Origin of the sequence: Flavobacterium sp. RHBU_24 (assembly GCF_046613695.1) — a bacterium.
GTDB lineage: Bacteria > Bacteroidota > Bacteroidia > Flavobacteriales > Flavobacteriaceae > Flavobacterium.
On the sequence record NZ_JBKJHD010000023.1, the window covers coordinates 1 to 56,313 of the forward strand.

At 44.6% G+C, this 56,313-nt stretch carries 43 protein-coding genes and 1 tRNA gene; 24 read left to right on the forward strand and 20 right to left on the reverse strand.

Annotated elements, in window-relative coordinates; genetic code table 11:
- The first annotated feature begins 35 nt into the window (after positions 1–35).
- A complete protein-coding gene (locus ACLI09_RS16410) occupies positions 36–1,427 on the forward strand; it encodes an MBL fold metallo-hydrolase (RefSeq protein WP_411420731.1) in 1,392 nt (463 codons plus the stop codon).
- Between the two features lie 821 nt (positions 1,428–2,248).
- Here the strand turns inward: ACLI09_RS16410 and ACLI09_RS16415 are convergent.
- The 4 genes from ACLI09_RS16415 to ACLI09_RS16430 form a co-directional block, all read right to left on the reverse strand.
- Positions 2,249–5,203: a glycosyl hydrolase 115 family protein gene (locus ACLI09_RS16415; RefSeq protein WP_411420732.1), complete on the reverse strand. Its 2,955-nt coding sequence runs from the start codon at positions 5,201–5,203 to the stop codon at positions 2,249–2,251.
- 41 nt (positions 5,204–5,244) lie between these two features.
- Positions 5,245–7,959 (reverse strand): glycosyl hydrolase 115 family protein, encoded by a 2,715-nt coding sequence (locus ACLI09_RS16420; protein ID WP_411420733.1) that lies wholly within the window; start codon positions 7,957–7,959, stop codon positions 5,245–5,247.
- A gap of 937 nt (positions 7,960–8,896) precedes the next feature.
- Positions 8,897–10,711, reverse strand: coding sequence for a serine hydrolase (locus ACLI09_RS16425; protein ID WP_411420734.1), 1,815 nt, complete (start codon positions 10,709–10,711; stop codon positions 8,897–8,899).
- A gap of 121 nt (positions 10,712–10,832) precedes the next feature.
- Positions 10,833–12,068 carry a helix-turn-helix domain-containing protein gene (locus ACLI09_RS16430; protein ID WP_411420735.1) on the reverse strand — a complete coding sequence of 412 codons (1,236 nt, stop codon included), beginning with the start codon at positions 12,066–12,068 and terminating at the stop codon, positions 10,833–10,835.
- Between the two features lie 151 nt (positions 12,069–12,219).
- Between ACLI09_RS16430 and ACLI09_RS16435 the strand changes: the two genes are divergently transcribed.
- Together ACLI09_RS16435 and ACLI09_RS16440 are read left to right on the forward strand one after the other, a co-directional pair.
- On the forward strand, positions 12,220–12,705 hold the full coding sequence (locus ACLI09_RS16435) for a DoxX family protein (RefSeq protein ID WP_411420736.1): 486 nt from the start codon (positions 12,220–12,222) through the stop codon (positions 12,703–12,705).
- Positions 12,702–13,052, forward strand: a complete 351-nt coding sequence (locus ACLI09_RS16440) for a hypothetical protein (RefSeq protein ID WP_411420737.1) — start codon at positions 12,702–12,704, stop codon at positions 13,050–13,052. Before ACLI09_RS16435 ends, ACLI09_RS16440 begins: the two co-directional genes overlap by 4 nt.
- A gap of 391 nt (positions 13,053–13,443) precedes the next feature.
- Here ACLI09_RS16440 and ACLI09_RS16445 read toward each other — a convergent pair.
- The 7 genes from ACLI09_RS16445 to udk form a co-directional block, all read right to left on the reverse strand.
- Positions 13,444–13,517: transfer RNA gene (locus ACLI09_RS16445), tRNA-Pro, on the reverse strand.
- Positions 13,518–13,582: 65 nt separating this feature from the next.
- On the reverse strand, positions 13,583–14,215 hold the full coding sequence (locus tag ACLI09_RS16450; protein WP_411420738.1) for a carbonic anhydrase: 633 nt from the start codon (positions 14,213–14,215) through the stop codon (positions 13,583–13,585).
- Between the two features lie 107 nt (positions 14,216–14,322).
- The gene (gene scpA, locus ACLI09_RS16455; protein WP_411420739.1) at positions 14,323–16,461 is read right to left on the reverse strand and encodes a methylmalonyl-CoA mutase; all 2,139 of its coding nucleotides are present in this window, start codon (positions 16,459–16,461) and stop codon (positions 14,323–14,325) included.
- 108 nt (positions 16,462–16,569) lie between these two features.
- Positions 16,570–18,165: a T9SS type A sorting domain-containing protein gene (locus tag ACLI09_RS16460; RefSeq protein WP_411420740.1), complete on the reverse strand. Its 1,596-nt coding sequence runs from the start codon at positions 18,163–18,165 to the stop codon at positions 16,570–16,572.
- Between the two features lie 97 nt (positions 18,166–18,262).
- On the reverse strand, positions 18,263–19,627 hold the full coding sequence (locus tag ACLI09_RS16465) for a methylmalonyl-CoA mutase subunit beta (RefSeq protein ID WP_411420741.1): 1,365 nt from the start codon (positions 19,625–19,627) through the stop codon (positions 18,263–18,265).
- A 12-nt stretch (positions 19,628–19,639) separates the two neighbouring features.
- Complete coding sequence (locus ACLI09_RS16470) at positions 19,640–19,987, reverse strand: FtsB family cell division protein (protein WP_411420742.1); 348 nt, start codon at positions 19,985–19,987, stop codon at positions 19,640–19,642.
- A 40-nt stretch (positions 19,988–20,027) separates the two neighbouring features.
- Entirely contained in the window at positions 20,028–20,636 is a 609-nt protein-coding gene (gene udk / locus ACLI09_RS16475) for a uridine kinase (RefSeq protein WP_411420743.1), read from the reverse strand.
- Between the two features lie 203 nt (positions 20,637–20,839).
- Here udk and ACLI09_RS16480 point away from each other — a divergent pair, with 203 nt between their 5' ends.
- On the forward strand, positions 20,840–22,387 hold the full coding sequence (locus ACLI09_RS16480; protein WP_411420744.1) for an alpha-amylase family glycosyl hydrolase: 1,548 nt from the start codon (positions 20,840–20,842) through the stop codon (positions 22,385–22,387).
- A gap of 114 nt (positions 22,388–22,501) precedes the next feature.
- The gene (locus tag ACLI09_RS16485) at positions 22,502–25,555 is read left to right on the forward strand and encodes a T9SS type A sorting domain-containing protein (RefSeq protein WP_411420745.1); all 3,054 of its coding nucleotides are present in this window, start codon (positions 22,502–22,504) and stop codon (positions 25,553–25,555) included.
- Between the two features lie 101 nt (positions 25,556–25,656).
- Here ACLI09_RS16485 and ACLI09_RS16490 read toward each other — a convergent pair whose 3' ends face one another.
- Entirely contained in the window at positions 25,657–27,243 is a 1,587-nt protein-coding gene (locus ACLI09_RS16490; protein WP_411420746.1) for a peptide chain release factor 3, read from the reverse strand.
- A gap of 405 nt (positions 27,244–27,648) precedes the next feature.
- Here ACLI09_RS16490 and ACLI09_RS16495 point away from each other — a divergent pair, with 405 nt between their 5' ends.
- The 12 genes from ACLI09_RS16495 (at position 27,649) to ACLI09_RS16550 (ending at position 41,065) form a co-directional block, all read left to right on the forward strand.
- On the forward strand, positions 27,649–28,587 hold the full coding sequence (locus tag ACLI09_RS16495; protein WP_411420747.1) for a type IX secretion system membrane protein PorP/SprF: 939 nt from the start codon (positions 27,649–27,651) through the stop codon (positions 28,585–28,587).
- Positions 28,588–28,592: 5 nt separating this feature from the next.
- Positions 28,593–30,488 (forward strand): OmpA family protein, encoded by a 1,896-nt coding sequence (locus ACLI09_RS16500; protein WP_411420748.1) that lies wholly within the window; start codon positions 28,593–28,595, stop codon positions 30,486–30,488.
- 5 nt (positions 30,489–30,493) lie between these two features.
- Complete coding sequence (locus ACLI09_RS16505) at positions 30,494–30,826, forward strand: hypothetical protein (protein ID WP_411420749.1); 333 nt, start codon at positions 30,494–30,496, stop codon at positions 30,824–30,826.
- Positions 30,827–30,887: 61 nt separating this feature from the next.
- The gene (locus ACLI09_RS16510; protein WP_411420750.1) at positions 30,888–31,295 is read left to right on the forward strand and encodes a hypothetical protein; all 408 of its coding nucleotides are present in this window, start codon (positions 30,888–30,890) and stop codon (positions 31,293–31,295) included.
- A gap of 293 nt (positions 31,296–31,588) precedes the next feature.
- Positions 31,589–33,607, forward strand: coding sequence for a peptidylprolyl isomerase (locus tag ACLI09_RS16515; protein WP_411420751.1), 2,019 nt, complete (start codon positions 31,589–31,591; stop codon positions 33,605–33,607).
- Entirely contained in the window at positions 33,607–34,458 is an 852-nt protein-coding gene (locus ACLI09_RS16520; RefSeq protein WP_411420752.1) for a hypothetical protein, read from the forward strand. The genes ACLI09_RS16515 and ACLI09_RS16520 overlap by 1 nt, the downstream gene beginning before the upstream one ends.
- A complete protein-coding gene (locus ACLI09_RS16525; RefSeq protein WP_411420753.1) occupies positions 34,442–35,854 on the forward strand; it encodes a peptidylprolyl isomerase in 1,413 nt (470 codons plus the stop codon). The genes ACLI09_RS16520 and ACLI09_RS16525 overlap by 17 nt, the downstream gene beginning before the upstream one ends.
- Positions 35,855–35,947: 93 nt before the next feature.
- Positions 35,948–36,901 carry an AAA family ATPase gene (locus ACLI09_RS16530; protein ID WP_411420754.1) on the forward strand — a complete coding sequence of 318 codons (954 nt, stop codon included), beginning with the start codon at positions 35,948–35,950 and terminating at the stop codon, positions 36,899–36,901.
- A gap of 35 nt (positions 36,902–36,936) precedes the next feature.
- Positions 36,937–37,494, forward strand: coding sequence for a hypothetical protein (locus ACLI09_RS16535; protein WP_411420755.1), 558 nt, complete (start codon positions 36,937–36,939; stop codon positions 37,492–37,494).
- Positions 37,495–37,670: 176 nt separating this feature from the next.
- A complete protein-coding gene (locus ACLI09_RS16540; RefSeq protein WP_411420756.1) occupies positions 37,671–38,054 on the forward strand; it encodes a hypothetical protein in 384 nt (127 codons plus the stop codon).
- A 64-nt stretch (positions 38,055–38,118) separates the two neighbouring features.
- Positions 38,119–38,478, forward strand: a complete 360-nt coding sequence (locus ACLI09_RS16545; RefSeq protein WP_411420757.1) for a hypothetical protein — start codon at positions 38,119–38,121, stop codon at positions 38,476–38,478.
- Between the two features lie 310 nt (positions 38,479–38,788).
- Positions 38,789–41,065, forward strand: a complete 2,277-nt coding sequence (locus ACLI09_RS16550) for an aconitate hydratase (RefSeq protein ID WP_411420758.1) — start codon at positions 38,789–38,791, stop codon at positions 41,063–41,065.
- Between the two features lie 165 nt (positions 41,066–41,230).
- Here the strand turns inward: ACLI09_RS16550 and ACLI09_RS16555 are convergent, their stop codons facing one another.
- Positions 41,231–41,878, reverse strand: a complete 648-nt coding sequence (locus ACLI09_RS16555; RefSeq protein ID WP_411420759.1) for an NAD(P)-dependent oxidoreductase — start codon at positions 41,876–41,878, stop codon at positions 41,231–41,233.
- Between the two features lie 57 nt (positions 41,879–41,935).
- Positions 41,936–42,343: an RrF2 family transcriptional regulator gene (locus ACLI09_RS16560; protein WP_411420760.1), complete on the reverse strand. Its 408-nt coding sequence runs from the start codon at positions 42,341–42,343 to the stop codon at positions 41,936–41,938.
- Between the two features lie 188 nt (positions 42,344–42,531).
- Between ACLI09_RS16560 and ACLI09_RS16565 the strand changes: the two genes are divergently transcribed.
- On the forward strand, positions 42,532–43,443 hold the full coding sequence (locus ACLI09_RS16565; RefSeq protein WP_411420761.1) for an AEC family transporter: 912 nt from the start codon (positions 42,532–42,534) through the stop codon (positions 43,441–43,443).
- A gap of 191 nt (positions 43,444–43,634) precedes the next feature.
- Positions 43,635–44,078: a DoxX family protein gene (locus ACLI09_RS16570; protein ID WP_411420762.1), complete on the forward strand. Its 444-nt coding sequence runs from the start codon at positions 43,635–43,637 to the stop codon at positions 44,076–44,078.
- A gap of 20 nt (positions 44,079–44,098) precedes the next feature.
- On the opposite strand, the gene ACLI09_RS16575 is transcribed toward ACLI09_RS16570, so the two are convergent.
- Positions 44,099–44,338 (reverse strand): hypothetical protein, encoded by a 240-nt coding sequence (locus ACLI09_RS16575; protein ID WP_411420763.1) that lies wholly within the window; start codon positions 44,336–44,338, stop codon positions 44,099–44,101.
- A gap of 232 nt (positions 44,339–44,570) precedes the next feature.
- On the opposite strand from ACLI09_RS16575, the gene ACLI09_RS16580 reads away from it, so the two are divergent.
- Positions 44,571–45,398, forward strand: a complete 828-nt coding sequence (locus ACLI09_RS16580) for a T9SS type A sorting domain-containing protein (protein ID WP_411420764.1) — start codon at positions 44,571–44,573, stop codon at positions 45,396–45,398.
- Positions 45,399–45,540: 142 nt separating this feature from the next.
- Positions 45,541–46,947, forward strand: coding sequence for an FAD-binding oxidoreductase (locus tag ACLI09_RS16585; RefSeq protein WP_411420765.1), 1,407 nt, complete (start codon positions 45,541–45,543; stop codon positions 46,945–46,947).
- Positions 46,948–46,970: 23 nt separating this feature from the next.
- Here the strand turns inward: ACLI09_RS16585 and ACLI09_RS16590 are convergent, their stop codons facing one another.
- The 3 genes from ACLI09_RS16590 to ACLI09_RS16600 form a co-directional block, all read right to left on the reverse strand.
- Positions 46,971–48,215, reverse strand: a complete 1,245-nt coding sequence (locus tag ACLI09_RS16590; protein WP_411420766.1) for a cation:proton antiporter — start codon at positions 48,213–48,215, stop codon at positions 46,971–46,973.
- A gap of 175 nt (positions 48,216–48,390) precedes the next feature.
- Positions 48,391–48,963, reverse strand: coding sequence for a hypothetical protein (locus ACLI09_RS16595; RefSeq protein WP_411420767.1), 573 nt, complete (start codon positions 48,961–48,963; stop codon positions 48,391–48,393).
- Positions 48,964–48,986: 23 nt separating this feature from the next.
- On the reverse strand, positions 48,987–49,295 hold the full coding sequence (locus ACLI09_RS16600; RefSeq protein ID WP_411420768.1) for a hypothetical protein: 309 nt from the start codon (positions 49,293–49,295) through the stop codon (positions 48,987–48,989).
- Between the two features lie 106 nt (positions 49,296–49,401).
- Here ACLI09_RS16600 and ACLI09_RS16605 point away from each other — a divergent pair, with 106 nt between their 5' ends.
- Positions 49,402–49,923: a DUF4833 domain-containing protein gene (locus tag ACLI09_RS16605; RefSeq protein ID WP_411420769.1), complete on the forward strand. Its 522-nt coding sequence runs from the start codon at positions 49,402–49,404 to the stop codon at positions 49,921–49,923.
- Between the two features lie 114 nt (positions 49,924–50,037).
- Here ACLI09_RS16605 and cphA read toward each other — a convergent pair whose 3' ends face one another.
- Entirely contained in the window at positions 50,038–52,665 is a 2,628-nt protein-coding gene (gene cphA, locus ACLI09_RS16610; RefSeq protein ID WP_411420770.1) for a cyanophycin synthetase, read from the reverse strand.
- Positions 52,666–52,909: 244 nt separating this feature from the next.
- Between cphA and ACLI09_RS16615 the strand changes: the two genes are divergently transcribed.
- Complete coding sequence (locus ACLI09_RS16615) at positions 52,910–53,857, forward strand: cyanophycinase (protein WP_411420771.1); 948 nt, start codon at positions 52,910–52,912, stop codon at positions 53,855–53,857.
- Between the two features lie 165 nt (positions 53,858–54,022).
- Here ACLI09_RS16615 and ACLI09_RS16620 read toward each other — a convergent pair whose 3' ends face one another.
- Entirely contained in the window at positions 54,023–55,015 is a 993-nt protein-coding gene (locus ACLI09_RS16620; RefSeq protein ID WP_411420772.1) for an IS110 family transposase, read from the reverse strand.
- A 369-nt stretch (positions 55,016–55,384) separates the two neighbouring features.
- Here ACLI09_RS16620 and ACLI09_RS16625 point away from each other — a divergent pair, with 369 nt between their 5' ends.
- Positions 55,385–56,227: an isoaspartyl peptidase/L-asparaginase gene (locus ACLI09_RS16625; protein WP_411420773.1), complete on the forward strand. Its 843-nt coding sequence runs from the start codon at positions 55,385–55,387 to the stop codon at positions 56,225–56,227.
- The last annotated feature ends 86 nt before the right edge of the window (positions 56,228–56,313 follow it).

Below are 56,313 nucleotides of genomic sequence, written 5' to 3' on the forward strand. Positions count from 1 at the left end.
ATAAATAACAACAAACTTAATTTAAAAATTACACTATGTATTTTCAACACGTATACGATAAATCACTGGCTCAGGCAAGCTATTTTATAGGCTGCCAGGCAAAAGGCGAGGCAATAGTTATAGATGCTAAAAGGGATATAGATACCTATCTTGACATTGCAAAACAAAACAACATGAAGATAACCCACATTGCCGAAACGCATATTCATGCCGATTTTTTGGCAGGATCGCGTGAACTGGCAGCTGCTACGGGAGCCAAGATGTACCTTTCTGATGAAGGCGGCGACGGATGGCAGTATGAGTTTGACCACACAGGCTTAAAACACGGTGATGTAATTACCGTGGGCAACCTTACCTTAGAAGTTTTGCACACACCGGGGCATACACCCGAAAGCATCAGTTTTTTGTTAACAGACCATCCTGCAACAGACAAACCTGTTATGGTGTTTACGGGCGACTTTGTTTTTGTAGGCGATATAGGGAGACCCGATCTTTTAGAAAAAGCTGCAGGGTTTATAGGGACTCAGGAAAAAGGGGCCAGACAAATGTATGAGTCCATACAGCGTTTTGCCGCGCTTCCTGAGTATGTTCAGGTATGGCCGGGGCATGGTGCCGGTTCGGCTTGTGGTAAGGCATTAGGCGCCGTTCCCAGTTCTACCGTAGGGTACGAACTGATCAGAAACTGGGCTTTTCAATATAAAGACAATGAGGCTGGTTTTGTAGAATATTTGTTAGACGGCCAACCGGAACCGCCTAAGTATTTTGCCATGATGAAACACCTTAATAAAGTAGATCGTCCTTTGCTTGTTGAAGTTCCAAAACACAGTAAACTGAGTAAAGAAGTATTTTTACAAGCGTACCATGACGGGATAAAAATAATAGATACGCGTAATAAAGCTGATTTTGCCCAGGCACATATACCGGGAGCTATAAACATTCAGGGAAACAACTCTTTTGCTACCTGGTGCGGATGGTTTTTAAATTATGAGGAGCGATTTATCCTTATTGCCGATGAAAGCCAGATGGATGACCTTACCCGTAAGTTAATGCGCATAGGCCTTGATAATATTTATGGTTATGTAGAAGATATTACCTCCTTGGGTATAAAAACCGAAAGCAGTGAGATTATAGACCTTCAGGCTTTTAAAGAAAGTATCGGTAAAGCGCACGTTCAGATTGTTGATGTGCGTGGTGAAAACGAATTTAAAAGCGCTCATGTTAAAGGTGCTGACAATGTGTTTGTGGGTACCCTTGAGAAAAACCTTTCCAGGATTAATACGAATAAGGAAATTGTAATTCATTGCCAGAGCGGAGACCGTGCCACCATAGCACAATCAATACTCGCCAGGCACGGTATCAAGGTAAAAAATTATTTGGAAGGAATGAAAGAATGGAGTGAAAAAGGGAAAAAAGTAGTGCAAAATTGACTATAACACCCTTTAAACAGCTATAACCCGGGCAAACCTGCATAGCTGTTTATCTGGCATGAACGTTGCGCATAGTTACTTAACTGAACGAAGTAATTGACTTCAATTAATTGAGTAATCTGTACAGAATTAAAAATCACATACTACTTACAATAAGTGCATAATTACTTTTACGGTTTGAACTGGGCAATACTAATAAGGCATACTACGTGACAATACAGGATTTTATATAGATTTAACCCATACTTTTAATTAAATTTCCCGAAAGAAATATTGCAGTAATTGAAAAACGGCATCAATGCATAATACTATAATAGGTACATTTTTAGATAGATGCCATCAACATTCCATTAATTATCATTTGCAACCATTTTATTGTTGTTTTGTTCCCCTTTAATAATCTCCCCGACATTGCTTTTAGCTTGTGTAATTGAAGGTAACCAGGGATTCAAATTTTCAGTTTAATAATTTATCTCATCTGTACTTTTAATAAGATGTTACTTTTTTCTATGATTTTTAGCTATATAAAAGTTTAAAGAAAGCAGATTTTCATTATAAGGTGTATGTCATCAAACCTAGTCATTTTTTACATCCTATAAACGTTCATATGCAGTCATTCAGGATAAATGATTCCAGCTTTTCTGTTATTTTCTCAGTTCGTTTTGAGAATAGGAAGCTTTTTCAGGGAAGCCAATAAATTCGGGATTTTTCGGATCTTTAATTTCATCATATAATTTTTATAATAAAATTTAATATTCTCAAAGCAACATCCAAAATGTCAAGATGAACGTTTCTTTAAGATTTCCTGAAATTAAAAGCTACTATTTATGTTCAATAGCCGGGGCTCCTAAGTAGCTGGGGTATTTGTCATTTGGATTAACCACTATCCGTTCAAGTACCACCTCCGGGTCTACCATATAGATTTTCAATGTATGCATCCCTGCGGATTGAACATCAAGATTTATATCCAGCCAACGCTGGTTGTCAAATACCTCACTCCTGCGGGGTTTGCTGCGCGACACAAGGGCATAATCAGGCCCGCGGTCTGGCAGGGGTATCAAAGTTTTAGACCGTGCAAGGTTAGCGGGGGTATATTCTTTAAACTCATCGTGGTATCCTTTTCTTGCATCTAAAACAATAGGTTCACTACCGTCAATTGCAACCGCTATCCTTAATCCCCTGGCAGGGTTTATATCCTGGGTAGGCAGTATGCCCAGGCACACCTTTGTAGGGCCGGCTTCCGGCAGAAATATATTGTATTCTAAACGTGGCGCTTTATTGGGAGAGACACTTGATGCTGTTACCGGATAAATACCCATGCAGGCTTCAGCTCTCCCCAGGTCTGGCAGCACGATCCATTTGGCATCCTTGTCCGGAACGCTAGCGCTGAATTTATCAGCGGGGATGGAAAACTCACCCGAGTAGCCACCGTAATAAGGTGTTTTACTGACAAGTGCTGCTTTTTTCACAGTATTTACAGTTACAGTTAATTTGGTATCGCCCTGTGCTATCTCTATTGTGCCGGTTGCTTTGCCTTCCGGCGCAGTTTGCCAGTCAATATCTACATATATACGTTGTTCTTTTTCGGCGCTGCCTTTATTTGCGCTGAGCCTGATCCAGGGCTTATCAGCTTTTGCCGTGAACTGTACCGTACCAGTGCCACGGTTAAAAATGTCGATGTAATAACGTTGTTTATCTAAGGCGTCAAACTGTGGTAATTCGGCTTTGCTACCAGCAACGGGCCAGGCCGCTGTACTGCCTTCAACCGCTGCACCAAGCGATGGGGCGGGCAACGGTGTTACCTCCATGAGTTCCGGTAAAGCGTTCTGCTTTGGCATTGACCATTGCTTGTAGCCAATGTGCACATCGCTCATCATGTTCTTCCATTTGCCACCGGCAATGGAATCATTGTAACGTATGCTTAGCTGCTTATCCAGTTCAAACAGGTTACGCGCAAGTGTGGCGTAGTCGTTAGCGCTTACCCTTCCTTGCTTGGCGTAAAGGTTATTTCTGCCTGCTGCCAAGTACATTTGGGCTACACCCGCCGAAGCTTTGGTTGGATACAGCACCAGTTGATAATAAGCATCTAATGCTTCTTTAGGCATCTTTTTCTCCAATGTTTCGGCACGGGCAGTCAGTTCCTGCCATTGTTTTGCTATCCGCTCGGCCTCATCATAATTCACAAAACTGAAGATATTGCAATCCTGCACCTCTGCTTTGCGCATCAGGTTGTATTTAGAATATTTTGATACGATGCCTGCAATCTCCGTGGCATGTTCACTGCCGAAGATACCGGTAGCCCAGTCTACCATATAATCAAAAGTCTGGTCAGCCAATACGGCATTTGGATCCCAGGCATAGCGCATGATAAAATCGATTGGCATTTCCTTAGGCTTAAGGTCGCCCACATTCACGATCCAGATACGGTCAATACCGCTTTGATACGCCAGGTTAAACTGTTCGCGTAATTTCGGTACAGTAGTAGTATTTACCCAGCGGTCGTTCCAGGGCCCGCCATTCATGTCAATATGGTAATACAGCCCCATGCCACCTTTGCGTTTCAGTTCCTTGGCAGGCGCAGTACGCCTTATGTAACCCCAGTTGTTATCGCAGAAGAGCAGGGTTACATCATCCGGTACGTTCATCCCTGCGTCGTAGTACCGTTGCACCTCTGTAAATATGGCCCAAAGCTGAGGTACTTCGCTTGGATCTTTGCCATATACTTTGCGGATAATCTCCCGCTGGTCAGCAATAACCTTTTTCAGGGTCATGATGTTCTCAGCATCATCGCCCTTGCCCATAGCCACGTCGCCGTCGCCGCGCATGCTCATGGTAATGAGGTTATCGTAGTTTTTGTTACGCTCCAGGCCTTCAGCCCAGAATTTTTTCAGGTTCTCTGCGTTGGTCACATAATCCCATGGGCCAATCGCGTCTTTACGTTTGGTGTATTCCTTTTGTGAGCGCATCATCGGCTCGTGGTGTGAGGTGCCCATTACAACGCCGTACTCATCGGCAAGGACAGGGCTCATGGGGTCGTCCTCATTAAACGCATTGCCCCACATGGCCGGCCATAAATAGTTGGCTTTTAACCGCAGCAGCAATTCAAACATGTGTGCATAAGCTTTTGAATTAACACCACCAAATTTTGCCGTTGCCCAGCCCGTAAAGGAAGGGCTTTCATCATTGATAAAAATACCACGGTATTTTACCTTGGGCGAAGGTTGTACATAGCGCCCCGGTTTGATGTATACTGCATTGCTTTTTTTTACAGGGGCATCGGCCCACCAATACCAGGGCGATACTCCCATCTTCTCCGAAACATCGTAGATACTATAAATGGTGCCACGCTTATCGCTACCGGCAATAACCAGGTTATTGCCTACGGTTTGTATTACAAAAGATTCCCATTGCCCTTTAAGGGCACTTACATCTAATTTTTTTGCGGCTACAAGCTGGTCTATCAATTTGCTTTTACCAATGGTGCCCACTATAATCGACCCGGCAGCAGGCTTGGTGCTTTCCACTACCAGTGATGCGGTACCCGTTACCTTGCGTATATCATCACCAAGATCATTTGCAGCCCTTCTTACACCTTTCCAATCTGCCGGGTCTACGTAGATAGGCGCTGTTTTTCCATCGGCTGAAATCCTGAAAGCATCCGCAGCAGCAGTTTGCTGTATGTAATTCGGTAATAGGCTTAATGTATTATTCGTATTTTGTGCATTCGCCACAGTGCATATAAATAGTAAAGCAATGCATATTAATCTTTGTAGCATAAGGAGTGTATCAGATAATTAAATTGGCAAAAAGGATTAGATTATTTTACAAAAATGCTTTCAGGGGCTCCAAGGTAAGAGTCCTTGCCGCTGCCGGTATCAATCACGAATTTCTGGAAAACAACTGCACTATCTATTGGCCATACTTTCAGGACATGGGTGCCTGAAGACAGCCCTTTGACTTTTAAAGATTTGATTTTGATGTGGTCTCCTACGGATTTGCTCCACCAGGGAGCATATTTATAATCAGGCATCTCTTCCCCTTCGTTAATGTTAATAATCTCGGGTTCGCGGCCGTCAATAGACAGGGCAAATTTCAAGCCGCCGCTTTTTGAGAAGTCCTGTAGGGGGTAGAGGAAGGCACTTATTTCGGCCTCGTCCGCAGCGTCTAAAAGCGTGAACTTATATTCGAAGCAGGGTTTGTTGTTGCCCTCAACCTTATTGTTTACTGCGTTAATAAGCAGGCCGTCCCCCGTGCGCCCAAGATTAGGCACTACTTCCCAGTCCATATTTTTACCGTTTACATTGCCCGTAAAATGGCTGGCTTCAAATGCTAACGTACCTTGGTTCTCGATAAAGCCGGCGGCTTGCGGCTGTTTTTGCCTAACCGGCACTACTATTTTATATTCTTTTCCGGCACCGGATACGGAGATGTGCCCGGTTGTAACATCTTTAGGCAGCTTATTCCAGTCGATGCTGGCATATACTTTATCGTTAAATTGTGTGGTGCCGGAGGTGGGCGAAAGTTTAATCCAGGGATCAAGCGCTTTAATCGTATAAGATAACGGCTGTTGTCCGCGGTTAATGATATCAATATAGAAGTTTTGATTGTTAAGAGGGTCAAATATTGGAAATGAGGTGCTAAAATCCCAGTCGGCCTCTACATCCAGCCATCCCCAAACAGGTCTTCTGCCGTATTCAATAAGGTAACCAAGTTCGGCAGCATCGGGCACCTGTACATAAGTTACAGCCGGCATGGCATTTAACGGAGGGTGATACCAGCCTGTATAGCCTATATGTGTTTGGGACATCATGTGGTTCCATTTGCCGTTGTTCATTTGGTGGTATTCTTCAGTCAGTTTTTTGTCCTGCCCAAATAATTCTTTCGTCCTATCCGCGTAGAAGTTGGCGGCAGCAGCACCCCGTTCGGCATAATACCTGTTTTTGCCGGCGCAAACATACATTTCATTAAGGTTGGCACACATTTTTACAGGGGAGAGCACCAGTTGGTAGAAGGCATCTTTGTATTCGCTTCCAAGTTTGCTGTAGAGGGTTTCACTTCTGTCTGCCAGTTCATTAAAATCGGTTATGATGCGGTCTGCCTCTCGGAAGTTTTCTATGCTGTACGTTTCCGGCTTAAGCATTTCCGGTGTACGGCGGGCATTGTATTTGGTATATAAAGCCATTATTTCAGCAATTTCCGTTGCGTATACTACCCCGAATTGTTGCTCTGCCCATTTGCGGTAGTACAACGGCAGGTCTTTTGCTTTTATGGCACCAGGGTTCCAGGCATAATCCATAAAAAAACTAATAGGGAGTTCCATAGGTTTTATGTCCCCCACGTTCACAATCCAAAGGTCTTTAACACCGTGTTCATATGTAAGTTTCATTTGCTGCCATATGCGTTCTATCTGGGTAACATTTTGCCAACGATAGGATACCGGCGCGCCTACATAATCTACATGGTAATACATCCCGTATTTCTTTTTACTGCCCTGCGGTTCCTTTTCGGGCAGGTAGCGGATATTGCCCCAGTTATCGTCGCTGAATAACACGGTAATGTCATCGTCCACCCGCATCCCTTTGTCGTAATAGTCCTGCACTTCTTTATAAATTGCCCAAACCTGGGGCACTGTTTCAGCCGGCTTCCCTGTTACGTTGCTTATAATCTCCCTTTGGTCTTTTATTATTTCTTTAAGCAGGTCTACAGCCGTCTCCTCGCTCATACCCGCATCGCCATCCCCGCGCATGCCAACCGTTACAACGCTTTCATAATTCCCCATGCGTTCAATTCCCCCGCGCCAGAATTCCTGAAGCTTTTCCTTGTTTTTAGTATAGTCCCAGGCGCCGCCATTGAAGAGCGACCACTCGTTATGGGCGCGCATCATCGGCTCGTGATGGCTGGTAGACATAACGATGCCAAATTCATCTGCGGTTTTAGGGTTCAGGGGATCATCTACGTTAAACATGGTAGGCAGCCACATCGAAGGCCATAGAAAATTCGCTTTTTGCCGTAAAAGCAGCTCAAATATTTTCTCGTAACACTGGTGGTTGATGCCCCCGAATTTCTCAAAAGCCCAGTACCGGAAGGCAGGTGATTCGTCGTTAATGAAAATTCCCCTGTATTTCACAGCGGGGCCTTTCGAAACATAGCGTACTTCATCCATAAAGATTTGCGCGTTTTTTTTAACCGGTACGTCCGCCCACCAGTACCATGGTGATACGCCAATGCTTTCCGAAACCGTAAAGGTACCAAAAGCGGCACCCCGCCTGTCCGAGCCGACAATAACCAGGGCCTTTTCAACACCCGGAAAGGGTTTGCGGACTGTCTGGATCATAAAACCTTCCCAGCAGCCATTTATTTCATCAATGTTTATTTTCTTGCTCTTTACGAGGTTTGAGATAAGTTTGCTGTTCCCTATCGTGCCGATTATTACCACGTTATTCCCAAGGTTGGAAAATCCTTTATTAACATCAGGTTTTTTCCCAGTAACCATTTCAATATCTGCCGACAGGAAGTGTGCGGCTTTGTTCACCAGTATATTTTCTGAGGAATCTACATATATACCTGAAACTATTGCGTTAGCGACCAATGGAAATTGACGGGTGCCCTGCTGGGAATTGCTGACAGGTAGTTGAGCAAAAGCGGCGTTGGTGAGCAAAATGAATAAAATCACCGTGAAAAAACATTCGTTTTTCATTAGTATTACTGTAATTGTGGGATTATGAAAGTTTAGCAATTTCGGATAAAAAAATCGATTGCGGCTATAAATCTGCTGCAATAAAGCTAAAACGTATTCGTAGAAGGGGTGCATTAACGCAGTTTGGAAAGCATTGAACTTTGCACATACTATCTGTGGCTTTAGCGGTTTACAGCCCCTCTCCATGTGATGTTCCCAAATTACGCTTAAGAATTCAGCGGAGACAGTGTCCGAAACTATTGCTTTTGACGATAAAAATTTTTACAAAATTCAATTATCCATCAGACTATAAAAATAAAACCCCAGTAAATACTGAGGTTTTAATGATATGTGAACTGTCAGGGATTGCAGTCGAACACCTTGTGCCTATTATGACGGTTCTTAATGAAATTAAAATATTTAAATAGCTTTTAATTCAGTGTTTTATTTTTTAATTTGAAATTATTCAATTTATGTGGTGGGAAATTTTACATGACAGTACTTCAAGTCAGTATATTTTATTATAAAAATGAATTCAAAATATGCAATTTTAGATGTGTCGGGGCGTTTCTGCGTTTCGGAATCCCTAAAAAGGCTAATCCCAACAATAAATTTCTCGATTATCAGGTCTATCAACAAATAGATAATCTCAAAGCTAGTACTGATACGATACTGAATTTTGCTTTGTCGCTATGCAGGAAAAGTAGCCGTAACCATAATGAGTGTGTCTTCGGAATATGGCGGTGGATTATTACCTAAGCTCTCCGGCAGCGACTGCACGCCTTTAAGAAGGCTATTCTGTAGCTTTCAGTTTGACGTTGCAGTCTTGCGCCTCCGGGTCCAGCGCACAGGCCTTTTCATAATGGGCGCGTGCTTCAGCCTTGTTACCATTGAGTAAGGCCAGGTCGCCCATGCGCAAATGAACAATAGGGCTTTCAGGATATAATGCAAGCGCTGACTTAAGAATGGCACCTATCCCCTCAACATCCGGTTTTTTTGAATTTATCAATTCATATGACCAGTACGTCAGTTCGTTCTCTGATAGCTTATCTGTAAGTATTGCACGCTCCGCTTCAACATATTTCCCTGCGGTAATATATTCGCGTGCCGTGTATTGCCCTTCAGACATAAAGGGCCAGGCTTGATCATCAATCTGGTATTCTGTCCGCAAGGCAGATATCCTGCCTGAACTGTCACGTAAAAATAGGCCTTTTATATTATAGTCTGAAAATACAATAGAATCGTTGCCGGTTGGGAAACACAATATCTCTTTGCCTCCGTTAATCCGCTCGGCAAAATGGCCATCCCGCCGCATAATCTCTACCACTTCATTGGGACCTTTCCTGTAGCGCCCGCAGAATTCTTCAAGTTCTTTCTCAGTCAGCTTGGCCGGTAGCAGCGTGTCAGGCAAAAATGCGGGCCATTGATACGCTGCCGCAATGCTCCGGATAAGCTCTTTACCAAAGCCGTTAAAATCATCGCCGGAGTTTAAAAGTATCAAGACGCCATGCCCGCCCGCAAGACTGCCGGTTGCGAAGCCTACAAAGCCGGCATTTACGCCAACGTGTTCAAAGTAAGATACGTTATCGCCTGTGGCATCAGAACGCCTGTAAAGAAACGCGCCTAAGCCCATTTCTTCGGTGTATTGTCCATTACTAATCTCAATTTGGGGGGTAAGCATCTGCCTTACAGTCTCCGTCTTCAGGAAAGATGATGTGCCTGCCAGGCTTTTCTCCATTTCAATTATGAGCAACGCAAGATCAGTGGCGTTTGTATGCAGGCCTGCTGCTGCCTGCTGCGGATACACATAGGTTCCGGGAGTGTACCATGGCGCCTCAGAATAGCCGGTGGACAGCCTCGTAAGATACTTTTTTGGGAGCGGCTGGTCAAATGTACTGCTGTCCATTTTTAGCGGATTAAAAACGTACTTACGGGCAATTGTTTCAAAGTCTGCCTTAAGTACGTCCATCAGCACCATCTGAACAATCATGTACCCGCCGCCACTGTACCTAAATTCCTTGCCAGGCTCACTGTTAACAACTACACGCCTTGTTCCTGCTATTGGATCGCCGTCCAGTATCTGCTTAATGGAGGGCAACGGTGCCTGCCCCTGCTTAAAACCCCAGTAGGAACTCTGGCTCGTGCCTGCCGTATGGCTCAGGAGCATACGCAGGGTGGTACCTTTGCCCACAGTATAGCTACTTGGTTCGATTTTCCAGGTGGTAAGGTATTGGTTCACATCAGTATCAAGGTCGAGGAGGCCTTTGTCTACCAGCCGCATTACAATAATGGCCGTTACCATTTTACTTACAGAGCCCGCAGAATAGATGGTATTATTTGTTGCCGGCACTTTTTGTATCGTATCAGCATATCCGTAGCTTTTTGCGAAATCAATTTTGTAATTATCGATAACGGCGATACTCATTCCCGGTATCTTGTGCGTGCCCATGCGCTGCGCAATCGTCCAGCCTGGCAAACCTTTAACAGGCACGTAGGGAATGAGGCCATTTTCCACTTTCTTAATACGGTTTTGAAGCGGTGTTTGGGCCTTTATTGAAGATAATGTAGTTACAAACAGGAACAAAATGGCTATAATTGATGCTTTCATACTAATGTTTTTAAGGTTTTGCTGCACGGCTAAGGATTTGTTTCAGTATCCTGTTGCATGGCACGCTACGCAAATGTAGGCAGCATAGCGCAGGCAAAGCGACCAGATTATAATATGAGCCCTATTTATTTTTACCCAGTGATGTAACAAAATCTTTTGGAGACAACCCCGTCTGCTTTCTAAAAGCCCTGTTAAAGGTACTTTTGCTGTTAAAGCCACAGTCATAAGCCAGGCCCAGAATGGTGCTTTTTTTGTGTGCGCCTTCGGTAAGCAGAGCCATAACAGCACTTACACGGTACCCGTTTATAAAATCGTTAAAGTTCCTGCCACTTCCTTTATTAACTATCCGGCTCAGTGCCGGTACGCTAAGCTGCAGCCGGGCCGCAAGCTGCGGAAGGCTTAATTCAGGGTCTTCATAACATTTTTCAGATTCCATTAACGCATTAATCCTCTCCAGCCATTCCGGATATTCTTCTGCCACAGGTTCAGGTTTCGGCTCCTGTATCTCTTGAGGCTCTGCCAGCAGCACCATTTCGGAGGGGCCATTTTGAAGCCTTTTGCTTCCTTTAGCTAAAAGTATACTGCCTGTTGAGCGCAGGGTCCACCTTTCGATATATAATTTAGACCGTACCGCATTAGAATAGCCGGCTATAGCCACATAATAGCTAAAAATGGAAAAGAACAAAAAATGCCACCAGCTGTCCAGGAAGTTTACCCTAAAGAAAAGCCCATAAATAGCTACTATGCACCAGCTTACCAGTATACATAGGACGGCGATGAGAAAATTTCGAATGTATGTAAAAGAAAAAGCATCGGCGTTACTGAGGAAACTGAGTACGATTTTCCGGTAGCTGAGATAAAAGCGGAGCGCTGCAACAAAGTAAATAATCATACTGATAAAGCCGCTTATCTGATACCAGTCGTCAAAATCACGGTCGCGTTCATCGGCGAGGAAATAGTATCGACCAAAGATTAGCTTATCGTAGACAAATATTAATAAAGAATACACTATATAGAGTCCCGCAGGGATAAAATGTATAAGAAACTTTTTCCGGAAGCTGAAACCCGGGTTAAGCAGGCTCAGTACATAAAAAAGAATTGCCGGACCTATAGCGTAGAGGTGCTGAAACGGTACGTAAAAAAGAATATCTCTAAATGGCTGTTTGGAGTACCAGCCCGCAAAACCTAACATCCAGGGGCAAACATATAGGAATGTAAGCAATAGGAGCAGGGAAAGCCAAAAGTCCGACGCGTATTTCTCTGCCACATATCTGCGCAGGCATAACCCAGAATATACCAACAGGTGTGCAAGAAAAACCAGCAGTAGCGAACTGTGGAGCCCAAAATCAAATTGCATAGCGGTATCTTTTAACTTAATACTGTAACCGTTTGTGGGTTAAAGATATTGAAATATGTACAGATTCGTAAAATATAAATTACGCCTAAATTATAATTTGGCGCATCGGTTTGTGTTCCTGCTGCTACTTTAGCCAAAAATATAATCTACCATGAAATTATTAAAACGACTTACAGCACCCCTTACGCTCCCGCACTGGAGCCAGGACGCGGCGCTTGCGCTGCCACGCCTGGTGTGCGGCTACTTTATGGCTTTTGACTTTGGAGCGGGAAAATTTGGCATGCCCTGGTCTGATCCGGAACTTAATCTTGGCTTTTTTGAAGTGGCTTTCTGGTTTCCCGGCGACGTGGCGGAATTTGGCGGCCCATTTGCCCTTTTTCCTTCTTTTTTTGCGTGGATAGGGGCATTCAGCGAAGCATTTGGCGGCTTGCTGCTACTGGCTGGTTTACAAACCAGGATAGCCTCGCTGCTAATCTTCATAACAATGCTGGTAGCCGCTTTTTGCCAGCAAATGCAAAATGGCTATTGGAATATGCTTCCGGCCCTTGGCTTCTCCTTTGTTGCCCTGTATACAATGGTGTTAGGCAGCGGGCGATTCGGTTTGGATTACATTATCTTTAAAAAATTGACAAAATGAAATATATATACCTTATGCTAGCCGCGTTGCTTTTAGCCTCATGTGTACAGCCGGTTACAAAAAGAACCATTACGTTTACACTTGATGCTAAGGACCTGCCGCCTGGCTGTACTGCGGCAGTACGCGGCACTGATAAGCCATTAAGCTGGAAACAAGACACACCAATGCAGTATGATAGCATTACTGGGCACTACAGGCTCACTGTTGAAATAGCGACGGGCTTTCGATTTACGGAGTATAAGTATGTCGTTAATGGTAGGTTTGAGTTTCCGGATGGGGAAAGCAGGAAGGTGGTGTTTGATGAACAGGAAAAAATTACCCTTGCAGATACCTTCGACACCAGGTAGCTGCGATAAAAGGAGGTTGTTTTTCAAGTACTTCCCATCATCAAACTGCAGCAAAGATCTGGTGAAGAAATGGATACCAAAGGTGTTTATCGTCTTCATAAAATACTGCTTTAAATTAAACTTCATTAAGTACCGACTCAACTCAGTTGCTCACACAAAGGTGGCGTTAAGCAGCATTATTTGGCGTTTAAATGTTAAAAAATCATTGTAACTTATTATTAAACAATGTTTAATTCGTTTCTGGTGAGTCTTTTTTTTAAAAGTGAAAAGACTCACCTAATAACTCACCATTATATGATATCATTAGGGTCGATTTGGAGGTAAAAACCAACAAAAAACCCGTAAAATCTTATATTTTACGGGTTTTTATCGGATTTTTTAAGCATTTCAGTCGGGATGACTGGATTCGAACCAGCGACCCCTAGCACCCCATGCTAGTACGCTACCAGGCTGCGCTACATCCCGAATATTATTAAAAATGGTGGGCAAATATATAGCGTTTGTACATAAATCACAAAAAAATAAATCCCTTATTCCGTGTCAATACGGTAAATGTCTACAATACCTTTTGTAACTTTTTCAAAATCAATATTTAAGTCTATAAGTTTGCCTGATTGTATATCAAATATCCATCCGTGCACGGTAACGCCCCTTTCCTGCGCGGCCTTTTGCACTTCAGCCGTTTTAATTACGTTAATGCACTGCTCCTGCACGTTAAGCTCTACAAGCCGGTTGTAGCGCACCGCTCCATCGGTAATAGCGTTAAGCTCGTTTCGGTGCGTGCGGTATACGTCGCGTATGTTACGCAGCCAGGGGTTCAATATGCCCAGGTCAGTTTGCTGCATTGCTGCCTTTACGCCACCGCAGTTGTAGTGCCCGCACACCACAACATGCTTCACCTTAAGGTGGCTCACCGCGTAGTTTATTACTGACATAACGTTAAGGTCGGTATTGGGTACCATGTTAGCAATGTTGCGGTGCACAACAGCTTCGCCGGGGGCTATTCCCATAAGCTCTTCGGCGGTAACGCGGCTATCGCTGCACCCTATATACAATATTTCCGGCGACTGTCCCTGTGCCAGGTTTTCAAAATAGTGTTCGTCTGTTTTTAGTTGCCTTTCAATCCAGCTGCGGTTGTTGTCAAATACTTTTTTAATATCCATAGTTGTACAATTTACCGTAAAGTTAAATTTTTTTGATTTAATGGCACGTTGAGTCCTGATAAAATAGGTTAAAGTCAAAAAGCCCCACATTGCAGGGCTTTCATACACTAAGCCATGCCCTTAATCAAGATCTCCAGTATCTTAATAGCTGCCTCGCTTATTTTAGTGCCTGGGCCAAAAACCGCTACCGCCCCCGCATTAAACAAAAAGTTATAGTCCTGAGCCGGGATAACCCCGCCCACAATAACCATAATATCTTCGCGGCCGTGCTTTTTAAGTTCTTCAATAACCTGAGGCACTAGCGTTTTATGACCTGCCGCAAGAGATGATACACCCAGTATATGCACGTCATTTTCTACAGCTTGCTTTGCGGCTTCAGCCGGTGTCTGGAACAGCGGGCCAATGTCTACATCAAAGCCCACATCGGCGTAGCCGGTGGCGACCACCTTGGCACCGCGGTCGTGCCCGTCCTGGCCCATTTTGGCTATCATTATCCTGGGGCGGCGGCCATCAAGTTTAGCAAATTCATCAGCAAGTTGCCTGGCTTTTGCAAAGCCCTCATCGTTCTTTATCTCTTTACTATACACGCCACTAAATGATTTTATTTGTGCTTTATACCTGCCGTAAACGCTTTCTAAAGCGTCGCTTATTTCACCCAGTGTCGCCCTGTGGCGTGCAGCCGTAATAGCCAGTTCAAGTAAATTGCCATCGCCCTGCTGTGCAGCAGTAGTAAGTGCGGACAGGCTTTCGGATACTTTAGCGGTATCGCGGGTTGCCTTTATTTGCTGCAGGCGTTCAATTTGCTGGCGGCGTACACTTTGGTTATCCACCTCTAATATTTGCAGAAGGTCTTCTTTCTTTAGCCTGTATTTGTTTACCCCCACAATAACGTCTTGGCCACTATCTATGCGTGCCTGTTTGCGTGCGGCGGCTTCTTCTATACGCAGTTTAGGTATACCAGCCTCTATGGCTTTGGTCATACCACCAAGTGCCTCTACCTCTTCAATGAGTAGCCATGCTTTGCGGGCTATCTCGTTGGTAAGGCTTTCCACATAATAGCTGCCGCCCCAGGGGTCAACCGTTTTAGTTATCTTGGTTTCTTCCTGCAAAAAAATCTGTGTGTTACGGGCTATGCGTGCGCTAAAATCGGTGGGGAGGGCAATAGCCTCATCAAGCGCATTTGTGTGTAGTGACTGCGTTCCGCCAAACGCTGCCGCGGCAGCCTCTATACAGGTACGCGCTACATTATTAAAAGGGTCCTGCTCGGTAAGGCTCCAGCCGCTGGTTTGGCAATGGGTGCGCAGCGCTAATGATTTTTCGTCTTTCGGGTTAAACTGTTTCAGCAGTTTTGCCCACAGCATACGCCCGGCACGCATCTTGGCTATTTCCATAAAATGGTTCATGCCAATGGCCCAGAAGAATGAGAGGCGCGGTGCAAATTCGTCAATCTTCATACCTGCCGCAAGCCCGGTGCGGATGTATTCCAGCCCGTCGGCCAATGTATAGGCCAACTCAATATCTGCGGTGGCCCCGGCTTCCTGCATGTGGTAGCCCGAAATGCTGATAGAGTTGAATTTGGGCATTTTTTTGCTCGAATATTCAAAAATATCAGCAATAATTTTCATGGATGGGGCAGGGGGGTAGATGTAGGTATTGCGCACCATAAACTCCTTAAGGATATCATTTTGTATGGTGCCCGAAAGTAGCTCCGGCGCAACGCCCTGCTCTTCTGCTGCTACTATGTAAAAGGCCATAATGGGCAGCACGGCACCGTTCATTGTCATAGATACCGACATTTCCCCCAAGGGAATCTGATCAAACAGCACCTTCATATCTTCCACGCTGTCTATGGCTACACCAGCTTTGCCTACGTCGCCCACTACACGTTCGTGGTCAGAATCATATCCCCGGTGCGTGGCAAGGTCAAAAGCTACAGAGAGGCCCTTTTGCCCCGCAGCAAGGTTGCGGCGGTAAAACACATTGCTCTCCTCGGCGGTACTGAACCCTGCGTACTGGCGAATGGTCCAGGGGCGCTGCACATACATGGTGGCATATGGCCCGCGGAGGTTTGGCGCAAAGCCTGCCCCAAAATCAAGGTGCTCCAGGTTTTCGGTGTCGGCTTCGGTGTAGGTTTGCTTCAGGGCTATGCCTTCGGCGGTAAGGAACCCCTGTTCAGGGTTCTCTTTTCCTTCTTCAGGATTTACCGAAGGTTGTATTTTTATATGCTGGAGGTTTTTTCTGTTCATGTTTCAATGCTATAATCCCTCTTAAATATCTTTAATTATTCAATAAACCCATCTTTATAAAGATACAAATTTACTGCTTGCTGCCGGTCTCTGTTTCCGCACACGGTGCTATTCTTTAATAAATTTTGTATTTCTGTTACCAAGGTTAAGTAGATATACGCCAGATGGAAATGCCAAAACATTGATAGTACTATTATTTATTTGGCCTTGTGAAACTATACGGCCCGTTACGTCTGAAATAATAAATGGCCCATCGTCAATACCGGCTATGTTGATGATATCTTTTACCGGGTTAGGGTATATTACAGATTGAGTTGTTAAAGTGTTTTGGCCTGTAACCAGGGTTTCGCCTGTTAATTTAGCGGTAATGCCACTAAAAATTGGCGAGTTTGCTGTAAATCCGTCAAAATTAATATCGCCTGTATAGGCACCGCAAATGTACAATTCGTTAGTATTGCTCATAGCCATGGCATAGAGTTCGCTATTGCTGCTTACCGAATTTGTTTTTATCCACTGTACTTCACCCTCGTCGGTCATATGCAACACCACAAAATGATGGCTATTAACAGGGAATTCTTCTTGCTGCCCGTTTTCATAAAACAAAGTAGAAAAGGAATGGCCGGTTGCATATATTCCTCCCTGGCTGTCCAGTTCAAGGCTGTTAAAGATATCATAGATGTTGCCGCCCACAAGTTTTGTCCATATATAATTGCCCAACGCATCAAGCTTACTTATAATATGATTTCTCATACCATATAGTTCGATGGTTTGATTATTTATATTGAATGGGCTTGCTTCAGCAGCGGTAGAAACATAAATATTACCGCTATCGTCTGCTTTAACATTAGTTGCGGTGTCTCCGCCTTCACTGCCAAAAGTGCGTCCCCAGCTAAGTACTCCATCGCTGTTAAATTTAAGAAGGATACCATCATTGTTTCCATAGCTTTCAATAGTTGATCCGTTAAGTATTACATTGCCGTATGCTGAGCCGCTCACATAAACATTTCCCAGAGCATCCGCATCTACCGAAGTGGAATTTACAATGATACCCCCATTGAAATTATGCGCCCAGACAGCAGTACCATCTAATGTAAATTTGGCAATAAACATGTCTGACTCTGCAGCACCTATGGGGAAAGTGCCTAAATTAAAACCGTCACTGTCTACATAATTGCCTGTCAGATAGAAATAGTCGCCTGATATTTTTATACCTGTAACACTGCTGGCATAGGCGTCAATAGCCTGTGCCCATAACACATTACCCTGAGGGTCGAATTTCGCGAAAAAAGATGGCCAGGTTGTAGCGTCTGACGATAGCTGTATACCATCCAGGAGAATGCTCTGATTAAAATTTCCTACCGCATATATATTGCCCTCGGCATCTGTAGTTACAAATTTTATTCCCGATAATGAAGATGTAGCGGTTCTTGCCCATAGGTAATTACCATCATTGTCAGATTTTGCTAAAAACAGTTGCTGGTTTTGGGTAGGGCTTTCCATTATAGTCTCGTCAAAGATAATGCCCCCGCCGGAAAAAAGGCCTCCCGTGATCACATTGCCTTCCGGGTCAACAGCAACATCCAGTGCGTATGACCCACTAATGGATGTTAATGTTTTCATCCAATCCCAGTTAGGTATTTGTGCATAGCCGCCATAAATTCCCGTGAGGGTTAAAAGAAAAATTGAGAGGTAAATTTTTTTCATATTTATAAATGTTGATTGGTTTTATAATTTTTAAGGTACTGTGTGCGGCACATTTTCCATGCTGTTAGGCTACACAGCTAAGCAATTTTATCAATATTTACAGGGTATTTTGTTCATTTTCCAGCCGCTCCTGTTCTACTTTTTCGGCAAGCCTTCTTTCGATAATGGGCTGTATCAGCGTTTTTCTCGGATTTGCTTTTACAAAAGGGTACAATTCTATATCTCCGGCCATGCGGTCGTTTTTATTGGGGTATTTGTTAGTGCCCAAGAGCACTTCTTTACCACTGTCAAAAAGTTCCTGTTCTTTAGTGGCACTCTCCTGTATCTTGCGTTGTATGGTGCCTTCTTTAAGTTGTTTTAAAAAACCACCGTTTGCTTCGATTTCTTTAAACAGGGATAATGCTTTTTCGGCCAGCTGCTGGGTGAGTTCTTCTATATAATAGGCCCCGTCTGCCGGGTTGCTTACCTTATCAAAATAACTTTCGCTTTTTAAAATCAGGAGCTGGTTGCGTGCTATACGGTCGGCAAACTCGTTGCTTTTATGGTACAGCGCGTCATACGGCAGATTAAATACCGTATCGGCACCACCCAGTATAGCGCTCATACACTCGGTAGTGGTACGCAGCATGTTGACGTTATAGTCGTAGATGGTTTTGTTGCGGCGGGTAGGGGTGGCCAGTATGTGGCACTGCTCCGGTAGGCTGTATTCTTTCGCGATGAGTGCATACAATAGCCTCAATGCCCTGAGCTTGGCAATCTCAAAAAAGTAATTAGCGCCCACGGCTACCTGTAGTACCAGCGGCTTTTGCCCATAACCGCGGTTAAAATATTCATTAGCCTGTGCTAACGTATAGGCTATTTGCTGCACCATGTTAGCGCCCGCGTTTTGGTAAATAGTGCCGTTGACAGTAAGGGGATGTATGTGTTTACACTGTTTATGGATGGCATCCAGCACATGGAAATTATCGGGGCCGGGGTGCCAGTTGCCCTCCTGGGCCAGTTGGCCTATGGGGTCGAGCAGTACATAATGCACTGCACCACTACCGGCGGCTATGGCATCAAGCTGTTTTACGAAATCGATTGAATAGAATTGTAAATAAAAGTAAACCGGTATGCTGGTATCAATATCTGCAAGCAGCATTTTTACATTGGTTTCCGGCGTAGGGATAGTAAAGCGTACTGCTTCGGCTCCGCGCGCTACCGTATTCTTAGCACGGTAAATGCTCTTCTCAATATCACGCACATAAATGTCCTGGCCTATTAAAAACGGGTGTTGCTTATTGGCTTCTTTAACAGTGTCTTTAGCCTCATCTATATGGTAAAAGGGTTTTACCTTAATTCCTTCGGGACTTTCCCAAATCAGGTTTTCGTTATAATCAGCGCCTTTAAGCTCGTATTGTATTTTTTGTTTCCAAAGTTTGGAAGGCACGGGGCCAAACATATCAAAAAGGTTTTTACTCATGCTGATGGTTGTTTAAAGCTGGGTGGTGTCTTCTACCTTAGGCTCATTTTCTTCAAAGTCGATGATGTAAATATCTTCGTCCTCACGCTTCATAAAATATTTTTCGCGGGCATACCTCTCAGTCTGGTCGGCATTTTTTAGTTGCCTTATGCTTATGCTGTCCTTGGCTATTTCTTCCTGGTAATAGGCTTTATTATCTTCAAGCTCTTTTATATCCTTATTAAGCGCCCTGTGCTCAAAGTAATTGTAATTATCAAGGAAGATAAGCCATACTACCACAAAAATAATAACCAGCACGTAGCGGTTCCCTAAAAATTTAAGGAAGGGAAAACGGGTATATAATTTATCGAACGCTTTCATGGTTAGTCATTATTCTTTTAGCCAAATATAGTAATAAGAGTTAGATAATCCTCTGATTAATCACGGCCCTTACCACATCTATAGCCACCGTGTTATAGCGGTCGTTAGGGATGATAATATCGGCAAACGCCTTAGTAGGCTCAATAAACTGCTCGTGCATGGGTTTGAGGGTATTCTGGTAGCGGTTAAGCACCTCTTCCATATCGCGACCACGTTCGGCAATATCCCTTTTAAGCCTGCGGATAAGTCGCTCATCAGGGTCGGCGTGCACAAATATCTTTATGTCAAACAGTTCGCGCAGTTTTTTATCGGCCAGTATCAAAATGCCCTCTACAATCATCACCTTGCGCGGGTGGGTGTGTATGGTATCATCTACACGGTTGTGTGTAACAAACGAGTATACAGGCTGGTCTATGGCCTTCCCTTCTTTAAGGTCTTTAAGGTGCTCATAGAGCAACTCAAAATCGATAGAGCGGGGGTGGTCAAAGTTAATCTTCGCGCGTTCCTCATAACTCAGGTCGGTCGTGGCCCTGTAATAATGGTCTTGCGACAGTACCCCTACCTCAGTTTCCGGCAACTGGTTCATAATCTGGTGTACCACGGTGGTTTTTCCGCTACCGGTACCACCGGCTATTCCTATAACTAACATGTGCAGATATGTTGTTTGTTTTTGCAAAAGTAGCAATTATGGGCGGCTTTAAAATGTCTGGGCGGGGAATTATATACGTTAACTGATTTTTGTTGCATCAGTGTTATAAAATATATCCGGGCATCTGCCAGATTTCAACACAAATATTCATAACTCATTCTCTGATTAGCCTTACCTTTGAAATTATATATAACCTGCATTTTATGTTAAGACTTATTATACTACTATTCTGTATTTTATTTGTAAACCAGGCGCAGGCGCAAAAAGAGGTAATTTACCATGTGTTTCAGCGCAGTTTTTTTGACAGCAATGCAGACCAACACGGCGACCTGGAAGGCATACGTCAAAAACTCGACTACCTGCAGCAAACGGGTGTAACAAGTATTATGCTTACCCCGCTATATACTTCAGACTTTTACCACAATTACTTTGCTACTGATTTTGAAAAAATAGACCCTAAATATGGCTCTTTTAAAGAGTACCGCGACCTGGTGCAGGAGGTACACCGTCGCGGCATGAAAATTTACCAGGATGTAGAAATGCAGTACGTGGTAGGTAAGCACCCGTGGTTTACGGACTCTTACCAAAACCCCAAATCGGGCTATTCGCAATATATTTTTTATGACGATACTGCCAATAAAAAGCCGTGGTACTTTTTTAACGCGCCCGAATTTACCATTTATGACGGCAGCACGCAGCAGATAGCGATAGTGAATATGAAAAGTAAAGCTGTAAAAGACTACACGCTTAAGGTACTAAAATACTGGGCCGACCCTAATGGCGACGGCGATTTTTATGATGGTGTAGACGGCTACAGGCTCGACCATATGATGGATGACCTTGATAATGCGGGCAAGCTGACTCATTTGTTCCGTGACTTTTGGGTACCGCTGCTGGCCGACTTAAAAAAGGTTAACCCGAAGCTTATCATCACCGCTGAGCAGGCCAACTGGGGCTCATATGGTTATGAGTACTTTAGCAAAGGCACGGTAGACCGCGTTTTTGCATTCAGGCTGCAGGCGGCTATAAGTTCGTTTAATAAAGAAGCCATTATAAAAGCTGCCGACAGTACCTTTAATTATCTGCCGAAGGGCAAAGACCAGGTGGTATTTATAGAAAACCATGATACAAAGCGCTTTGCATCGGTTAGCGGCGGCAATATTGATAAAGAACGGGTAGGGGCAGCGCTTAATATACTGCTGGGCGGTATCCCGTCGATATATTACGGGCAGGAAATAGGCATGAAGGGGGAACAGCTGAAAGGTCCTACCGATGGTAACGACATAGCTATTCGCGAAGCGTTTGACTGGTATAAATCAGGAGATGGCAAAGGAATGGCAAACTGGTATAAAGATACCGGCATCTGGTGGGATAACCGCAACAACCGGCCGGATGACGGCATATCATTAGAAGAAGAAACATCTGACCCGATGTCGTTATATAATTTCTACAAAACGCTGCTGCACATCAGGCGTATGGAAAACGCGTTTGAGGACACGCGCTTTACTAACCTGCCCAATGCAAATCCTAATGTACTCACATTTATAAAGCGTGCTAACAGGAGGCCCGTGCTGGTAATGGTAAACCTGGGCGATAAAGAAGAGACTGTTACAGTTGAAGACGGTAACGCATTGCATTTAACCGCTGTAAAACTTCTGGCAGGTTACGATAATGTAAAGTTTCCTAAAGGCGGTAAAACACTTGTATTACCGCCGTATGCCATACAGGTTTGGAGATTATTACTTGACTAATTAAATTTCTGAATAACAATTATTTAACCATAATTTTAAGCTTTAAAGAAGACACAGAAACCTTATAATCATAATTTTGGCTGGTTACTAATCAATTAAAACAAAACCAAGGTTATGATTAAAAAATTACTTTGGGAAAAAGGACTCTCTTTCGCCTTTTTCCTTGTGGCGCTATGTGCAGCAGCCCAAACCCCATACACATTAACACACGGCTTCGGGGGCGCTGTAAACGTCCCGGCAGGTATCACGGTGCAGTCTTATGACGGTGCTACTGCCTGCTCATTTTCCTCAAACGGAGCAAACGCGGTAACTACGCTCGTACTTAAGGCACAGCCCGGTTATGAATTTACAGTAACAGCTGTAACGGGTACCGGTGTAAGGAGTAATGCGGGGCCTAATATGTTTCGCTTCAGGGTTGTAAATAATGGCACCGTTATGGGGCCTGAGTCAAATGTAACAAACACTTCCAGCTGTGGCAGCCCGTCGCCGATAAGCGCCCTTAGCGTACCTGAGGCAAACCAGCTTGTTACTTCAAACAACACCATTTCTATACAGGTACCCCGGTACCCTAACGGTCCTACCGGCGGCGGCTACAGCCACGTAGTATCGCTAAATGTTACGGGTGTAGTGAGGCTGTCGGCTCCGGTGGCTACCGCCGCTACCGATGTAACTACAGCAGGCTTTACCGCAAACTGGAACACCGTACAAGGCGCTACAGGCTACAGGCTTGATGTAAGCGCTACACCCGATTTTTCGGAGATACTTGAAGATTATGACAACGTGGCTGTGCCTGGCCTTTCATTATTTGTACACCTTGGCATACAGCCCGGTACTATTTACTGGTACAGGGTAAGAGCCGAAAACGGCTCCATGACTTCGGCTGATTCTAATATAATAACGGCTATAGTGCCGGAGTGCGGTGTTGTAAGCCTGCCCACGGCGCAGCCCCAGCTATTTTGCGGTACTGCTACCGTTGCAGGACTTATGGCGACCGGGGCAGGTACGTTTAACTGGTATGATGCAGAAACCGGCGGCAATCAGCTAACTTCCGCTACTGCCCTGGCTACAGGTACGTACTATGTATCGCAGGTGGTGGCAAATTGTGAGAGTACCCGCGTGGCAGTAGCGGTAACGGTAAACCCTGTACCGGCCATGCCGGAAACGGTTATAGAACAGCTATTCTGCGAATCTGGTACTGTAGCAGAATTACAGGCGCTAACAGGCGAATCGCTGTTGTGGTATGCCGCCCCAACAGGTGGCGAACCACTTGCTGCTGATACGCCTCTTGCCGTAGGCAACTACTATGTATCTCAAACCGTAAATGGCTGCGAAAGCTTACGTAATGTTTCGGAAGTATCAATACTTGAAATTCCTGCTGCCCCCGTTGCAGCAGCCCAATTGTTTTGCGGTAGCGGACTGGTGAGTGGCTTAACAGCCGAAGGCGAAGGAATTAAATGGTATGCCACCGAAACAGGTACTGATGTGCTTACGGGCGATACCACGCTTGCTACAGGTACTTATTATGTTAGCCAGACTATAACCGGCTGCGAAAGCCCGCGCACCCCAGTGGCGGTTACTGTAAATACCGTTCCGGAACTTCCGGTTGCCGTAGCACAAAATTTTTGTGGTTCAGGTACTGTGGGCGAACTTGCTGCCGAAGGCACGGCACTACTATGGTATGCTGCTGAAACCGGAGGCGAACCGCTAACTGAAGATGCCGCGCTAACTACTGACACTTATTATGTAACACAAACCTTAGATGGCTGCGAAAGCCCAAGGCTTGCGGTTGAGGTAAATGTTTATGAAGTTCCGTCAATACCTCAAATAAGCACCCAAACGTTTTGCGGCACGGCTACAGCGGCAGCGCTTGAAGCTACCGTGGGTGAAAACACACAATGGTATACTGCCCTTATCGGTGGCGAGCCCCTGGAAGCCGATGCTACACTTGCTACCGGCATTTACTATGTATCTCAAACGGTTAACGGCTGCGAAAGCGCCAGGATAGCATTTATCGTGCTGATAAACCCTATACCTGCCGCACCTGCTGCCGAAGCGCAAACATTTTGCGGTGCAACTACTGCCGCAGACCTTACAAGCACAGGCGTTGCTACTGCCTGGTATGATGCGGCAGATGCTACAACCGCCCTTACCTCCGACGCTGCAATTGCCACCGGTACCTACTATGTTAGCCAAACCATTAACGGTTGCGAAAGTGACAAGACCGCTGTCGCCGTTACGGTTAATGCAATTCCTGCGGCCCCCGTAGCCGATGCGCAAACATTCTGCGGGCAGGCGCTTGTTTCACAACTGGAATCAGAAGGTGCAGCGGTACTTTGGTATGCCGATGAAACCAGCGAAAACGCGCTCAACGGGTCTACTATTTTAAGTTCGGCTACCTACTATGCCACACAAACGATAAACGGCTGTGAAAGCCCGCGTACCGCCGTTGATGTAACGGTTAACGCTATACCCGATGCCCCTGCTGTTAGCAGCAGTACAGTATCATTATGTAACGATGTTACAATTGCAGACCTTGAAGCCGAAGGCGAAAATATAGCCTGGTATGCGGCTGCTACAGGTGGCGAAGCGCTTGAGCCGAATGTCGCTATTGGCGAAGGCCTTACGGTATATTATGCATCGCAAACGGTTAACGGTTGCGAGAGCCCACGTACTGCCCTTGCGGTACAGCACACTGTGGCCCCTGCACCTGAAGGTGAAGCCGAGCAGGATTTTACCGAAGGTGAAACCGTGGCGGACCTTGAGGTTACGGGCGGTAATATTACCTGGTACAGTGATGCAAATCTAACCAATGAAATCACAACAGAAACGGTACTTGAAGATGGTGCTATTTACTATGCCGCCGCAACAGTAGGCGAGTGTACCAGCGATGTGCTGGCTGTAACAGCAAATTTGGTGTTGGCTACCGATGGTTTTGAAAAGCATGCTTTTGCCGTATATCCTAACCCGGTAGATAATGTGCTGAATGTTACTTCGCGTGAAGTTATAACCGGTATAGCGGTATATAACATGCTTGGCCAGCAGGTACTTTTAGTACATCCCGGTGCCGAGCAGGTAACCCTGGATATGGCAAACCTTGCTGCCGAAACTTACTTTGTAAAAATTAGTGCAGGCGATACCTACAGGATATTTAAAATAGTTAAGAACTAAGTTTTTGATATAAAATAAGAAAGCCGGTTTAGCCGGCTTTTTTTATGCTATAGTGTCAGGGATTGCCTGGGCACGGGGCTGTCAATCTCAAAAGGTGCTTGTTAAAATTCTGACGTGAAATGCAACTTTACACTTGGATATTTTTGCTGGGCCATCTGTATTGAGAATTCTGAATCGGCAAGAAATACCAGCTGCCCGAATTTATCACGCGCCATGAATTTTTGCTTTATGCGGCAAAATTCTATAAACTCTTGGTTTTTAGCATCGTCCGGATGCACCCAGCAGGCTTTATAAGCCGGGAAGTTTTCGTAGGTACATTTGGCGCCATATTCGTGCTCCAGCCTGTACTGTATTACCTCATATTGTAGTGCGCCCACGGTGCCTATAACCTTACGGTTGTTCATCTCGAGAGTAAAGAGCTGTGCCACGCCTTCGTCCATCAGCTGGTCTACACCCTTATCAAGCTGCTTGGCCTTCATTGGGTCGGCGTTATTTATATAACGGAAGTGCTCCGGGCTAAAGCTCGGTATGCCTTTAAAGCTAAGGTTTTCGCCTTCGGTAAGGGTATCGCCTATCTTAAAGTTTCCGGTATCATGAAGCCCCACGATGTCGCCGGGGTAGGAGATATCTACAATTTCTTTTTTCTCAGCGAAAAAAGCATTCGGGCTGCTGAATTTCAGGTTTTTTTTGTGGCGTACGTGCAGGTAAGGCTTATTGCGCTCAAAGGTACCCGATACCACTTTTATAAACGCCAGGCGGTCGCGGTGCTTGGGGTCCATGTTAGCGTGTATCTTAAACACAAAGCCGCTAAATTTATTTTCACTTGGCTGTACCAAGCGGGTTTCGCTTTCCTTGGGCCTTGGCGCGGGTGCTATTTCTATAAAGCAATCTAACAGTTCGCGTACCCCAAAATTATTTAATGCTGAACCAAAGAATACAGGCTGTAGTTTACCGTCAAGATATTCCTGGCGGTCAAACGGCGGGTATACCTCGTCTATAAGCTCAAGCTCTTCGCGTAGCCTTGTGGCAGGCTTGGCTCCAATAAGTTCATCAAGTTCGGGAGTATTAACATCGTTAAAGGCTATGGTCTCCTCTATGTTTTTACGACTGTCGCCGCTAAAGAGGTTGATGTTCTTTTCCCAGATGTTGTAGATACCCTGAAAATCGTAGCCCATACCGATGGGGAAGCTCAGCGGTGTAACCCTTAGGCCCAGCTTTTGCTCCACCTCGTCCATAAGGTCAAAGGCATCTTTACCCTCGCGGTCCATCTTGTTGATAAAAACCAGCATGGGTATGTTGCGCATGCGGCATACGGCTACCAGCTTTTCGGTTTGCTCTTCCACACCCTTCGCAACGTCAATTACCACAATAACACTGTCTACCGCGGTGAGTGTGCGGAAGGTATCTTCGGCAAAATCTTTGTGGCCGGGGGTATCGAGTATGTTTATTTTTTTATCCTTATAATTAAACGCAAGTACCGATGTAGAGACAGATATACCACGCTGGCGCTCAATTTCCATAAAGTCGCTCGTGGCCCCTTTCTTTATCTTGTTGCTTTTTACCGCACCGGCCTCCTGTATGGCGCCGCCAAAAAGCAGTAGCTTTTCGGTAAGCGTTGTTTTACCCGCATCGGGGTGCGATATAATGCCAAACGTCCTTCTCCTTGCAATCTCTTCGTTAAAACCCATCGGTAGTTTAATTTTCAGGGTGCAAAAGTACAATTTTAAGTTGTAAAGTCATAAAGTAGAAAGTTTTTAAAGTCCGGGTAGCAGGCCTGATGTCCGATGCGGGTTATAGGGCAGGAGTGAAGCTATTCCCCTCTTGAGGGGTGGCTGAAAGCCGGGGTGGGTAATTGGAACGCGGATAATACTGATGCTTCGCAATTGCGGATATTTGCGGATTTTTTTTGCGGTACACCATGGGGCGTTGCCCCACGCTATTAGGTATGACCCTTACAGGGTCGGGGAGTAGTAGTTTTAAGTAACGTAAGACGAACTGGAATTGAGTACTTTACAACTTTGCCGCTCTGAAACTTTGCCCCTCAAAAAAAAACACTATTTTTACATTCTTACAGCCAATTGACACACAAACAAATGGGCACCACTACCGCTTTTTTTAAAAAACGATTCTCTTTACTACTGCTCATGGCGGGCGTTACCGCTTTTGCCCAGCAGGAGCCGCAGTATACCCAGTATATGTACAATACCCTTACCGTAAACCCCGGCTATACAGGTTCGCCCGGCGTATTACAGGCTAATTTGCTGCACCGCAGCCAGTGGGTGGGCATAAGCGGCGCCCCGCAAACGCAGGCGTTTAGCATCCATAGCCCGTGGAGCCAGTATTATGAGCAGATAGGCGTAGGCCTTAGCGTGGTTAACGACCGCCTGGGCCCCAGCGATGAGGTATATGCTGATGCTAACTTTAGCTATTCGCTTAAAATGGGCGAGGAGAGCAAGCTGGCGTTTGGGCTTAAGGCCGGTGTGCGTGTACTGAGCGTAGACTGGAGCCGCGGCCGCTACTACCAGGAAGGCGACCCCCTGCTTAATACTAACATTAACAACAAGATAAACCCTACCATAGGGGCGGGGCTGTATTATTATACCGATAACTGGTATGCCGGAATTTCGGTGCCTAACTTTATACAGAACAATTATTACGACGATGTGCAGGAAACTGTAATGAGTGACAGGTTGCACTATTATGTTATTGGCGGTTATGTGTTTGCGCTTAATGAAAACCTGAAATTTAAGCCCGCCGTACTGGGCAAGGTGGTGAGCGGCGCGCCGATTACGGTAGATGCTTCTGCTAATTTTTTAATTCAGGATGTGGTTACGCTGGGCGCGGCCTACCGTTGGGACGATGCCGTAAGCGGCCTGATAGGCATACAGGTATCGCGTAACTTTTTTGTGGGCTACAGCTACGATTACAGCGCTACCGAGCTCCAAAAATACAATAACGGCTCGCACGAGTTTATGGTGCGCTTTGAGCTTGCACCCAAAACCAACCGTATAAAATCAGTCCGCTTTTTTTAATGCTTATGAAAAAACACTACTACATAGCGGCCTTGTTTTTTTGCATCACAAGTATGATGGGGCAATCGGTGTTGCGCAAGGCAGAGGTACACTACCGCGACTTTGCCTATACTGAAGCGGCTAAAGAATATGAGCAGTACCTTGAAGGGGAGAAAAATCCGAAAACAGAAATTTTAATGCACGCTGCAGAAGCCAATTTCCATATAGGGAACACCGGTGCTGCGTCACGGTATTTTGACCAAGCGTATGCCCAGCAGCCCGATGCCTTTACCCAGCCGTACCTTAACTTATACATACAGGCTTTAAAAGGGGAGGAGCATTATGCCGAAGCCGATGCGATACTTTGGAAAAAATATGCTGGCAATCCCGAAGTGCTTGAAAAGCTTCAGAAGCAAAAAAGCCATCTTGATAGCCTCACCGCACTTGGCATAAAATACAAACTCGACAACCTAGCCATAAATACCGATAAGGCTGATTTTGGTGCGACCTTTTACGGTAAAAAAGTGGTGTTTGCCTCGGCAAGGGATACAGTGCGCGACGGTGCCAAAACCTATAGCTGGAATGCCCAGCCCTACCTTTCGCTTTACGTGGCCGACCGTAATGCCGACGGCTCATTTGGCAAGGAAAAGGAATTCCTTAAAAACGCCCAAACCGATTACCACAATGCGCAGGCGGCTTTTTCGCCGGACTTAAAAACCGTGTATGTAAGCGTAAACAACGTAAGCAAGCAGGGCAGGCTGCAAAACAGCGATAAGGGTACTAATAATATCCAGTTGGTATACGGGCAGGTGCAGGGCGAACGCCTTAATAAAAAGACTATTGCAGCCTTTAACAGCAACGAATTTTCCACCGGGCAGCCGGCGGTAAGCCCCGATGGCAAATGGCTGTATTTTGTAAGCGATATGCCGGGCGGCTATGGTGCAACGGATATTTACTACTGCGAAATATACAGTGATGGCAAGTTGGGTACGCCCGTTAACGCTGGTCCAACAGTGAATACCGATGGCCGCGAAATGTTCCCGTACCTTAAGGGTGATGTGCTGTACTTTTCGTCGGACGGGCATTATGGGTTGGGCGGACTTGATATTTTTCGTAGTACCGTAACGGCTGATAAGCAGTTTTCGCTGCCGCAGAATTTGGGCAAACCCCTAAACAGCAACCGTGATGATTTTGCTTTTGCACTGGCTGAAGACGGCAAGAGCGGCTACCTGAGCAGCAACCGTGCAGGCGGCAAGGGCGACGATGATATTTACTATTTCACCGAGGAAGAAAAGGCCTGCGAAAAGATAATTACGGGGATAATAACCGATAAAAAATCAGGGCAGCCTATAGAAGGTGTGGAAGTTACAATAACCGTAGGCGAGAAGGAATTTACCGAAGTCACCAAAGCCGACGGCAGCTATACCATTACCATTTCGTGCGACAGTATACCTGTAGTAACTGCCAAAAAAGACGGCTTTGCTACGGGCGAACCTGATAAAGACGGCAACATTAATCTTGATGCCTATACCGACCTGGTTAAGAAAGGCGAGGGCGGTGCGGAGATGATAGACATTAACCCGATATATTTTGATTTCGACCAGTATTACATTACCCCGCAGGCCGCCTCAGAGCTTGATAAGGTGGTGTATGTTATGCAGCAGTTCCCTAACGTGAGTATCAAAATAGAGTCGCATACCGACAGCCGTGGTAAAGACGACTACAACCTGCGCCTGAGCGACGACCGCGCTAAAAGCACCTACAGCTACATTACCAGCAAAGGTATCGACCCCAAACGAATAGAGAGCGTTAAGGGCTTTGGCGAATCCCGCCTGCTTAATAAATGCAGCAATGGTATTCAGTGTACCGATGAAGAGCACCAGCTTAACAGGAGGAGCAATTTTATTATTGTGAAGAAGTAGGTGTTATGAAATATATGTATGTCATAATATTCTTTATCATTATTTCATGTAAGCCTTCTTATCGAGATAAGGATATGGCTGAAAGAGTTTTTAGATATCATATTGGCGTGGTTGAAAATTTTATTCGCGTTGGCTACATAGACAATGATACTCCATTGCGAAATTCAATGCTTTTTTTGGAAAAGCTTACAAAGATGAAAGGTGATATTTCAGAACAAATGGTTACATGGTATACTCCTACAAAACATAATGTGAGAGATTGGAGAAAATGGTATCGTAATAATAAAGACAGACTTTATTGGGACGATGAAAAACAAGAATTAAAGGTTAGTGAATAAGTTTGATTTATAATATCCATTTGAGGGTTAGCATCTTGGTTAATCTTTAATAACCAAACTCATGAAAACCCTATCATTATTATTTCTCATTAGTATATCCATTTGTTCATATTCCTGTAGCCTTGGCTTTAACAGGAACGAAAAAATTGTCGGCAAATATCATATAATTGCAATGGATTCGTATGCTGAAACATGCCTGGCTTATAAAGTTGGGCATGTGGATTATGTAGGCCTTGTCTCGGCAGAAGTTTTAGCCTATTGCAAAAATAATCATCATATATTTGTAAAGCAAAATCCGTATGGGAAAAGGGATGATTCACCCGTTAACTATTATATCGTACCTATCGTAAATGATACTATAACTGTTTATCCTGAAGAGCGTATTATCGGACCTTTAAAAGAAAGGGCGTTTAATAGAGAGATTTCAAAATTGAAAGTTAGGGATTTGGAGTTTAAGGAAGTTGACTAACAAATACGTCTGTTCAATTCCGAACGCAGTACAGCACAGTTGAGGAATCTCAATTGAGATTTCTCCTTCGTCGAAATGGAATACGCTCCCGAACCTGTGGAGGTTTCGAAAAAGAAAACTTTCAAATACTGTATATACCATCCTCTACATAAAAATCTCTTTTTACCGCCATATCCCTTGCACAATAGTAGCGATTGTTTACTTTTGTGGGTTGCAAATTGTAACCGGCATACTTTTTTAGCGTATGCTGCGTTTAGTAAACCGTATTATAGTTATATAAATAACCCTTTATAATGAAATTAAACCAGGTTTTTTCTGGCCTTGTGCTTGCCGCAATGGTGGCATCAGGCTGCAAATCAACTAAAGACACTACAGCTTCAACAACTGCATCGGCCACCCCGGCTGAAAAAAAAGAAGTCCTTTTTACTATTGACGACAAACCGTACTTTACTGACGAGTTTGTAAGGATTTACAACAAAAACCTTAACCTTGTAAAAGACGATTCGCAAAAAGACCTTAACAATTACCTCGACCTTTTTGTGGGGTACAAGCTTAAGGTGAGCAAAGCATATAAGGAAGGCCTGCAAAACGGCAAAAAATACCAGGGCGAACTAAAAACCTACCGCAACCAGCTGGCTAAAAACTACCTTACTGACAGCAAGGTGACTGATGAACTGGTACAGGAAGCCTACAACCGCTCTAAAAAAGAGGTAAGGGCATCGCATATATTGATATTGGTTGACGAAAACGCCCTTCCGGCAGATACGCTTAAAGCCTACAACAAGGCGGCCGATGCACGCAAGCGTGTACTGGCAGGTGAAGACTTTGCCATCGTTGCAAAGCAGGTATCAGAAGACCCGTCGGCTAAGGAAAATGGCGGCGACCTGGGCTATTTTTCGGTTTTCCGTATGGTGTACCCGTTTGAGAGCGCTGCATTTAACACGCCTAAGGGTGAAGTGAGCAAGCCTACGCGTTCACGTTTTGGCTACCACGTTATAAAAGTTACCGATACCCGCGATAACAGGGGCGAAATTACTGTGGCCCACATAATGACCCTGAAGCCTAAAAAAGGCGACACGGCAGAGGAGGCCAAAGCAAAAGAGAAAATTCAGGATATTTATAAAAAACTACAGCAGGGCGAAGAGTTTGAAGCCCTTGCAAAACAATTTAGCGAAGACAAAACCAGCGCTACCAATGGTGGCAAGCTTAACACGTTTAACTCCGGCGAACTTACATCACAGGAATTTGAAAACGAATCGTTCGCACTTACTAAGCCGGGCGAGATATCTAAGCCGTTTGAATCGCAGTTTGGCTGGCACATCATCAAGCTTATTGAGCGCAAGCCGGCTAAGAGTTTTGAGGAGCAGAAACCGGATTTTGAAGCCCGCATAAAACGCGACGAGCGCTCAAGGCTTATTGCACAAAGCGTAAACGAAAAAATTAAAAAGCGCTACACAACAGAAGAAGACAAGGCAGTATACAAAACCGTAGAAGCTGCGGTTACCGACAGTATTTACAAAATGACATGGAAAATGCCTGCCGATACCAGGCCGTACGAAAAGACGCTGCTTACCATAAACAGAGATAAAAAGCTTACAGGTAAAGATTTTTTAACCTACATTTCTACACAGCAAAACATGGGCGTGAGCGCTAAGCCGGTTGCACATGCGGTTGATGTACTTTATAATAAATATGTAGACGAGCAACTGTATGCCTATTATAATGACAACCTTGAGGCAGAGTTCCCTGAGTTTGCCGCTACCATGGATGAGTACCGCGATGGCCTGCTGCTGTATGACCTGATGGAGAAAGAGATTTGGGAAAAAGCCAAGAACGATACGATAGGCCTGCAAAACTATTATGATGCCCATAAGGCAGAATACCAGTGGAAACAAAGGGCGGATGTTGAGGTGTATTCTTCTACAAGTGAAGCCTCGGCAAAGCAGGCCAGGGAAATGCTCCTGAAGAAAAAAGATGCCAAGGCCATTAAAGACAAACTGAACACTAAAGATAAGGTAAGCATTATAGAAAAAACCGGCACGTTTGAAACCGAGTCTGCTTCAATGCCTAAAATGGCTGAGTGGAAACCCGGTATAAGCGCTGTGTTTAAAGACGGAAACTACTACTATGTTGTAAAAACCAATAAAGTATTGGAAGCTGGGCCTAAAACCCTTGATGAGGCTAAAGGCAGGGTAATAAACGATTACCAGCAGTACCTGGAGAGCACCTGGGTAGACAACCTTAAGAAAGAATTTACCGTTAAGGTAAATGCCGAAACGTTTGAAAAAGTTAAAAAAGAGCTTAACCAGTAATGGGTAAAAGAGCACTGTTGTTTTTGTGTTGCATACTGCTGGTGGCCTGCGGTAAGGATAATGCCCCCTCTCCTGAGGATGCCGTGGCGCGTGTAAACGGCGCTTACCTTACCCGCTTAGAGCTTGCCGGCATAGTACCCCCGGGTACTGCAAAGGAGGACAGCATTGCTATAGTGAAATCTTTTATAGACCGCTGGGCGTCGCAGCGCCTTATGTATGATGCAGCCAAGGTAAACATAGGCGGCGAAAAGCAGGAAGAACTGGAAGAGCTTATCCGCCAGTACAAGACCGACCTTTATACCAAGGCGTACCTGGAAGAGCTTGTAAAGCAAAGCGTAGATACCACTATAACCGAGGATCAGCTTAAAGAATACTATACGGCCAATAAAGAGAACTTCCGTACCACGGGGATGCTCGCTAAGCTTAAGTACCTGAAGATGGAAAAGGGCCACCCTAAGTTCCGGCAGGCGAGCCAGCGTTTTAACAGCGGCAATAAAAAGGATAAGGCGGCGCTTAATGAAATGACGCTGCATTTTAAAAATTATGCCTTTAACGATACGGTCTGGACAAGCATGAACGAAATCTACCAGAAACTTCCGTTTATTACACCCGATAACCGCAACCGGTATATCTCAAGCGGCATCTCGTATCAATACCCTGATTCGGTGGATGTTTACCTGGTAAAGGTTAACAAAGTACTCGACAGGAACGTGGTGGCCCCCTATGAATATATTAAGCCCACGCTCAAAGAGGTTATAATAAATAACAGGAAACTGGAGTTAATTAAAAAAATTCAAAAAGACATCACGGATGATGCAATCAAAAATAAGAAGTATGAAATTTATAAATAAACGTATTGCACTGTTCCTTGCTTTTACTTTTGCGGGGCTTTCTGCCTTCGCGCAGGAAATTATCCCAGAACCGGTAAAAGATTCTGTAAAGCGCCAGGTGGTGCCTAAGGGCAGCAAGCTAAAGGTAGACGGCGTTGTGGCGGTAGTGGGCGATTATGTGGTGCTTGATTCTGATATCGACCTTAGCTATAAGGAAATGCAGGCGCAAGGCATGTCTACAGCCGATATTACACGCTGCGAACTTTTAGGCAAGCTTATGGAAGACAAGTTGTATGCCCACCAGGCCATACAGGACAGTATAGTGGTAAGTGATGCCGAAGTAAATGAACAGGTAAGCCGCCGTATAGATTATTTTGTAGAGCAACTGGGTACTGAGGCTAAGATGGTGGAGTATTTTAAGAAGAAAGACCTTGAGTCGTTTAAGTCGGAGTTGTTTGAAATACTTAAAACGCAGCAGCTTACCGAAAAAATGCAGAAGAAAGTGCTTGATGAAGTAGAAATAACCCCTGAAGAAGTGCGCCAGTTCTTTAAGAAATTCAACAAGGAAGATATACCGCTTTTTGGTGCCGAGATGGAAATTGCCCAGATAGTAGTAAAGCCCCAGGTACCTGAAGAAGAAAAGCAAAAGGTGCGCGACCGGCTTAAGCAGATAAAAAAAGATGTGCAGGATGGCGCCAGCTTTTACAGCAAGGCCGTACTGTATTCAGATGATAAGGGTTCTGTGGCGAGTGGCGGATTTTATAAGATAAACCGTAAAACCCAATTTGTAAAAGAGTTTAAAGACGCGGCATTTAGCCTTAATGAAGGTGAAATATCAGATCCTGTAGAAACGGAGTTTGGCTACCACCTTATCTATGTAGAGAAAATCCGGGGGCAGGAGCGTGATGTGCGCCACATCCTCATCATCCCTAAAACTACTGATGAGGAACTTAAAAAGGCCAAAGATAAGATTGAGGCCATAAGGAAAAAGATTACTTCGGGCGAAATATCGTTTGCCGATGCTGCAAAATCAGAGTCGGATGACAAAGAAACCAGGAACAGCGGCGGGCTTTTGATCAACCCGGCTACCTTTGGTACCCGATTTGAGCTTACTAAAATGGATCCGAGCATCTACAACGAAGTTTCAGAACTAAAAAGTAACGAGGTTACCCAGCCTATACTTGATGTAGACCGTGGCGGGGCACAGAGCTTTAAACTGCTTACGGTAACTAACCGTTTTGAACAGCACCCGGCCGATTATGCCCAGGATTATATAAAAATTAAAGAGCTTGCACTTAAGGAAAAACAAATGAAAACCATTGCAAAATGGAGTGCTGATAAGATAAAAGACACCTATATTAGTGTAAACGCCGATTACAAAACCTGCAAATTTGCCAACAACTGGCTTAAAAAGTAATATACTGGCAGCAGTTTTAATTAGGTAAAGAATAAAATTATTTATAAGTTTGAGGCTAAGGTTATACTTAGCCTTAATTTTAACCAAGAATATATGTCAGACGTAGCAGCGATACAGGAGTTAGTCCGCAAACAGGCCGCTTTAAAACAGGAAATAGGTAAAATAATCATAGGCCAGCAGGAGGTTGTAAACCAGATTGTACTGAGCGTTTTTGCAGGAGGCCACGCGCTGCTTGTAGGCGTACCCGGCCTTGCCAAAACCCTTATGGTAAACACCATCAGCCAGGCGCTGGGGCTTGATTTTAAACGCATACAGTTTACGCCCGACCTTATGCCGAGCGATATACTGGGCAGCGAAATACTCGATGAGAACCGTAACTTTAAGTTCATAAAAGGGCCGATTTTCAGTAACATAGTACTTGCGGATGAAATAAACCGTACCCCGCCTAAAACCCAGGCTGCCCTGCTTGAAGCCATGCAGGAAAAAGCTGTTACCATAGCCGGGCACCATCATAAGTTGGCCTTGCCGTACTTTGTTTTGGCTACCCAAAACCCAATAGAGCAGGAGGGAACCTACCCACTGCCGGAAGCGCAGCTGGACCGTTTTATGTTTGCCATAAAGCTGGATTACCCATCGTTTGCCGAGGAAGTTCAGGTGGTTAAAAGTACCACGGCCGATAGCAAGGTTACCATAAACCCGCTGTTTACCGCCCAGGAAATCGTAGACTTCCAGCACCTGATACGCCGCATACCCGTGGCCGATAATGTGGTAGAATATGCCGTAACGCTGGTTAACAAAACCCGACCGGGCAACCCGCTGAGCAACGATTATATTAAAACATACCTCGATTGGGGTGCGGGCCCGCGAGCCAGCCAGAACCTTATACTGGCCGCAAAAACCAATGCCGCCCTTACCGGCAAGTACAGCCCCGATATTGAGGATGTACAGGCCGTAGCCACCGGGATACTACGCCACCGTATTATAAAGAACTACAAGGCCGATGCCGAAGGCATTACCGAAGAAATGATAATCAAAAAGCTGTTTTAGGACAGCTTTTTTTATAACCCCTAACTAAAACAAAAATGGAAGACTATACAGCACTCGTTGCAAAAGGGCCGGCAGCCTATATAAAAGCACTGGCAGATATTGGTTGGTTTGAGCATTCGCAACATACGATAGAAGAAATTGCCGCCCAGGTGCTGCGGTATGAAGATAACAATCACTTTGTGCTGGCATTGTCACAGCTAAGCTTTGACGCCGAGGGCTTTGAGTCGGGCGCGGAGTATGCTAAGGTGCTGTACGATATGGCGGCACTGGCGGGGATTAAACTCACATCGGTAGAGCTGGACTTTAATTTTTCTGAGGAAGCCGATACCTTAACGGGTACTGTTACTACCGAGAACGACAGCTACTGGCTCGAATTTGAGAACCTTGTAGGCTGGTTTGACCCGGAGTTGGTTGACTTTATGAACGACGAGGTGCTGGATGGCGAAGGAGTGGAAGGCCGTATTTTCGACCTGCCGGCCATCGACCAGTTTACGCAGTTTGTGTTTGTGCCGCGCGGTTTGTATGAAAAAGCGGTTGAAAACGGGCTTATACCGGAAGATGCGGATTATTTTATAAGCGGCATGATGGAGTAGGGTAATTTTTTAGCAACGGCCCGAACGGTAGTGAATTGGCGAAGCAATTGCACTGATTAGCACGAATAAGAATTTTGCTTCCCGGGATAGTTTAATCGGTAATCAGTTTAAGATCGTTTTAGATAATAAAATATTGGAAATTAAGTTATTACTTTTGATAACCAAATCACAATTATATGAAAAAATATCTTTTACTCTTCCCTGAAATATTTTTTACAGCCTTAGGTACATACTGGGCTTACAAGAATCTTACTGTAAACCAGTCGGTAAACTATATTGCCTTGCTGGTAATTGCAATAATGGTTTTCCAGATTATCTTTAGCAAAAGGGGGCTGGGGCTAATGATGGGAGCGTTGCTTACGCTGTTCTCGTTCTATATGATGCTCGCTGCGGTTTCAGACTACAGGGATTTCCCCGAAGGAGATTCCGCAGGCACACGCTTTTTGCTTCTTGCTTTAGGTTTTTTCCTGCTTTCTGCTCTTATTGGCGCAGGCATGGTGGTAAAATTTGGCCGTCAGAAAAATACGCCCGGCGCAGCTTCTGAAACTATTACGGTATAAAACATTATATTTGTATTCTTACATTACAGGCCATTGTTACAGTGGCCTTTTTTATGCACTAACTATGGATAAATTTTTACGTTTTACACCTACCATATTTTGCCTATTGTTTACTGCGTTTTGGTTTGTGCAGGAATACATTGGCATTGGCGAAGTAAACCTGCCGTGTATTGCCATCGGCATCGCGCTCGTTGCGCAGCTGTTTACCAATAATAAAACCACCGGTTTTTTATACGGCATTATTTTCCTTATCTTTTCGGGTTACGAACTTATCACCTCTATAACTTCGCATATAGAGACAGAAATTGTAACGGCTAATACGGCGAAGTTTTACATTACGCAATATATTATTTTCGGTATTTGTTTTATCATGGCGGTGCTTATGGTATACTACAACAGGTATTTTAGACAGAAAAGGACTTAATATTTGTGCTTGAGAGAATTTATTTTACCACCATATATAATTACTATAGTTTAATTTACTTGAAATTTCTATTACAGCATCAATACTATTTTAGGGATGATATTTGCATATTATCAATATGCAGTTAAATAACTAACAATTTTTAACCAAACCGCGCTTTAACATAATCTTTTTGAATTAAATGCAGTAAAGTAGAATGTTTATAAATAATTATTGGTGTAAATTAAAGAATCAATAAAAATTTTTTAGTTGTAATTAGATTGACTAAATTTACTGACTTTTTTAACGAACGAACATTAATATACTTATTATGGCTTTTGATATTGAAATGATCAAAAAGGTGTATGAGAACCTGGCCGAACGTGTTGACAAAGCACGTGAGCTGGTGGGCCGTCCGCTTACACTATCCGAAAAAATTCTGTACTCCCACCTTTGGGAAGGAACGCCTAACCAGGCATTTACAAGAGGGAAAGATTATGTAGATTTTGCCCCGGACAGGGTAGCCTGCCAGGATGCCACCGCACAGATGGCCCTGTTACAATTCATGCATGCCGGTAAAGCCAAAGTGGCCGTGCCTACAACGGTACACTGCGACCACCTTATACAGGCAAAGGTTGATGCCAAAACCGACCTTAAACGCGCTAAAGAACAAAGCAACGAAGTATTTGACTTCCTTTCTTCTATATCTAATAAATACGGTATCGGTTTCTGGAAACCGGGTGCCGGTATCATCCACCAGGTAGTGCTGGAAAACTATGCATTTCCCGGCGGTATGATGATAGGTACCGACTCCCACACGGTTAACGCCGGTGGCCTTGGCATGCTTGCCATAGGTGTGGGTGGTGCCGATGCGGTAGACGTAATGAGTGGCATGGCGTGGGAACTTAAATTCCCTAAGCTGATAGGCGTAAAGCTTACCGGTAAGCTAAGCGGCTGGACGGCTCCTAAAGACGTTATCCTTAAAGTGGCCGGTATACTTACTGTAAAAGGGGGTACTGGCGCTATTGTTGAATATTTTGGCGAAGGCGCAAAATCTATGTCATGTACCGGTAAAGGTACTATATGTAATATGGGTGCCGAGGTGGGTGCTACAACATCTACTTTCGGGTACGACGACTCTATGAGCCGTTACCTGCGTGCCACTAACCGTGCCGATGTAGCCGATGCAGCCGATAAGGTTGCCGCCTACCTAACCGGAGACGACGAAGTATATGCAAACCCTGAGCAGTATTTTGACCAGGTTATAGAAATAAACCTTAGCGAACTTGAGCCGCACCTTAACGGCCCTTTTACCCCGGATTTAGCTACGCCTATCTCTAAAATGAGGGAAGAAGCTGAGAAAAACGACTGGCCTTTACAAATACAGGTTGGCCTGATAGGTTCATGTACTAACTCATCTTACGAAGATATTTCGCGTTCGGCCTCACTTGCCAGGCAGGTGGCTGAGAAAAAACTGAAGACTAAATCGCAGTTTACCATCACTCCGGGTAGTGAGGTGGTGCGTTACACTATAGAGCGCGACGGATTTATTGATACCTTCGATAAAATTGGCGCTACTGTATTTGCCAATGCCTGCGGGCCGTGTATCGGTATGTGGGACAGGGAAGGCGCTGAAAAAGAAGAGCGCAACACCATCGTTCACTCATTTAACCGTAACTTCTCTAAACGTGCAGACGGTAACCCTAACACGCTTGCGTTTGTGGGCTCTCCGGAGCTTGTAACAGCGCTTGCCATTGCGGGTGACCTGGGCTTTAACCCTATTACCGACAAGCTTATCAACGAAGATGGCGAAGAGGTAATGCTGGATGAGCCAACCGGTAATGAGCTGCCTCCTAAAGGATTTGACGCGGAAGACCCGGGTTACCAGGCACCGGCTGCTGATGGTAGTGGTGTGCAGATTATTGTTAGCCCTACATCAGAGCGCCTTGAGCTGCTTGCGCCGTTCCAGCCCTGGGATGGAGAGAACATCATGGGTGCGAAACTGCTTATCAAAGCATTTGGAAAATGTACTACCGACCATATTTCTATGGCGGGACCATGGTTGCGCTACCGTGGCCACCTTGATAACATTTCTAACAATATGCTTATAGGTGCCGTTAACGCGTTTAACCAAAAAACAAACAGCGTTAAGAACCAGCTTACGGGTGCTTATGAGGCAGTACCTGCTACGGCCCGTGCCTATAAAGCCGCCGGTGTACCTACCATAGTGGTGGGCGACCACAACTACGGCGAGGGTTCATCGCGTGAGCATGCCGCTATGGAGCCGCGCCACCTTGGTGTGCGTGCCGTACTGGTAAAATCATTTGCCCGTATACACGAAACCAACCTTAAAAAGCAGGGTATGCTTGCGCTTACCTTCTCTAACGAGACAGATTACGACAAGATACAGGAAAATGATACCTTTAACTTTACAGACCTTAAAGAGTTTGCCCCTAACAGGCAGCTTACCCTTGAGGTAATACATGATGACGGTACCAAAGATATTATACTGGTAAATCACAGCTACAACGAAGGCCAGATAGGCTGGTTTGTAGCCGGTAGCGCCCTTAACCTTATTGCAGCAGCAGGGGCAGAGGCAAACGTTTAAGCAGCATCCTTTACTATAATAGTTAAAACTCCCATCCGGTAACGGTGGGAGTTTTTTTATGTGTTTTGCCGATTTGGTAATGGTTAAAACATTGAATCGTTTTTGGTGTAATAAAAAAGGAGCAACTTCAGTTACTCCCTTTATTCATATCTTAAAATTAGTTACTTAATACCCCGCTGTAAAGCGTTGCCTGCGGAAGCGCGGTGTTTCGGCTTCATCGGCAATTACCACGGCAAGGTCTTCCACTGATAGTGTGTTGCGGTGGCCCGCATCAAAAACGGGGCTGTCAAACCCCAGGCGGTAGCTGCCCGTGCGGCCGGTGGTAATGCCCTTGTGCATCTCGATGGCCGGGCTAAAAAATACCCAGTCGAGTTCTTTTTCTTCCTTAAGTATATTTAGGTACTTGCGTACGGCATTGGCACCTGGCTTAAACTCTTCGGGGAATTTAGGCGTATCTATAAGCTGCAGGCCGGGGGCAACATACAGGCTGCCCGCGCCGCCCACTACAATAAACCGCCCAATGCCCGCTTTCTTAACGGCCTCTTGTATAAAGCGTGCCCCGCGAAGGTAATCTTCATAAATATCGGGGTTTGCCCAGCCGGGGTTGTAGGCGCTTACCACCACGTCGTGGCCCTTTAAAATTTCGAGTATGTGGTTTGCATCAAAAATATCGCCTTTTACGTTAGTTACATTTTCGTGTGCCTCAGTTGCTGGGTTACGGCTTATGGCGGTTACCTGGTGGCCACGGGCTGCAAATTCGGTTACCAGTGCGGCACCCACAAATCCTGTGGCGCCTATTATGGCTATTTTCATGTGTCTATAATATTGGTATTTGTAAAATAGGTTACGTTTGTTTTTTGGATGGTATAGTTAAAACTGTTCGCTAAAGTGTGTAAGGGTAATATCTTTTAACTGGCAGCATATTTTTTCGTTAATGCCTTTATAAAGGCTGTCAAGGTTGTTGTTAATCTTTTTCCCCACCGGGCACTCCGGGTTAGGATCATTTTTGGCATAACCTAAAGATACACAGTCAAACGTAATGTTATAAATAGCTTCAAGTGTAATTTCAGATGCCGGTTTTGCAAGGCGCGTACCGCCAAATTTCCCTTCGCGGCTTTCAACAATGTTATGTTTTTTAAGGTTAGCCACTTCCTTGCGTACCAGTACGGGATTGATGTTCATGCTTCCGGCAATAAAGTCAGACGACAGGAATTGCTGTGGGTAGCGGGTCATCAAGGTAAGGATGTGGACGTTAATTGCAAATTTGCCGGAAATCATACTGTAATGAAATAGATTACTAAAATAAGAAGTTTTTTTCTATTTTTCCATTTTTGCCGGGCCGGATTTATTAAACTGTAAGTTTTGATGGGGTAATATTCGTTACTCCTGAAAATCAGAAACCGAATTATCGAAATCATGCTATCCAAAATTCTATCTTTGCCCCACCACAAACAACCCTCTTTGTTATGGATAACCTTATCCTGATGTTTACCTGCCTGCTGGTGGGTGTTGGTTTTCAAAAGATAAAAGCCATAGCGCCAAACACGCACGTGGCACTGAACCAGTTTGCCATATATATGCTGCTGCCCGCCATTACTTTGTATTATATACCTAAGATACATATCAGTGCAGAACTCATTTATCCTGTATGCGCGGCATGGTTCAGCTTTTTGCTCTCCTGGGCTTTTTTTGCGGCGCTTGGTACTGCGCTGCACTGGCCGAAAAAGTTACAGGGCTGCCTTATCCTTACAGCGGGATTCCTAAATTCGTCGTTTGTGGGTTTCCCAGTTATTGAGGCGCTATATGGTAAAAAAGGATTGCAAACCGCTATACTGGTAGACCAGCCGGGTTCGTTTGTAATGCTCTCTACGCTGGGTATAATTGTTGCTGTGCTTTACTCAAACGGACAGTTAACAGCGGGAATGGTGGCACGGAGGGTGCTGCTGTTTCCGCCTTTCATGGCATTTACAATAGGGCTTTTGATGAATATTGCAGAGTATGATTTTTTAGTCCCTCTGCAAAGCGTACTGCAAAAACTGGGCAGCTGCCTTACGCCGGTAGCGCTGGTGGCCGTTGGGCTTCAGCTAAAAATAGATACTAAAAGCAAGCACTGGGGTTTTTTAAGCCTGGGGCTATTTGTAAAGCTACTGCTTATACCTCTTGTTTTTCTGTTAGTATATAAGGGCCTGCTGCACAAAGAAGGCGACCATATAGACATATCTATAATGGAAACCGCTATGCCGCCCATGATAACCGCCGCCATTATTGCATCATCGCATGGGCTTAAGCCGCGCCTTGCGGGTATGATGGTAGGTATAGGCATACCACTTTCAATTTTAACACTGGTGTTTTGGTATTTCGTTTTGAAGCATTACTAATATTTTGTAACTTACTATAAATACGCTACTCTTATTTTTTGTTATAAAATATAGTTTGTACAGGGTATTTTGTTAAAATAAACAGGTGTTTAGGAATTTTAAATATTTAAACAATAATTAATGTAAGAAAAGTAATTCTTTTCTTAAAATTTTCTTAAATTACCGTCCCTAAACCAATTAAAATCAACTATATGTGGATTTTTGATAGTTCTATACATAAAAATTTCAACAGCCTTGCTTTACTTATGGTACGTATAGTAGTGGGCGGCCTTATGCTCACTCATGGCTTACAAAAATATTATATGCTTATAGAAGGCGCGCCTGTAAAATTTCCCGACCCTATTAATATAGGTGCCGGGCCTTCATTAGTGCTTGCCGTTTTTGCAGAGCTTGTATGCAGCGCATTGTTAATTATAGGTTTTGCTACCCGGTTGATTACCCTGCCGCTTATTATTAATATGGCAATAATAGTGTTTGTGGTACACAGCCGTAAAGGCCTGGAAGTCCAGGAACTACCCATACTGTACCTTCTTATTTATGTACTGCTGCTAATAACCGGCAGTGGAAAATATTCCGTAGACCGGCTTATACCGCGCAAGAAAAAGTATATTTTTGGGAGTAACGTAAAATCCTGATTAGTATAAATCCTTACGATTTAGTGGCCAAAATATTCGCCTACAAAGATAAGTATACCGCCTATTACCAGCATTATACTATTTGTTTTAAGCGTGTTAACCGCTTTTGCAAGGTTAGCATTGTTAACTTCTACCTGTTCACCTTTAGCGGTATATTTATTGGCGCCTTTAAGTCCGGCATATACGCTTATGGCAAATAGCAGCCTGAAGCCGCAGTTAAGGCATATTAAAACCCCGATAATTTCAAGAATGATTAGCATAAGTTTTTTGGTTAAAATTTTGTTAAGGCAAATATATAAGTTTTCATAATATCCGAGTAATTCCCTTTTGCATTTTTTTATCAGTATTTTATCCTTGTACCCCAATACTGATATAACTTTAAGCTGATGAAATTTTTGGCAATCTCTTAAATTTATAAGTATTTGTAGTATTTTAATAATCAATAGCTTTTAAAACTACGGTATTTTTGGAAAAATATTTAAATGTATAATTATGAAAAAGAAATTACTTTTATTACTTCCCCTGTTGCTCCTGTCTCAGTATGGTGAAGCCCAGTGTGCCGATGTGCAAAATGTTTTTGCCTTTATTTATGATGGCAAAACCTATGAAATTATAAAGGAAAACAAAACCTGGGTTAATGCCGCAGCATGCGCTGTAAGCCGTGGAGGGTATCTTGCTGAAGTAAACAGCATTGAAGAGAATAATGCCATTTTTAACCAGTTAGCCCAGGCAGGTGTATCCGCTGCAGACACTCCGGCGTCAGATGGTTTTTCTTCATATGTATGGCTGGGCGGCAACGATATTAGCGGCGAAGGCAACTGGATATGGAACGGGAATAACGATACTACCACAACAGCATTTTGGCAGGGCACATTTACCGGCAGTGCCGTAAACGGACATTTTAACAACTGGGGTAATAATGAGCCGGATAACTGGGGAACGGGCACGGGGCAGGACGGCCTTGGTATGGCAGTTGTAGCCTTTCCAAATGGCCCGGCCGGCAGCTGGAATGATGTAAAACACACTAATGTATTGTATTTTGTGGTAGAGTACAGCACCATACTGGGTAGTGGAATAGCGGCTAATGCTACAGTATCAGTATACCCTAACCCTGCTACAGATATCGTTAAAATAAGCGCAGCCGTGCCTGTTAAAGCGGTTACACTGTATACACTTACAGGGCAGGTGGTACAGCCGCTACATAAGGATAACTGGGCAAATGGAGAAATTTCTGTGGTAAACCTGAATGCGGGCATATATATTATGAATATATTCCTGGAGGATGACACTGTAGTTATAAAAAAACTGGTAAAAGACTAAGGAGAACTATACTAATAACTATTCATTTTACCGTTGGTGCCGCCCTTATCAGGGCGGTTTTGTTATTAGCCCGTTTACTACAAAAAATCACGTACTTAGGTGTTCTTAAATTTTCCTACTTTTGATTCTTCAAATCTGTAACATGAACACCACGCTTACCGCATTCATTGTAGAACAACTGCAAACCATAACCGGCCCGGGATATGTCTTTACCGATGAAGCTACGCGCCTGCATTATGGCCATGACGAAACTGAAGATTACAGCTTTCCGCCCATGGTGGTGGTAAAGCCGGGTACGGTGGAAGAGGTTTCGGCTATTATGAAGCTGGCTAATGAATATAAAATTCCCGTTGTGCCCATAGGCGCGCGTACCGGACTAAGCGGCGGCGCACTGAGCATACACGGAGGCATAGGCCTGAGCATGGAGCGCTTTACTGCCCTGGAAATTGACGAAAAAAACCTTCAGGCTATTGCCGGCCCTGGCGTAATAACGCAGGTATTACGCGAAACTGCCGCTGAAAAAGGCCTGTTTTACCCGCCAGACCCCAGCAGTATGGGCAGCTGTACAATAGGCGGCAACGTGGCCGAAAACAGTGGTGGCGCCCGTGCCGTAAAATACGGCGTGACCAAAGACTACATCCTAAACCTGGAGGTGGTACTGCCCAATGGCGAAATTATAATGACGGGGGCTAATACACTCAAAAATTCTACCGGATATAACCTTACCCAGCTGATGGTGGGCAGCGAGGGTACGCTGGGTATCATTACTAAAATTGTGCTGAAGCTCATCCCAAAAACCACCTATAACGTGCTAATGCTTATCCCGTTTTTTAATGCGGGGCAGGCATGTGAGGCAGTGGCTGCAATTTTCCGTGCCGGCATAGTACCCAGTGCGCTGGAGTTTATGGAGCGCGATGCTATAGACTGGGGCCTTAAGTACCTTGACGGCGTAAGCCTTGATATAAAGCCTGAAGTACAGGCACACCTGCTGGTAGAGGTAGACGGCAACTACCCTGATGTGCTTTTTGCCGAAGCCGAGAAGATAATGGGCGCAGTAGAGCATTTTGAAATTGACGAAATTTTATTTGCCGATACCGAAGACCAGAAAAATGCCCTGTGGAAATTGCGCCGCACGGTGGCCGAAGCGGTAAAGTCGAATTCAGTATATAAAGAGGAAGATACTGTAGTGCCACGTTATGAACTGCCCGTGTTGCTCGAAGGTATTAAGCGCATTGGCAAAAAATATGGTTTCCATTCGGTTTGCTATGGCCATGCCGGCGATGGCAACCTGCATGTAAACATTATTAAAGGCGATATGACGGATGAAAACTGGAAGGTAGAAGTACCTAAAGGCATCCGTGAAATATTTGAGCTTACCGTATCGCTTAAGGGTACGCTGAGCGGCGAGCACGGTATTGGCTACGTGCAAAAGAATTTTATGGATATCGCCTTCCCCCAGGTGCAGTTGGAGCTTATGCGGGGCATCAAGCAGTTATTCGACCCCAATAACATTTTAAACCCGGGAAAGATTTTGCCTGATAGCCTTTAGTCAGTTTCCCGGCTGCTGAGGAGCTAAGAAGCTTCCCTCGCCAAAACCTTTGTAGCAAACTTACCAATAGTCAATCCCTGTACGATTATAGAAAACACCACCACAAAGTAGGTAATGGCTATAATGGTGCTCTTATAGGGGTTGTTGTCTATAGACAGTGCCAGTGCGATAGACACACCACCTCGCAGCCCACCCCAAACCAGTATTTTGATGGTTCCTGCGCTGAATTTTTCGCGGAAGGTAATAAACTTGGTGGGCAGCCATATCGAGATAAAGCGGGCACACAGCACCAGTACTACACAGGCCAGGCCGGGGAACCAGTATTCGTTAAGGTCTTTTATCATTAATAAATCAAGGCCTATTAAAAGAAACAGTATGGCGTTTAGTATCTCGTCGTTTAGTTCCCAAAATTTATCCAGGTAGTCTTTAGTGGTGGCGCTCATGGCAAAGCGCTTGCGTAGGTTGCCTATAATTATCCCTGCAAAAACCATAGTAAGCGGGCCCGATATGTGTAGCCATTCCGCTATTAGCGAACCGCCCATTACTACTGAGAGCGTTATAAGTACTGATACTTTATAGTCGTCTATTTTACGCATCGCGCGCGACGCCGTAATCCCTAACAGTACACCCAGTATAAATGCGCCTCCGGCTTCTTTAACAAAAAGCCATGCTACGTTAAATACGTTTAGGTCTGATGAGGTTCCGTTGGCCAGTTGCAGTATCACGGCAAATACTACTACGGCCACACCGTCGTTAAACAGCGACTCGCCCGCTATTTTTGTTTCGAGCGATTTGCGCACTTTGGCCTGCTTAAGTATACTCAGTACCGCCACAGGGTCGGTAGGGGAGATGAGCGCTCCAAACAGCAGGCAGTAGATATAGGGAATTTCAAGGTCTTTTATGGGAATAAAATATACCAGCGTACCCACTACAAAGGTTGATATTACCACGCTGAGGGTAGAGAACACCACTATAGGTACACGCTGCTCATTAAGGTCTTTTATGTTTATGTGTATGGCGCCGGCAAAGAGCAAAAAGTTAAGCATGGCACCCATGAGCAGTTCGGTAAAATCAAAAGTGTGTACCAGTTTAGAGAGTTCGTGCAGGGGCTTAGGCAGTATCTTGCCAAAGGCTACAAGTAGTATAGAAACGGCCATGGCTATTACCATTACCCCAATGGTTGAGGGCAGCTTTAAGAACCGTACATTAAGGTAGGCAAAAAAGCTGGCAAGTACTATAAGTATGGAGAGTGAGTAATATAGTTCCATGAAACGGAGTATGCTGTTTTTGAAAGCCGATTTTTACAAATATAGCATTCAGTAGGGGTAAAAGCAATTTTTTAACAGCCCCCGGTTGCTTAGATGCAAAGCGTTTTGCTTAATAGCAATCTTCCGGATAAGTACATATCTGAATAAAGCCTGCTCCCTTATGCTCGGTTAAGGCCTACAGGTCCAGCGCCTTTCTTACATCCTCGGCAAGCACTTTTTCCATGATTTTGCTGCCGGTACGGTTAAGGAATTTCCATTTACCGCCGGTAAACTCATTAGAAATAGCTATAATATCCGCACGGGTCTTCATGGTAAACGAGTTCGACCTGGGGTTAAAGGTAACGTCCTCGCTTTTCATAGATGTTTTTAAATTCTGTATCATTGTTTTAGATTCCGCTTCGCTTATAGGCTGTGTAAACGTCATCTTCATAAGCAGGTCGTGCTTTACTATACAATAATACCCTTTACCTATGTGTTTTATTTCGCCCAAATCAAAGTTGGCTGGGGCGTCAAGCACATCTAATATATACCCGGGACCGTTAAGCATGCCCTGTAGCGATTTTAGCATCTGTTCTTTTGGTATTACCTCAAAAATTTTTGGGTAGGTATCGTTTAAAAGCGCTTCATAGTTACCGCTGGTAGTATTTTTATAAACACGGTCCAGCCCGGCCTGTAGTGCCGGTTTATCCTGGGCAACACCTGCCAGTGAGCAACAAACTAAAAAAAAAGTGATAATACAAGTCTTCATAGGGTAAAGATAGCAAAAGTAATTTACTCTTTTATTTTTACCGGCAGTATACTATTAAACAGCGAGCGCCCATCAACCTCTTTAATGTTTACCGGCATTTCATTATAGGTGCTTATGTCTACTATTTTTACCTCCATAGGGGTGCTGTTGTCCAGTTTTACAGTTATGGTGCCATCGGCATTTACCGGTACCAGGCCATATTGTAAACCATTTTCAGTTACTGTTGGCGCGGCATGCGCCCTGGGGATGATGTTAACTTCTTTAAAGGTGTTAATAACCAGGCAGGTAGCAATAATAGTAAGTACGATTTTTGTGTATTTGTCTGCTTTCATAAGGCTGTAAGTTAAAGTTATAGTTTAAATGTAGTAAAATAAAGTTATTGGCGTGTAAAAAATCGCGGTTAAGATTTTTGTATATTTGGGTAAAATGCTTACTGCCATGAAAAGGATGCTGCTGTTTTTACTGCTGTGCCAGGCTCTGCCCGCATTCGCGCAGAAGGGATATCCTGTGCCAACTGAGGACGTTTCACGGCTTTTTTATATCCAGCACAGCAACAACCACAACACTTTTGTATATGATGCTAATATGGCCGGCAAAAAGCTTAATACAGCCGACCCGGTATCCGTTTACCGGCTATGCTATACAAAGGGAAAAACCGGGCTAAAGGAAGAACTAAGTGGTATACAGCGTAAGATGGCGTATGGCATTACCCTAACGTCTGCCGAAGCTGCCTCCTGCACTTTTACCCTTGCCGCTTACCCTGCAAAAAAGATAGCAGTGCACCTGGATAAAAACGGACGTCCGTATGCCGCCGTACATGTAAACGGCAAAAACATTGTACTTAAAAAGATGTTCCTGCTTGTAAATAAGTCAGGCACTAATGTAGTGCATATCGATTTTTATGGAAAGGATGCCGCTACCGGGAAAGATGTTGTGGAGCGGTTTTATGTAAAAGACTAAAAAAAAGGTAATTAGGTTAACGCGCTAATTGCCTAAATAAGGTCAGCAGCTATAAACAAAAAAACTCCTGCTATTAACAGGAGTTGTATAATTAAAAATGAATATATTTTATAGTTATTGGTTTATCGCCTCTTCGTTTTCCTTATCGAGGTAGCCCTGAACAATCTGTATCGCGTTGGCTACCACGTCGCTAAGCGCGGTAATGTAGCTCCCTTCCGGGGCGGTAGTAAGGGCGTGCTTAATGGCATCGGTTTCTTTCGGGATAACTTCGTAGGTTATTTCACGTCCCGACGCGGCAAAGCCTTCCAGGAGCAGCCCGTTGATTTCTTCTTCGGTACGGCCGCGCAGGTGCTTTTCGTTACGCATAATAATGTGGTCAAACATACGCGCGGCAATGGTGGCACAGTCGCGGATGTCCTGGTCGCGGCGGTCGCCCACCCCCGAAATGATGCCAACTTTTGTAGTCGCCTCCACATTACTCAGGTAGTCTTCTACAGCCAGGTAGCCCGCCGGGTTGTGCGCAAAGTCGATAAGTACCTTAAATTTCTGGAATTCGAAAATGTTCATCCTGCCCGGTGTTTGCGCCGTGCCCGGAATAAACGTTTGCAGAGAAAGGCTGATGTCTTCCGTTTTAAAACCCCACAGGTAGGAGGCCAGGGTAGCGGCCAGTGCGTTGGCAATCATAAAGCGTGCTTTGCCCCCTAATGTAAGCGGCACATGCGATGCTTTCTCGATGCGTATTTTCCAACTGCCTTTTTTAATGGTAATATAGCCGTTTTCGTATACCGCGGTTACACGGCCGGCTTTAGCTTCTTCTTTTATAAACGGGCTGTCTTCGTCAAGGCTGAAGTAAGCCACGTTACATTCCAGTTCACGGCCTATTTTGATACACTCAGGGTCGTCGCCGTTAAGTACCGCCCAGCCATCTTTTTTCACGCTGCGCGGAATAACGCGTTTTACACGGGCAAGGTCGTCGATAGTATTGATGTCGTTTAGCCCCAGGTGGTCTTCCTGAATGTTGGTTATGATACCAATATCACAGCGGCTGAAGCCAAGTCCCGAACGGAGGATTCCGCCACGGGCAGTTTCAAGCACCGCAAATTCTACCGTAGGGTCCTTTAAAATATATTCAGCACTGAATGGCCCTGTGGTATCGCCTTTTTCGAGCATGTGGTTTTGCACATAAATACCGTCAGACGTGGTAAAACCCACTTTGTAGCCATTGTTTTTTACAATGTGCGCCAGCAGTCGGGTAGTGGTAGTCTTGCCATTAGTACCCGTTACCGCAAATATGGGGATGCGGCTCGGCTTGCCGGGAGGGTAGAGCATGTCTATAACCGGGGCGGCAACGTTGCGCGGCAGGCCTTCGCTTGGGGCGAGGTGCATACGGAACCCGGGAGCGGCATTAACCTCAAGTATCACACCTCCGTTTTCTTTAAGCGGCTGTGTAAGGTTTTCGGCCATAATGTCTATACCGCACACATCAAGCCCTATTACTCGGCTAATGCGTTCTGAAAGGAAAATATTTTCGGGGTGCATCAGTTCGGTTACATCTACTGATGTGCCACCGGTGCTCAGGTTGGCAGTTGATTTAAGGTACACAATTTCGCCATCGGCAGGAACGGTTTCCAGTGTGTAGCCCATTTTTTCCAGCAAATCGGTTGTATCACGGTCAACGGTAATTTCGGTAAGTACATTTTCATGACCGTAACCCCGGCGTGGGTCCAGGTTTTCTATATCAATAAGGTGGGCTATATCGTGTATGCCATTGCCCTTTACGTGGGCAGGTACCCTCATTGCGGCGGCTACCACCTTATTATCTATTACCAGCACACGGAAGTCATATCCCGTAATAAATTTTTCTACAATAACACGGCTGCCGTATTTTTGGGCAAATTCAAGCCCGGCCACAGCATCTTCAAAGTTCTTTACATTAATGGAAGCCCCTTTGCCATGGTTACCGTCTAACGGTTTTAGTACGATGGGGTAGCCTATCTTATCAATAATTTCCTGAAGTCCTTCTGCAGTAGAGCAAATACCGCCACTGGCTACCGGTATAGAGGCCGCCTCAAGCATACGCTTGGTTTGCTCCTTATTACAGGCAATATCTACCGCTATATGGCTTGTTTTATTAGTAATAGTAGCCTGAAAGCGCATCTGGTTGATGCCGTAACCTAATTGCACGAGCGAGTTGGTCCCCAGGCGTATCCATGGGATGTCGCGTGCTACGGCTTCCTCTACTATACTGCCTGTACTGGGGCCCAGGCGGTCGCGTTCGCGGATGCGGCGCATTTCCTGGAGGGCGGCATCAAGGTCATATTCTTCTCCTGAAATAAGCGCCTCCGCTATGCGTACCGATGCCTCTGCGGCATAAATACCTACGTTTTCTTCCAGGTAGCTAAATACTACATTGTAAGTGCCCGGCGTTTTTGTTTCGCGGGTACGGCCAAAGCCGGTATCCATCCCGGCGAGGGTTTGTATCTCCAGTGCTATGTGTTCTATAACATGCCCCATCCAGGTGCCGCGCTCTATGCGTGCAAAAAAACCGCCCGGTACGCCTTCGCTACAGCGGTGTGTATACAGGGAGGGTATCAGTGCTTCTATGCGCTCCCTGAAACCCGGTATCTTATCTGTTGGGTATTCCTCCATTTCCTCCAGGTTAAGGCGCATCTGTATTAATTTTTTGCGTTTAACGCTCCAAATGTTCGGCCCTCTCAGGGCCTGTATCTTCTCAATTTTCATAGATGGGTAATAGGGGTATATTATGTTTCGTTTTTTGGCGTTATATGGTTCTTTTTTAAAGCTTTTATTTAAAATTTAACATAACTGATTTATTATGTCTTTCCTCGTTAGAAAATTACTTAAAAAAATAAAATAAAAGTATATTTACCACAAATATTTTATCAGGTTTACTTTTGGTAACGATTTGGAAAGAAATTATTAACTCATTACAGGCTGTTTTTAGCTTTTTACATACCTTTGCACTATGAATAATGTACAGGGAAAACTAATAATTATCGGTGGCGCGATAGACAGGGGTAGCTTTACCGAAGTATCATTCGACCAGAATGTTGCTAATAATTTAAACTTTTTTGAAACCGGCATATTAAGGCGTATCATCCGTGAAAGCAAGCACGGCGAGAAAAGCCGCATTGAGGTGATTACTACAGCATCTGTAATACCAAGGCAGGTGGGGCCGGAATATATTAAAGCCTTTGCCTACCTTGATGCAAAGAACGTAGGTGTGCTTTATATTGAAAAAAGGGAGCAGACTAACGACCCTGAAGTAATTGCACGCATACAGGCCGCCGATGTGGTAATGTTTACCGGTGGCGACCAGTTGCGCCTTACCTCTATATTAGGCGGTACAAAACTTCACGATATTATACTCGATAAATACAAGAACGAAGACTTTATTTATGCAGGTACCAGCGCCGGTGCGGCAGCGGCATCTAACAACATGATTTACCAGGGCAGCAGCAGCGAAGCCCTTTTAAAAGGCGAAGTAAAAATAACCAGCGGCCTTAGCCTTATACAGGATGTAATTATCGATACCCACTTTGTGCAGCGTGGGCGCATAGGCCGCCTCTTTCAGGCAGTTGTGGGCAACCCCCGTACACTGGGTATAGGCCTGGGCGAAGATACAGGCCTGCTGATAACCGGGGAAGGCAGGATGGAAGCCATAGGCTCAGGGCTTGTAATTTTAGTGGATGGCCGACAGATACGCGATACTAACCTTACCCAGGTAGACCTTGGCAAGCCCATATCTATTAATAATATGGTGGTGCATGTGATGAGCATGTTTGACACCTACGACCTTACTACACGTGAAATGGAGATACACAACTCGCAGTACAGTATTCCGCTTTTTGTACCGCTTGAGACGGATAATGACGACCACGACCCGAACATAAATGCGGATGACAAGGAGTAGGCCTCACCCCAACCCTCTCCGAAAGAGAGGGAGCAGCTTTACTCATGCTGTCATTGAAATGAAGTAACAAAATAGAATAATGAGAAGGCACAAAGCCCGTAAGCATCAAAAACTTTGCGTATTCTATGACTTAAACAAGTTTAATTTCATATTTTTTACTAGCTCTTAAGCAGCATATTTCATCAGATCTACATAAGGTGTTTCACGTTTCACCACAGCAAAAATTCTTGCTAAGATTTTGTTCCTGATGATATTTATTGTTGACATTTTGTTTTTTTGTCTTGATACTCTTTCTGTATAGTACCTCTTCATTTCTTCATTGAACTGTATGGAAGATTTAGCGCACAGGTCTAGTAAGCTTTTGATCTTTTTATTGGCAAGGCTGCTTACTTTAGTGCGTCCCCTGATACTTGATCCTGATGTATTTGGGAAAGGTGCTGTTCCGCAATAGGATGCAAACTTGCGCCAGTTGTCGAATTTTTCAAATCCTTCGGTAACCACTATCATGTAGAGGGCAGTCTGTGCCCCAACACCTTTTATGGTAGTGATCAGTTTGTATTGAGTTTTAATTTTCTCATCCGATTCAATGATCTTTTCTATCTCGTTTTCCAGATAATCAACCTCTTTGTCAAAGCTTTTTATAATTTTCATTTGACATTTAACAAGCACTTCTGCTTCTTTTTTAGGAAGCATTTCCAATTGTTCTTTAATACTGGCTTTATAACCCGCCCTTTGCTTCACTATTCGTTCCCGCAAGGATAATAAACGTTTTAGTTTTATGATATTTTTAGGGCTCCTTTTACCCAACGCTATACGCTCCCTTTTCTCATAAGCATAAAGAGCGATTCTTTTGGCATCAACCTTATCTGCCTTGCCTCTGGCAATACCGGTGGAGCGCTTTATTTCCAAAGCCGGTAAAATCACATAATTAAAGTCTTGTTCGGCCAGGTAATTTGACAAGTTGTATGAATAAAGGCCGGTGTGTTCCAAAGCGACTAATAAATCGTCAATGGCAATTAAATTTCTTTTCAACCAATTACCCATTTCTTTAAAACCTTTTAAATCGTTCTCAAACTGACAATAAATACCTTTCTTGTACAAATAAACATCAATTACTTTTTTGCTGACATCGATGCCGGCTGTTTCTAAAATTTTCATACTTTTGAATAGATTTAATGGCTACGTTGACTAAAACCTTTAGTAATAATTACTATTAGAATTCTATTTGGTCCTTGTAACCGGTTATAAAAGAATGAGGACTAATACGCAAATTAGAGATACAGCTCTACAACTTTGTTAAGTTCACCTCATTCTTTTTTTATTTAAAAATATGAACAATCTTATTAAGTTATCAGTCTCCCCCGGACCCCCTCTTTTAAACATCATCATCAAGAGGTAATTTAATCTTTCAAATCTAAAGGAACTTTGTGCCTTCTTTGTGTAACTTTGCGATACAACAAAATAGTTCTCCGCGGATCTGTGTGCATTTCTCTGCGAGACTCTGTGAAATAAAACCGAAAACAACAAATGAAAATAATAATACACGGTGGTTTTTTTAGTGAATCATCTACCGATATACAAACTAAGACGGCCAAACAGGAAGCCCTGAAGGCTATTGTGAAACAATCATACGATTACCTTAAAACCCATACCGCCACCGAAACCGTGGTATATGCCGTGAGCCTGCTGGAAGACGATGTGCTGTTTAATGCCGGTACTGGTTCTCAGATACAGTGCGACGGACAGATACGTATGAGCGCAGCACTTATGGATGGCACTACCCAAAAGATGAGTGGTGTAATCAACATACAGGATGTAAAAAACCCGATACAGGTAGCTGAAAAGCTTTTGCCTTATGATGACCGCGTACTGGGTGGCAACGGTGCAACAGGTTTTGCCCGCAAAAATGGCTTTGAAACGTTTAGCACAGAAACGCCTGAACGCCGTGCCGAGTTTGTAAAAAAACTTGCGGCGACCGGTACCGGAACCGTGGGCTGTGTAGCGCTTGATTCCGGTGGCAAAATAGCCGTAGCAACCTCTACCGGGGGTAAAGGCTTTGAGATGGTAGGCCGTATATCTGATTCTGCTACTGTGGCGGGCAATTATGCCAATGCCCACTGTGGCGTGAGCTGCACGGGGGTAGGGGAAGATATTGTAAGTAATGCCACTGCCGCTAAAATAGTGACCCGGGTTACCGATGGAATGCCTGTTGCCACCGCCTTTGAAAAGACATTTGCCGAATTAAAGCCTTACGACGGTTTTGCAGGCGCTATTGCCATAGATGCAGCCGGGAATATGTACCACCAGGATTCGCACCCAAGTATGGTGTTTGCCAGCTTTGATGGGATGGATATTGAAGTGTTTGGCTAGAGTGAATTGCATATAATATTGATACAAAAAGCCCCCCGTACCTAAATACGGGGGGCTTACTATTTGGGGATAAAAACTAAAAACTA

Bases quoted from the DNA above. Each gene is read 5' to 3' on its own strand.
- ACLI09_RS16425 (WP_411420734.1), bottom strand. From the start codon at position 10,711: ATGAAAGCATCAATTATAGCCATTTTGTTCCTGTTTGTAACTACATTA.
- ACLI09_RS16495 (WP_411420747.1), top strand. From the start codon at position 27,649: ATGGGCACCACTACCGCTTTTTTTAAAAAACGATTCTCTTTACTACTG.
- ACLI09_RS16600 (WP_411420768.1), bottom strand. From the start codon at position 49,295: ATGAAAGCAGACAAATACACAAAAATCGTACTTACTATTATTGCTACC.
- ACLI09_RS16530 (WP_411420754.1), top strand. From the start codon at position 35,948: ATGTCAGACGTAGCAGCGATACAGGAGTTAGTCCGCAAACAGGCCGCT.
- ACLI09_RS16550 (WP_411420758.1), top strand. From the start codon at position 38,789: ATGGCTTTTGATATTGAAATGATCAAAAAGGTGTATGAGAACCTGGCC.
- ACLI09_RS16480 (WP_411420744.1), top strand. From the start codon at position 20,840: ATGTTAAGACTTATTATACTACTATTCTGTATTTTATTTGTAAACCAG.
- ACLI09_RS16545 (WP_411420757.1), top strand. From the start codon at position 38,119: ATGGATAAATTTTTACGTTTTACACCTACCATATTTTGCCTATTGTTT.
- ACLI09_RS16410 (WP_411420731.1), top strand. From the start codon at position 36: ATGTATTTTCAACACGTATACGATAAATCACTGGCTCAGGCAAGCTAT.
- ACLI09_RS16625 (WP_411420773.1), top strand. From the start codon at position 55,385: ATGAAAATAATAATACACGGTGGTTTTTTTAGTGAATCATCTACCGAT.
- ACLI09_RS16615 (WP_411420771.1), top strand. From the start codon at position 52,910: ATGAATAATGTACAGGGAAAACTAATAATTATCGGTGGCGCGATAGAC.
- cphA (WP_411420770.1), bottom strand. From the start codon at position 52,665: ATGAAAATTGAGAAGATACAGGCCCTGAGAGGGCCGAACATTTGGAGC.
- ACLI09_RS16620 (WP_411420772.1), bottom strand. From the start codon at position 55,015: ATGAAAATTTTAGAAACAGCCGGCATCGATGTCAGCAAAAAAGTAATT.
- scpA (WP_411420739.1), bottom strand. From the start codon at position 16,461: ATGAACAGAAAAAACCTCCAGCATATAAAAATACAACCTTCGGTAAAT.
- ACLI09_RS16430 (WP_411420735.1), bottom strand. From the start codon at position 12,068: ATGCAATTTGATTTTGGGCTCCACAGTTCGCTACTGCTGGTTTTTCTT.
- ACLI09_RS16505 (WP_411420749.1), top strand. From the start codon at position 30,494: ATGAAATATATGTATGTCATAATATTCTTTATCATTATTTCATGTAAG.
- ACLI09_RS16465 (WP_411420741.1), bottom strand. From the start codon at position 19,627: ATGAGTAAAAACCTTTTTGATATGTTTGGCCCCGTGCCTTCCAAACTT.
- ACLI09_RS16585 (WP_411420765.1), top strand. From the start codon at position 45,541: ATGAACACCACGCTTACCGCATTCATTGTAGAACAACTGCAAACCATA.
- ACLI09_RS16605 (WP_411420769.1), top strand. From the start codon at position 49,402: ATGAAAAGGATGCTGCTGTTTTTACTGCTGTGCCAGGCTCTGCCCGCA.
- ACLI09_RS16515 (WP_411420751.1), top strand. From the start codon at position 31,589: ATGAAATTAAACCAGGTTTTTTCTGGCCTTGTGCTTGCCGCAATGGTG.
- ACLI09_RS16580 (WP_411420764.1), top strand. From the start codon at position 44,571: ATGAAAAAGAAATTACTTTTATTACTTCCCCTGTTGCTCCTGTCTCAG.
- ACLI09_RS16435 (WP_411420736.1), top strand. From the start codon at position 12,220: ATGAAATTATTAAAACGACTTACAGCACCCCTTACGCTCCCGCACTGG.
- ACLI09_RS16590 (WP_411420766.1), bottom strand. From the start codon at position 48,215: ATGGAACTATATTACTCACTCTCCATACTTATAGTACTTGCCAGCTTT.
- ACLI09_RS16450 (WP_411420738.1), bottom strand. From the start codon at position 14,215: ATGGATATTAAAAAAGTATTTGACAACAACCGCAGCTGGATTGAAAGG.
- ACLI09_RS16460 (WP_411420740.1), bottom strand. From the start codon at position 18,165: ATGAAAAAAATTTACCTCTCAATTTTTCTTTTAACCCTCACGGGAATT.
- ACLI09_RS16490 (WP_411420746.1), bottom strand. From the start codon at position 27,243: ATGGGTTTTAACGAAGAGATTGCAAGGAGAAGGACGTTTGGCATTATA.
- ACLI09_RS16540 (WP_411420756.1), top strand. From the start codon at position 37,671: ATGAAAAAATATCTTTTACTCTTCCCTGAAATATTTTTTACAGCCTTA.
- ACLI09_RS16415 (WP_411420732.1), bottom strand. From the start codon at position 5,203: ATGCTACAAAGATTAATATGCATTGCTTTACTATTTATATGCACTGTG.
- ACLI09_RS16595 (WP_411420767.1), bottom strand. From the start codon at position 48,963: ATGAAGACTTGTATTATCACTTTTTTTTTAGTTTGTTGCTCACTGGCA.
- ACLI09_RS16525 (WP_411420753.1), top strand. From the start codon at position 34,442: ATGAAATTTATAAATAAACGTATTGCACTGTTCCTTGCTTTTACTTTT.
- ACLI09_RS16535 (WP_411420755.1), top strand. From the start codon at position 36,937: ATGGAAGACTATACAGCACTCGTTGCAAAAGGGCCGGCAGCCTATATA.
- ACLI09_RS16575 (WP_411420763.1), bottom strand. From the start codon at position 44,338: ATGCTAATCATTCTTGAAATTATCGGGGTTTTAATATGCCTTAACTGC.
- ACLI09_RS16565 (WP_411420761.1), top strand. From the start codon at position 42,532: ATGGATAACCTTATCCTGATGTTTACCTGCCTGCTGGTGGGTGTTGGT.
- ACLI09_RS16560 (WP_411420760.1), bottom strand. From the start codon at position 42,343: ATGATTTCCGGCAAATTTGCAATTAACGTCCACATCCTTACCTTGATG.
- ACLI09_RS16470 (WP_411420742.1), bottom strand. From the start codon at position 19,987: ATGAAAGCGTTCGATAAATTATATACCCGTTTTCCCTTCCTTAAATTT.
- ACLI09_RS16440 (WP_411420737.1), top strand. From the start codon at position 12,702: ATGAAATATATATACCTTATGCTAGCCGCGTTGCTTTTAGCCTCATGT.
- ACLI09_RS16510 (WP_411420750.1), top strand. From the start codon at position 30,888: ATGAAAACCCTATCATTATTATTTCTCATTAGTATATCCATTTGTTCA.
- ACLI09_RS16520 (WP_411420752.1), top strand. From the start codon at position 33,607: ATGGGTAAAAGAGCACTGTTGTTTTTGTGTTGCATACTGCTGGTGGCC.
- udk (WP_411420743.1), bottom strand. From the start codon at position 20,636: ATGTTAGTTATAGGAATAGCCGGTGGTACCGGTAGCGGAAAAACCACC.
- ACLI09_RS16570 (WP_411420762.1), top strand. From the start codon at position 43,635: ATGTGGATTTTTGATAGTTCTATACATAAAAATTTCAACAGCCTTGCT.
- ACLI09_RS16500 (WP_411420748.1), top strand. From the start codon at position 28,593: ATGAAAAAACACTACTACATAGCGGCCTTGTTTTTTTGCATCACAAGT.
- ACLI09_RS16555 (WP_411420759.1), bottom strand. From the start codon at position 41,878: ATGAAAATAGCCATAATAGGCGCCACAGGATTTGTGGGTGCCGCACTG.
- ACLI09_RS16485 (WP_411420745.1), top strand. From the start codon at position 22,502: ATGATTAAAAAATTACTTTGGGAAAAAGGACTCTCTTTCGCCTTTTTC.